Genomic DNA, 51,754 nt, shown 5'->3' with positions numbered 1-51,754 from the left:
TGTTCCCAGCGCGCTTGAACTGTCGGTTGTTCCATACTTGCCTGAACATGCCCGCAGGCTGCGCCATCGACAACCATTTATGGGTTCACGGCCTAATCAGATCAGCCGCTCGACTTCGCGCTCAATCCTGTCATTCCACGACCGATTTGATGATCTCGCAGGGCAGCAGCTGCCGCCTGTCGATGGGAATGTAAGAACTGGTGGGGGATAACGGTCAGGCCGGCCACATTCAAAGGCCCGAACTGCGCGTCTAAGACGCCCCGCGGCTTCGGCTGCGTGTGGAATTCCACGCCGCTAGGGTATCATTGAAGGTGGGAGAAATGGCAGAAATTGTCGCCATTATCAGCATCCCCATCTGCATCGCCGTTGCTTTGAACTTAGCCGTTCGAGGCGGTACCGATAGTCGCAACAAAGAGATTGCGTCGTCCGTGACGACAGGATTGCTGGAACGGCCTCTCGGCGCTCCAGGCAAGGGTTATGTCGCGATCTTTAGCCTCGTTGGCAAAAGATCTCCTCTTTGCTGTAGTATCGGATAAGCGGATGCCTCGATAAGGTGGCTGGCGACCCGTTTTAGATCGTGAAGCGCATCCAGCTGAAGCGCGCTGCTTTCCGAGCTCTCAACATTGCCGGAACGCAGGCGCTCGAAATGCATTGCTGTCGCTTCTTCTTCCATCCGGCGGAACTTCTCTTTGGCCGATGCCAAAGTGCGGGCGCCTTCGATATCGCCATTGAGGAACACAGCCGTCGAAACATGTAGAGTTTCAACCAACGCATCGATTTGAGTGACAAGCTCCGCTCTCCCATCACGGGAGAAGGATATTCCGCGTTTGTCGGCGCGGCGAACAATGCCGAGCAAGCTGCGATCGATCAGGTCCCCAGCCTGCTCGAGGTTTCTGGAGAACGCAATTATCCGCCCCGCTCTTTCGTTTGAAGGCCCATCTACTTTCCTTGGATCGATAGCCACAAGCTTGTCGTTTATCGCCCGATTGAGACTATCGAGTTGATCATCCAGACTGCGCACGTCTTCGATGAGGCGCCGATCGGGAGAGGCGAGGGCCTCGCGAAGGCCGATCAACATTTGCTCCAAAACATCGGAAAGACGGAGCGCTTCGCGCGTGGCCGCGGCAAGCATCTGACCCAGAGGGGCATCTTCCGGCACCCCGCGTAGATACAGGGGCGCTCCCGGCAGGCCGGTTTCTGTCCGAGCAGGCAGGAATTGTTCCAGCAGCCGGGCAAAGGGCGTGAGAAAGGGAAAAAGCAGGATGGCGAAGCCGATATTGAAAAGCAGATGGAAGTTGGCAACCGCCCTCGCCGGGGCCGCTTCGACCTTCTCTATGAAGGGGCCGACAAACGGATAAATGGCAAGGATAAGCAACACGCCGGCGATCCGGCTCAATAGATTGCCCAGCGAAAGGCGCCGCGCAACGGCTGACTTTACAGAACCTTCCAGGACTGGGTTGATTGCGGTGCCGACGTTCGCCCCTAACGCCAACGCAATTCCCGCAGGAACCGTCAGGACACCATTAGTCGCAAGCGACATGGCCAGCAGTACCACTGCCACGCTGGAATGGACAGCCCATGTCAGAGCGACGCCGATGAGGACGATGAATACTATGTGCGTTGACAGGCCCTGAAGGAACATCTGCGTGGCATGATTGGACGTGAGGGGTTCCAGGAGGATCAGAATCGAATGGAGGGCGAAAAGGACAAGGCCAAGACCAATGAAAACACGCCCGAAGTCCCGCACTCCTGCCCGCCCGCGCTGGAAAAGCAGATAGCCCATGAGCACGAGAATTGGTGCTGCCAACGAGATATCGAAAGACAGTAATTGGACAATCAGTGTGGTGCCGACGTTGGCCCCCAACATGACTGCCAGTCCCTGGCCGAGAGTAAGCAGTCCATCGGCGGCGAATCCCGTTGCCATCAAGCCGGTCGCCGTGCTGCTTTGAAGAAGGGCGGTTATGGCCAACCCCGCGCCAAATGCGGAAAAACGATTCTGCAGTCGGCGAGTCAAAAATGAGCGAAGTTGTGGGCCAAGTGCGCGCAGAACGCCGCTCTGTACCATGTGCACGCCCCATAGAAGGAGCGCCACGAGCCCGGCCAGATCAAGCAAGGTCAATGTGATGCTCGTTGTACGACTCCCTAAGCTTTCCATTTTCCGAATTCGGACGAGAGGCTTCGGTTCCCGCATGGACGAATGAAGCCAGGGGGAACCACGAGTGCATTCCAGGCCGCCGCTCGTCCTCGGAGAGCGACCTCGGCTCCGGGCGGCCCGACCATGCGACCAGGAACTGAACTCTACAGCAATTTTAGATTCTCTTCTTTGTTAAATTTTCGACCAAATGGCGAGCGAATGTAGCCCTGTTTAGCCATAGGTCCCAATGGGAGGAGGGCATCATCAGAAAATGATTTGCCACGATCTTGTTCGGTTCTGCAGCAGCTGCCATTTGTCAATCTCAGACCCTGATGGTTCCCGCGAACTGGGTCCCAGAGTCTCTAATCGGGCTGTCGCGCGTTGGACATTCGTTGGGTTGTCCCATTGCCGGTCCGACCGGGTTGCCATCATCGCGCTTAGCGCTCACAGCTCCCGAAGCAGTCCTGCGCCGCTATTCAGATCTATGCCGGCCAACGCCGCCGGGTGACGCACCTGATAGACTTCCCCGCGCGCCATGACCGCCCAGACGATCCGCGCCGTGTTGTTCGCAAGGGCGACCGTGACGAGACGTGTCGATTTCAGTGCCACCAGCGCGATGAGGCGAGGATCTCCCGTATCGGGTCGGGTCTTCGTGTGCCGCACCCCGGCAGTCATGCCCACCACGCCGCCGCTCGTTTTTCTAAAAGAGTGTTAGCCCCGGTAACGCCGCGAACTCGCGACCTGAGCCTAACTGGCCGGGGTCGGTCTAAGCGGACCCTCTATCTTTCAACATGCGCTATCAGCAACCGCAAGCCACCGCTTGGGTTGCTCCAAGCCGCCGGAACATCGAGATCGGCCGACGCCTCGCCAAGACTATATTTCTGACCAACGCCTTAAAAGGTTATGATAGACGCAGGTGAGTTGAAGGACGGCATCTTCATCGGCGCCGTCCATTGTGAGCTTCTGTATCGACGTATCCAGTTCGAACAACATGCGCCGCTCCGCATCGTCGCGAACCAGGCTCTGAATCCAGAAAAAAGAGGCGATCCGCTCACCTCGCGTCACCGGTTCGACCCGGTGCAGGCTGCTGGACGGATAGATTACCGCATCGCCGGCGGGCTTGGCAACGACATGTTCGCCATACGTATCGCTAATCACGAGCTGTCCCCCGTCATATTCCTCAGGATCATTGAGGAATACGGTGCAGGATATGTCCGATCGCAATTGGTCATCTCCGCCAAGGCTCATCACCGCGCCGTCGACATGAAAGCCGTATTCACCGCCGCCAGCGTAGCGGTTGAAGCGCGGAGGCAGGATTCGGCGCGGCAGGGCGGCCGCAAAGAACAGCGGGCTACGCTTCAGCGCGCGCAGCAGGGCTTCCCCCAGTTCGGCCTTGAGTGGGGAATTGTCCCGCAACTGCTCGTTGCGTTTGACCTGCGCCCCTTGCACCCCAACCGTCTCCCTCCCATCTGTCCAGTCCCCGCAACCAAGCCTGCGCCGGAATTCGGCGACTTCGTCCGGGGTCAGGATCTGGGGAATGTGCAAAAGCATCGCGATGATCCGCTAAAAAAGGATAGGACGGCAGGAGTCAAAACCCCCACCGTCCGCATCTGACCGACCTGGCTTAGAATTGGAAGTCGGCGCTGAACAGGAACGTCTGCGGGGTACCGGGGGTGTAGCGGTAACCGCTCTTGTTAATGGCCTGGACGTAGTGCTTGTCGAACAGGTTGAAGGCGTTCGCGCGCAGCTTGATGTTCTGCGTGAGCGCGTAGGACAGGATTGCGTCGACCACGGTGTAGCCGTCGGTCTTCACCGGAGTGCCGACGGCACCGTCAGTGCCGCGATGCAGCCCGCTGACGTAGCGGACACCGCCGCCTGCCTGGATCCCGAACGGGAAGCTGTAGGTGGTCCACAGCGTCGCCGCGTTCTTCGGCGTGTAAGTAATGTAGTTGGTGCCGTCTTGCGCCACGTCCGGGCCGTTGATGACCTTGGCGTCCTGATAGGTGTAGCCCGCCGAGAGCTGCCATGCAGGCGTGATATTGCCCACAGCCGAGAGTTCCACACCCTGGACCCGCTTCTTGCCGGTCTGGGTCGGGTTGCCGTTATCGTCCAGATCGTTGCTATTGATCTCGTTGCTGATCGTGGTGCGGAACACCGCAGCATTTACGGCAAGGGCACCGCCGAATGCGCCCCATTTCACACCGGCTTCGAACGTATCGGCCTTCTGCGGATCCATGTTCGGATTGGCGGCGTTGTTCAGCGCGGAGCTGAGCGTGAAGTTCGCACCCCCCGGAGGCTGCTGCGAAAGTGCGTAGTTGACATAGAGGCTGACTGCCGGGATCGGCTTGAACACCGCACCCAGCTTCCAGTTGAAGAGCGTTCCCTTGTCCTTCAGATCGGTGGTTGGGAGGATCGTACCGGTCGGCGAACTGCCGCAGGTGGCAGCGGTGCCGCAGGGCGCGTTCACGAAATAGGTGAGTTGGTAATGATCCACACGCAGGCCGCCGGTCACTAGCAGCATGTCATCGAAGAGTTTCGCCGTGTCGAATGCATAGAACGACTGGGTATTGGTCCTGCCCTTCGAATGGCCGCCCGTGGGCGAAGCGACATAAGTGCTCGGATCGTTCCAGTCGGGATCGTAGAGGCTGGCGCGCGGCAGGGTGCCGGTGCCTGCCATCGTGCGCTGGTATTGCTGTTCGCTCGTGAATTCGGCGCCGACGCTGAGGTTGTGCTCGATCGTCCCGGTCGCAAAGTCGGCGCGCAGGTTGAGCTGGTCGGTCAAGATCTTGTTGGAAATATCCTTCAGGTTCACGTTGCTGCGGGCCATCGTGTAAGTCGACAAATCATTGATGTCGGTCCACTTGATGTTTGCCGCCGTGGTCATGAACGACGTGAGCTGGTAATCCTGATCGGTCCGGCCCCACCGCGCGCTGTTGGTGAGCTTCACCGAGTCTGAAAAGTCATGCTCCAGGATGAAGGTCGCCATCTTGGCGTTCACATCGTCATGATCCTGACGAGTGCCGTAGAAGTTGCTGGAATCCACCGGATGGTCCTCAAGCTGCTCGATACCCGGTTGCGGCTCCCAGTATTTGATACCGATGGTGGGCACGAAACCGTCCGGAACGTTGTTCTGATCGACAACGAGCAGGTTGAGGTAGGCGCGGGTCGAGGTGCCAAGGCCGAAGCCGAACGACGATGCAAGGCCGAAGCGGCTGTTGTTGACATGGTCGCGGCCGGCAACGCCGCTGTCCTGCCACATCACGTTGAAGCGGACGGCAGCATTGGGAATTCCGCCGATCGGCTGGTTGAAGTCCGCCGTGCCGCGCTTCTGGCCGTCGGTACCGGCCGTAGCGATTCCGGAAACCGCAGTGTCCATATTGGCGCGCTTGGAGACCATATTGATCGAGCCGCCCGCCGAAGTGCGGCCGTTATCGGTGCCGGCTGGCCCCTTTTCGATTTCGACCTGCTCGGTGTTGAAGGTGTCGCGCGAGATCGTGCCGATATCGCGAATGCCGTCCACGAAGATGCTGCCGGAACTGTCGATGCCGCGAATATAGAGGGCATCGCCGGTTGAGGTCGAACCGTTCTCGCCCGCATAGAAGGTACCTACGCCTGGCGAATTGCGCAGGGCTTCGGTTAGCGACGTCGCGCCCTGCTGATTGAACAGTTCCTTGCTGATCACCTGGATCGTCTGCGGCGTATCCTGCAGCGGCTGCGTGAACTTGGGCGAGGAGACATGGTCGACCTTGATGCCATCGTCTATCGCGGTGTCGCTGACCGTGACGCCGCCAAGGCGCGCGGGCTTGGCATCATTCGCGGCGTCCTGTTCCTGCGCGAGCGCGGGGGAGGCGGCAAGGCCGAAGCAGCCTAAAGCGAGGTAGGCCGGCGATGCCATGGCCAACGAGTTGCGGAGCCGTGAGATTGACAATGTTTCCCCCATGTAACTGAAGAGTGATCGAATGCGATGCGCTAATGCGACTGATTCGCGTTAGCTTCAAGAGGGGGCGAAAATTTGTATGTAGGATGTTGCAGATGCATCGCAGTTGCGACGTTTTGTCGCGCATCAGGCCTTAGCCTTCAAAAAGGCGGAGCAGGGCGCCTGCGGAGCCGACATTTGTCAGCCGCAGCGGACCACATTCCGCGACAAAACGATCCGCGACAAAACGAAGAGCCTCGCCGAGTATGCCGTTCAGATCCCAAACGCGCGCCCTTTCAAGTCTTTCATTGAAGGAGCGCCAAGTGGTCCTGGCTTTACGCTCTGCGCTCGGGCGGGAGGCCAACCTGTGCGCCTTCGAACCCGGAGCGCAATTGGCATTCTCAGAAACCGTGCGCGCAACTTTTGCGCGGCTAGCCACCGAAGCGTTGGATCACGGGCTCGTGTTGTTTGGGCCCGGTTCGCCCTTTGTGATCGAGGACGAATTGGCAATCCTCAGCAGATTGGCGCAATTCCAGCGACCGGCCGTTTCGATGCGCTGGAAATGCGCAAATCCGCTGCAAGCAAGCCTGAAAGAGTGCGCATTTGTCCTTATCGCCGCTGGCTGGAGGTTGCCGGTTCGCCCTCCACTGAAGCCAGCTTATGTCATGGGTCGGGATTGCTTCAGGATAGTCTGGGAAGATCCCCGAGAGATCGGGCTGGCCCAACCGAACAATGACCCGGTAGCTAAACCGGGTTCGCAAGAACAGCCCGAAGCGGCTCCTGGAACACTTAAGGCCAGGGCTGTCGAGCTTGCGCGCGGCGACGAACCTGTCGCCGCGGCTATGTTTCGGCAGCACGGAATATCGGCTCAATTTCTTCAGCGTCTCTGCCTGGCTGGAATTCTTGAGAAGGTTGGTCGGGGGTATTATCGACGCAGGTATTAATCACTGCGATGTTCGAATAAAGCCGGGCGAGCTTCATAACGGTCTGGCGCAGCCATCCCACATATTGGCATGGCAACCGTGCCTGAGGGGATCAAATCTGCCGCGACGCGCATTTCACCAATTCACGATTCAGGATGAAAGCCATCATGATCCGTTCAATCCTCATCGGTCTTGTGGCCGGACAGCGTGGAATATCGCCGCTCGCCTCGATCGCCCTTGCAACACGCCGTGAGGTTATTCCGCCAATCCTGCCCCTGCAGGCGCTGTTAAAAAATCGCTTTGTTGCTGCAGGAACGGCAGCTTTGGCTGCTGCAGAGATGGTCGGCGACAAGATGAAATCAGCCCCGGATCGCATCGTGCCGATAGGATTAGCCGTGCGCGCGGTAACCGCTGCATATGCTGGGGCTGCTCTTGCCCCTCGTGATAGCAACAGGGCGCACGCGATCATTGCGTCGACAACTGCATTGGTCTCTTCGTACATTGGCTGGCGTCTGCGCTGCGCGGCGATGCGGCGCTATGGCCAGACGGCAACGGGATTTGTCGAAGATGCCATCGTGCTGGCCTCCGGAATTCTAGCGGCAAACCCCGATCTGGTCGTGGAACCGGCGGGCGGGGGATAAGTCACTCTGCGAATTCGCAGTCCCCGATACAATCATCGCGGACTCTAACTTAGGAGAGGACTAATGAGCGCAGAAAACGACGGGATAGAAGTTCAAAAAGAGGATGCCCGCGCCGGAACAACACCCGGAATTGTTCGGTACGTGCTGCTCATCAGCGTAATGCTGGCGGTCGCCGCACTGTCGATGGTCTGGATCGTCCGCGCTGTGCAGTCGCCCTAGAATACAGGCGGCGTCAGTGACACGTCGGTGCGAGGCTGAGCGATGAGTTGGCCGCCCGGCAAAGGATATGCCGCTCAACACCAGAACGGGTGTTCAGGCGGGAAGCCCTCGCGGCAAGTCCAGCGAATAAGCTCTATCCAGAAATCGGGGTTGCCAGCGGTTTGGAGTGCTTTTCAAGGAGCAAGTCCGATATGCCAAGGTACTCGGTCGTCGCCCTGAGCCCCGCGGAAATGACCACGATCGCCAAGGCCTCGCTTTCTCGATTACGGGCGCCACTGGTCGGGAGCGATCAGACCTGTGAAAATTGCAACCTACAACGTTAACGGCGTGAATGGGCGGCTTCCGGTGCTTCTGCGCTGGCTTGACCTCGCCGAACAGGACAACGTCTGCCTGCAGGAACTGAAGGCGCCGCAGGACAAGTTTCCCGGCGCTGCGATTGCGGCAAGGGGCTATCGGGCCATATGGCACGGGCAGAGCCGTTGGAAGGGCGTCGCTATCCTCATCAGGGTCGGTGAAATCCACGAGACCCGTCGCGGGCTTCCTGGCGACCCCAAGGATGAGCCGATATATCGAAGCCGCAATCAACGGTATGCTGATTGCCGGGCTCTACCTTCCCAATGGCAATCCGAAGCCGAGCGTCAAGTTTGAATTCAAACTTAAGTGGTTCGAGCGATTGCGCGATCATCTTGGCTACCTTGTCGCGCTCGACGCTCCCGTGATTGTCGCAGGAGACCTCAACGTCATACCAACGGATCTCGACGTGTATGCGCCCGAGCGCTGGCGCGACGACGCTCTCTTTGCGCCGGAAGTAAGAGCGGCGTACGCGGGAGTGCTCGAGCAGGGTTGGATTGACGCACTTCGCCATCTCTATCCGGATGAGACCATATTCACCTACTGGAAATACTGGCGCGGCGCCTCCGAACGCGACGCGGGACTCAGGATAGATCACGTCCTTCTCAATCCAGCAGCAGCCCGGCTTCTGATGACGGCCGAGGTCGGTCGCCGAACAGGTGGCTGGGAGAAGACCAGCGACCATGCGCCAGTCTGGATCGAACTAAGCAACGAACCCGCGCGCAAGCCTCGCCGCAAACCGTAGAAAATAAAATCCCGTCCGAACACGTTATCGGCACGTCGCTCAAGCTCCGGTTCGACGCGCTCCCGGACTGCGATCTCATCCGCCTCGCCGAACTGCAGAGTTTCGAAGACCGCGAAGAAAGGTGGCGAACATCGCCCTGCACATCGGGCGACGCCCCATACTCTGTTTCGGTGACTCCGACGGCGACCTCGCGATGATGCGTTACACCGTGGGCAGCAGTGGTCGCCAAATGTCGCTCCTGTTGCGTCACGACCGTGCGAGCGTGAGGTCGCCTATGATCGTGAGTTTCGGCTCAGGCCGCTGGTCGAGGCCTTTGAGCGAGCGAACGATTACGGTATCCGTGTAGTCAGTATTCAGCATGACTGGGATCGGGTTTTCTCTTGAAACAATTGTTGCCCGACCACCGCGGCCGGTCTCGGGATCAACCGTCCGGAGGATCTTCTTAATATCTTCTATGTGAACGAAGGGGGCTCTTCCCTGAATTTTTCAGAGCGTAGTTCGTTGCAGCAATGATCGTACTTTGGCTGCAATCCGATTGTCGCTCAGATGATAGCTCTAGTCCTGGGATTCTGACACTCGGGAAGGCGCATGTGCACAACGGCTGAAGTCTACTCGTCAATGGCGTAAAACCGGGCGCATCCTCAGTCAGCCGCTCAATCAGATTGTTTCAGTGCGCAGGCCTCCACAATCAGGCGCTTCAGTGCATGGGCAGCCTTTTCATCGGCAATGCGGGACAAGCGGTCGGCGACTTGTAAGATGTGGTCAGGATCGACCGCCCGGCTGCGGATCATCTGCGTCACAAAAGGCGCGCAGCATTCGTTCGGCGAGAGGTGCCACCGAGCGAACATATGTCTGTTGTTTTGCCGTGCAAGCCGGATATCGGCCAGAATGCGATGCAGAAATGACACACATATGACGGAACCGAGTTCGTTGCTGCAACCGCGCAGATGGTTTGAAGTTCAAGGAAGTGCGCATCGCGAATCGGTGTTTTCCTCGGAGTTTGATATGAAAAAGTATCTTCTGGCCTTCGCTCTCACCGCTGCACTGCCGAGCGCAGCGTTCGCGCAAGAGGCGCAGGAAACCGCGCCCGACGGCACTGACGCTTTTGGAATCGAGCCTTACATCGGCGTCCTTGGCGGCTATCACGAATTCTCCCGCAACAGTGAATTTGGCTCGCCTCGGGGCGGCCAAATGAACGGTGGTCTTGTTAGCGGCGTGGCCGGTGTCAACGTTCCTCTTGGCCCCGTATTCGTAGGCGTTGAAGGCAACGCGACCAAGGGCTTCGGCGACATTGACTGGGAATACGGTGTTAAGGGACGCATCGGTGGCCGGGCAGGTGAAAGCGGACTTATCTATGCTTCTGCGGGCTACCAGTGGGTCAATGGTCGACGAGCTTACGGCAACGAAAAAGATTGGATTTATGGTGTCGGTGTCGAAGTAGGTCCGAAGGATATCGGCCTCGGCGGCGTGACCGGCAACAGCGGGGTTCGCCTCCGCCTTTCGGCGGAAACGTATGACTTCGATAGTATCCGTCCGATGGCGGGTGTCATCTTCCACTTCTAATTCGAGGGTGGGACGGGGATTTTCCTCGTCACTCTGGGATGGTCAAGCCTGGCACGTCGTCGCCCCCACCGAGAGGACGCCGTGCCAGGTTTCTCTTTCCGCCCCATCTTGCACCAGTGTGGAAGATCGCACCTGAAGCGGTAACGTTTGCCCGCGCCCGCGTGATTGTGAAGGGCTCGATTATAACAGCTTGGTGCGAAGTCGCGACGTTGCTCACAGGTGGTGAAGAACAATTCGTAATGTATCTGGCCGTTCAGTGAACGAGGCAAACCGTTCCAACCGCGGCTGGGGAACACTGGTCCGGTATGGCGGAAAGCGGAATTGTATTACGGGCAGATATTGATAACGATGTAATACCAAGCTGCATGGTGCCCGACTCAAGGCCATGATTCTCAAGGCGGCGAAAATCTGAATCTATGGTGCTCTGGTTTTGGAGTAGTTGCCATGGTTCCGCGCAGCGCGTTCGACTGGTGCCAACCTTCCTCTCCCGGCGTTTCCAACTCTCGTTGAACGGCCTCGCGGACGAAATCCGTCCGGTCCTCGCCTGGCTCAAGGACAATCCGTATTCGTTCGAAGGTTCCGCCGGAAAGCAAGCTTGCATATTCCGTGCCCTCAGCGACGGTCTTCTCATGCGCAAAAAGAACATCGCATATCACTTTTGCTTCCAAGCTCCCGCGGACATCCGCAGGTAGCCCATTACAGCTTAATGCTGCGTCCTGCGGAGAAGCGACCGGTCATATCCCAGGGACTTCACTCGCCCCTCGATGTCCGAAAGCAATTCGGCGCTGGGCCGGGGGTCGCGAGTTAGCACCCAAAGGTACCGGCCGGATGGCTCTCCGACGATCGACCATTGGTAGTCATCGTCATGATCGAGCACCCAATAGTTGCCATAGAACGGTCCAAAGAATGAGACCTTCAGCTTGGCGTTCGTGGCGGCGTCGACGATCTTGGCCTTGCCAATGGATTCCTTCCACTTGCCCCTGCGCTGGCCACGGTTGACGACTCTCACCGTCCCGTCGTGTTCGAGCGAGTACTCCGCCGTAACACCGTCCATTTCCTTCTCGAACGACGCTTCGTAGCGGTACTGCTCATACCAGCGGCCCATGTATCGCTGCACATCGACCAACTTTGCAGGTTGCGGAACTGCGTGGTTTCCTACCGGACCGTGCCGGCGGATCGCGGCGCAGGCCCCGATCAAAAGCGTGGTCCCAGCCAACGCAATGGCGAGCGTTGATTTACGCATGAAGACTCCTTTGATTTATCACCTGATAAGCGACCCAGGGCGATTAGGTTTCAGCGATCGCGTTTCGCAGGCCACATCGTCACACCCTCGGCGTAGAAGGGGCGCTTCTGAACTCCGCCGGGTTCAATTGCACCATCGCCCCGCCGCTGCAAAAAAGCGCGGCGGCCGCTTGCTCGACGCCATTCAGGATGACGGCTGCACGGGGCAGCAACTGGCGCCCGCGAAAGCGATCGAAACCCGAAAGGCCGACGGAAATAAGCTGGGTTCGCGATTGCGGTCGAACCGGAGAACGCGCTGGACGCCTTGGTTTGCGACACCGTTGCGCGGGGCTCTCAGTCGGTAGGCAATGTGATGCGTTCGGTGGCTAGCCTGCCGATGCTTTGCAGGAGGCAATGACGTGAACCAGTGTCATCAACCCGGTATGCCATTTTGCGGACTGTCGGGCGACCTGTATCCCGACAGTCAGGGGCTTTCGCCACTATTGGTTACCGGTGTTCTTCGCGGCGTCCTGTGCAGCGTCTCCGGCCTTATTGGCCGCATTGCCAATACTGTTGGCTGCGTTTTCGACGGCGTTGTCCTTACGGGCTTCGCTCTTGGTCGTCTGGGTGAAGAAGTAGATGCCGGCAATCACCGCAATAAGGACAGCGATGGCAACGACCATGCCAGCGCCACCGCCGCGTCGACCTTCTACAACGGTGACCGTGTGAGTGGGAATTTCCGCCATCTTCGACTCCTCGTCTGGTTTTGCTCTCGAGGCATGAACGCCGCTGGCTGCCGACAGTTGCGCGCGCGGTGGCAGTAGCTGGAGCTGCGAGAACAACGCGGTCGGGCACGCTGTGCGGGAGGCGATGAGGTGATGCAGTTGCTTTTCGCGCCGGTGGCTAGCAACTTCGACCAAGGCAGCGCTGCGCTGTGAGCGGGCTTGCTGCGTCGATCGATGCCTACTGGCCTGTGGGGCATTCAGCGGATCTTGGGATGCTGCCTCGTCGGCAATTGGGATACCCTGCCTCTGCTGGGGCTGGCGGGGATCCCGATGTTTATGCGCACCAATGGTCTGCGACGACTTGGCACGTCTGTGGCCATAGCCCCGAAGCTCTGTTCGTGGAGGTTCGGCCTCGCGCCGGGCAGCGTGACAGCGTAGCAGTTGAGAAGACATTGGAGGCCATCTCAAACGTGCCCCGGGCGATTGTCCGCCTGGAGGCGAGGTTAGGCCCGCTGTGTACCACTCCTATGGTATGTGGGAATAAGATCCCGAAGTAAGGGCAGCAGAAACGACCCAGGGCAGAAATTCGCCAACGGAGTGGATTTGGTCTGCGCCTATCTGGCCGGCGTCAGAACGCGACGATCTTGACAATGGAGCGGGTGGCTTATCCGGGGCAAAACCAACTTCAAACCGGTTAATCACCCGCCAGCGGCGCGGCCGGATCGGTACCTTCCGTCGCGGGCGCGCCGATAATGGCTTCGGCGATCATTCGGGCAGGTTCTGGTTGCGCGATGCGCCCGACAGAGGGACGCTCGCCGCCCGGCTGCCATCCTCGCGCCACGCCTGTGTTCCGATCAGAGGCACGAATTTCACCGTGCCCAGGTTTTCTTCCGCGAAGCGGTCGGCGGCAAGACGGGTCACCTTGCAAAGCTTCTGCTGGTCAGCATCCCCGACCGGCACGACCAGAATTCCGCCGACCTTGAGCTGGTCCCTCAACGCTTCTGGTACCTCGGGACTGCCCGCCGAGACCAGGATGGCGTCAAATGGAGCGACTTCGGGCGTGCCGCGCGTCCCGTCGCCGACACGCACCTCGACATTGTCATAGCCGAGCGTTGTCAAACGCGCCGCGGCGAGCTTGGCAAGGCTCGGATGGCGCTCGATCGCGATCACATGCTCGGCTATGCAACTGATCACCGCTGCCGCATAGCCTGACCCCGCACCCACCTCGAGCACATGATCGCCCGGCTGAACCTCGGCGGCCTCAATCATGGCGGCGACAATATACGGCTGCGAGATTGTCTGACCCGCTTCTATCGGCAGCGCGGAGTCCTCGTAAGCGTACTGTTCGAATCCTTCGCGCACGAACTGTTCGCGAGGCACCGCGCGCATGGCACCCAGCACGCCGGAGCCACGGATTCCGCGGGCGGCTAGATGCGTGCCGACCATGCGATCACGCTGCGCCTTGAAGTCGGTAGACATGGTAGTAGGTCAATTGATCGTCGCCAGAGAGGTCCGGCAGTCAGCAGCGCATTCTCGGCACATCTGGCTGCAGAGCTGGCAATGTGCGTGATCGTGGCTTGCGCTTTGCGCGGCGCACAGCTCGCAGACCTGAGCACAGGCCTCAAGCAGCAGTTTTACCGCCTCGATATTTCGGCCGGTCCGCCGCACCGCGAGCCGCCCGGTGGCGGCGCAGACGTCGGCGCAGTCGAGATAGGAGCGGAGACACTGCCTCATGTCCATTGGCTCGGCAATGCAGGCAGCGGCGCAGCTGGTGCACATCTCCGCGCAAAACATTGCGCGGCGGGCGGCGGTCGCAAGCAATCCGTTGGAGTCCTCACCGACATCGGGGTGAAGCGCGATCATCTTGTGGATGGACATCAGGCTGCGCCCTTCTTCCGGCGGGTTTCCCAACCTTTTTTGGCCGCCGTCGAGCGCTTTTCGGCGCCCTGGCTGGAGCCACCCTTGCGCCCACCTTTGCGCGAACTTTCGTGGTTCTCGGCCTTGCCGCGGCCAGAGCCGGACTTTTTGCCGCCGCCCGATTCCTTGTTGACGGTCGCCCATGCCCGCCGCTCGGCCTCTTCCTTGCCGACACCGCGATCCTCATAGCCTTCCTCGATATGCTCGGCCTTGCGCTTCTGCTTGTCGGTGTAGCTCGACTTGTCGCCGCGAGGCATGATCCGTCTCCTTGCTCACCTCCCCCCGTCGCCGACTCAACGCCGCAGCAAGGAATTGGCTTCCATCGGCCTTCAATTGCGCTATCGGCGCTTGAAGAATGCGGACACCGCGCTTCGCGATCGACCTAAAACCCCAATTCCCTCGGGAAATCCGGCGGCCGCCTGACGCGGCATGGCGAATTGCCTTGGCCGTCAACCTACGCGCCGGCGAACGCCGGTATATCGACGAGCCTCATCGCCGCACAGGGCAGTCGAGCAAGCTAGCCCATCCAATCCATTTGACGAGCTTCTTTCTCGACGCCGGCCGTCGGCATCAGGAATATCAAAATGACCTCCGAATGTTTGGATTTGTGAAGCTTCTCGGGCGTTTGCGTACCAAACCTTCCCTGCAGGAACCCCGGGCCAGATAGGTTGAGCGATTGGGATTTTGCGCTTTGCGGTGATGCGGCCGGGTGAGATGCGCAGGTTGATTGATACACTACAGCAGCGCAGCGGCGGATGTCAGGATGTGCTGGGGGCGTATTCGCGGCGCTGTGGACGATGATGCCAGGAGCAGCCGCGGGTGCGCCGCGCACTGGGATTGGAGGATCAGTTCTTCCGGCGCCAGCGATATTTACAAGTGAAAGACCGCAACAAGCGGATGCACGTTCTGATGTCGGGGAACGCGATCCGGCCTCGTGCGATTCAGCCGGTATGAAAACGCGAGAGGACGCGCTGGCCAATGCCGGCGAAGCAGGAATGATCGTCGATGCGCAGGAGGCGGCGGAAAACGCGGGCCTTGTCTATGTCAGTGACGACAGTCCCGGGATCAGCCGCCAAACTTATCGCGGCAGGATTCGCTATCGCGATCCGCGCGGTAACGTCGTCAAGAACGACAAGACCCTGAAGCGCATTGCATCGCTGGCAATCCCGCCGGCCTATACCGATGTCTGGATTTGCGCGAAACCGAACGGCCATATCCAGGCGACTGGGCGCGACGCCAAGGGCCGCAAGCAGTATCGCTACCATGCCAGGTTTCGCGAGGTGCGCGACAGCACGAAGTACGAGCACATGCTCGCTTTCGCCAAAGCCCTGCCAGCCGTGCGCGAGCGGATCGACGCCGATCTTCAGAAGCGTGGCCTACCACGGGAGAAGGTTCTGGCTGCGGTCGTCCACCTGCTCGAGACCACGATGATCCGCGTCGGCAACGCGGATTATGTCAAGCAGAACAGGAGCTATGGCCTTACGACGTTGCAGGACCGCCATGTCGCGATAGAAGGATCAGAACTTCGCTTCAACTTCAAGGGCAAGAGCGGCAAGCAGTGGAAGCTGAGGCTCAGGGACCGCCGGATCGCGAAGATTGTGAAGGCCAGCCAGGATCTGCCGGGCCAGCATCTCTTCCAGTACATCGGCGAGGACGGCGAGCAATACGAAGTCACCTCGAACGATATCAACACCTATCTCAAGGAGATCTCGGGGGCGGACATCACGGCGAAGGATTTTCGTACGTGGAATGGCACGGTGCTCGCTGCGCTGGCGCTTGCCGAATACGAAAAGGTGGACAATCAAGCTGCGGCCAAGCGAAACGTACGCACTGCGATCGAAGCGGTGGCCTCTCGCCTTGGGAACACGCCGACGGTCTGCCGAAAATGCTATATTCACCCAGAAGTGTTTGACAGCTACTTGAGCGACGAACTTGTGCTTGAGGCGCGCGACGCGGTGGAAAAAGAGCTGCGGAACGAGCTGCCTCGTCTTCGCCCCGAGGAGGCGGTGGTCCTCGCTTTTCTACAACGTCGTCTGGCGGAAAAGGCGAAGATCCCCGCCCTTTGAAAAGGGGCCGGGCCGTGGAACGCGCGCCTGACTCCGCCGTTAATTGTCCGAACCCTCCATTACGGTGACGGCATGCTTAATTCGCAGAACGCATTATCCCAGTTGGCCCCATCGTCAGCTTCAGGCAAGAAATCGTTCTTGCCGAAGCCCGACAATAGCAGCTTCAACGTCGCCGTGATTGGCACTTTCGCGCCGCGTAAATGCGGCATTGCGACATTTACCGAAGATCTCAAGACGAAGGTCGAGACTTTTTGTCCCGGCACAACTTTCGACGTTTATGCGCTCGACCGCCGTGACGCGGCGCCGCTCTACGGCGATCGCGTCAACATCATCAGCGTTGACGAGGCGCAGAGCTACCGGGACGCCGCCCGGCAAATCAATCGGTCCGGGGTTGATGCTGTATGGCTTCAACACGAGTACGGCATCTTCGGCGGGGCCGATGGAGTTCTGGTGACCGAACTGGTCGACAGGATCGAGGTACCTCTCATTGTCACCTTCCACACGATACTCTCGCAGCCATCTGCTGATCAACGTGGAATCCTCGGGCATATTCTTGCGCGCACTGATCAAGCAATGGTCATGTCAGAGCATGGGCGCAGCCTTCTCATCGAGCTGTATGGCGTTTCGCCGGATCGTATCACGGTAATCCCCCACGGAGCTCCCGACCGACCGTTCGGCCGCGAGGAGGGGTTCAAATCGCGCCTCGGCGTTGCGGGTCGACCCGTGCTTATGACATTTGGTCTATTGGGTCCAGGCAAGGGCCTGGAGCATGCAATCGAAGCGTTACCGGCGATTACCGCCAACCATCCTGATGTACTCTATCGGATTGTAGGTGCCACACATCCCAATCTTGTCCGCGAGCATGGCGAGGCATACCGAAAACTCCTCGAAACGCGAGTCTTGGCACTCGGAGTCGAAGACAATGTGCAATGGGACAATCGCTTTGTCGACACTGAGGAACTGCTCGATCAGATCGAGGCTTGCGACATTTATCTCACCCCTTATCCGAACCTCGAGCAGTCGACGTCCGGCACGCTGAGCTATGCTGTAGCTCTTGGCAAGGCTGTTGTTTCCACACCGTATATCCACGCCCGCGAGCTTCTGGCAGACGGGGTTGGCAGCCTCGTGCCGCCAGGAAAACCATCGGCCATCTCGGCGGCGGTCAACGATCTTCTCGATCGCCCAGACTCTCAGGCCGACTTGAAGGAACGTGCCTATGCACGGGGCCGGTCCACCATATGGTTGCGCTTCGCGCAGGCAAGCGCAGACCTCATCGCCAAGGCGGTTGACGAACACGCTTCCGGTTTCGCTGCGCGCGGCAGCCAAACGCTTATGACAAAGGATGGGGGTAGAATGCGGTTCAATGCCTCTCCGCTGCGGCTGCCCTGTCCAGCGCATGACTGGCCCGAGACCGCAGTAATCTAAAAGGTCGGATAGAAGGGCAATAAGCGGAAGCGCATTGCATCACATAGCGTCGCAGATTCAGCACCTCGCGGGGACGATAACGCCTTCCAATGATCTGCTTGCACTGTGAATTTAGTCCGTGGCACTCGTTCGCGTCACGTCTTCGCGATCGAACCAATCATCGGTGCGGGCAAGGTGATCGAGCCCGGGCTGCCGATCCAGCGTGACGCTGCCCGGAACGCTTGGTCGGCCCATTGGGCCGAGATGATGCGGATGATCAATGAGAAGATCATCGCGTCTAGCCCGTCCAAGGCGCGCAGCAGACACCGCGATGCGTTAGGTCGAGGATGCGGTGGCCGTTATGTGCACGAGCGCGGGCGCCGAAACCCAGCTCTTCGAATTACTTGAAGGTAAGGTGAAAGAACTCGGCTGTAGTGGCTACGACCTGATCTCTTGCGCTTCGCGCCCGGCGTAGCTGCCCGATTAGGCCTTTCGCCGCAGATGCCAGCGCTGATGTCGTAGGCGAAGCGGGGCTGGAAAATCGCCTCCATCCAAATACGAATGGATGCTAACGAAGGCGAACTCATCACCGCCGAGAAAGGTTAGGACAGCAGCGGCTGCTTGGCGGCGAGATCGTTTCGAATGATCGTCGCCGCGGCGCCTGCTTCCCCATCCGTGATTCATTTGATCGAGGCGCTTGGCAACACCGCTGGCCGCATAGAGGCTCGGTAGGCTGATCCGCTGGTGGTTCTGGGCGGATTACAGATCCCAGCGCGCGATAAGGCCGTGCCGAAAGCTAGGGTTTCGCCGGGCACCGGAACCAAGATCGTCTCTCTCCTTCGATCCCGAGCGGCGCGCGTGGAGCTTCCCGCAAGACGATGACGGATTCCTTCAGCTGGACTTGTTCTTCCTTGCTAAGCGCGTGGCCGCCCTCCGGTGCAATGAGCGTCACGTCCCTAGACACCTCCCGAGGAACAACGCCTCGTTGCGGCCGCGCGCGCGAGCCGATCATGCCGATCTTCTTGTTGGTCACCTCATAGCCACCGCAAAATGGGCTAATAGCGCAAGAGCCCGCGAGCCAGCGCGGCGTCAAGGATCTCTGAGGCCGTCTTGGGCGGATTGTTCACAGCACCCGCCCCGAGGACGACATCGCGTGCATGCAGAGCCTCATCGCCGATGCGCGCGAAGAGCTCCCCGTTTCGCTCGATCTTTTCGACCAATCCGGCACGGGCAGTCGCACCGAACTGCGAGGCCTGCTCGCGCATGAGGCCAAGCAGTTCGCTGCCAGGAATGCCGCCCGGATAGCCGGCATGATTGTACGTGCGCGGGATCAAGGCGGCTCGACTCTTGCCGGCGTCGATGATCTCCACGCTTAAACGGAACCGCGGGAGATAGATCGCCGCTGTGAGGCCGGCCGGGCCCCCGCCTACGACCAGGCAATCGGAAGGGTTGCCACGTGACTCCGACATGCATCAACCTCCTGGCGGGACAAGGGTCTCGAGAAGCTCCGCTACCCGCGTCAGTCTGGCATCTTCGTCAGCCCGCTCCTTCAGCAACCAGCGTCCATCCGTCTCGGTGAGATCGGTGCCATCCGGCAGGTGCAGTTCGCCGCCGCGCGGGGTGAGAGCGATGGCTGCGGGGCCGGCGTCTACACGCTCTATTCCCGCCGCGCGGGCGAGGATGCCGATGCGCGCTGCAGCGAGCAGCCGCTCGGCAGGGGGCGGGGGCCGACCGAACCGGTCGGCAAGTTCCGCTTCGAACGCGTCGAGTTCGCCCTCGGAAATGAGGCGTGCGAGACGCACGTAGAGACCGAGCCGGATATCGGTGTCAGGTATCCATTCCGCCGGCAAGCCGCCGGCGTCTCCCAGATTGAGGTCGGGCTTCCACAAACCCGGATCCTGCCCCTGGGCTTGCCGCAGTGCAGCTTCGAACAGGTTTTGATAGAGGTCGACGCCGACGAGCTTCATGTGCCCCGCCTGGGTATCGGCGAGCGGGTCGCCGGCGCCGCGCTGGTCGAGGTCTGCCGCGCTGATCTCGAACCCCGCACCAAGCCGGTCGTAGGCGGCCAGCGTTCGCAGCCGCTTCATCGTGCGTTCGGCGATCTCGCCGCCGTCGGTCAGAAGGATGACCTGCCCCCGGCGATTGCCGCGCCCCACCCGTCCGCGCAGTTGGTGAAGCTGGGCGAGGCCGAAGCGGTCTGCGCGCCAGACGATCATGGTATTGGCGCGCGGCACGTCGAGCCCCGCTTCAATGATGTTGGTCGCCAACAGGACATCGCCTTCACCGTCGCCAAAGCGGACCATCACCTCGTCGATGGCGCCGGCCGGCATCTTGCCGTGCGCTTCGAAGAGGAGGAGGTCGGGCACGATGCGGGCCAAGCGCGCGGCGAGGGGCCCGAGGTCCTCAACCCGGGGCACGACAACGAAGCTTTGTCCGCCCCGCGAGCGTTCGCGCAGCAGCGCCGTTCGAATCATGGCATCATCGGGCGTGGCAAGGATTGTGCGGATCGGCTGACGCCGCGCCGGCGGAGTGGCGATGATCGAAATCTGCTGTAGACCGATCATCGCGCGGTGGAGCGTGCGCGGTATCGGTGTCGCGCTCATGGCCAGGAGGTGCACTTCCACGCGTCTCCGCAACTTGGCCTTATCGGCCGCGCCAAAGCGCTGTTCCTCGTCGATGATGACGAGTCCGAGCCGCGCATAGCTGACGTCCTTCGCCATGACCGCAGCCGTGCCGACGACGATTCCAATAGACCCATCGGCGAGGCCCGCTTTGGCTGCTTTCTTCTCCGCCGCGCTGGACAGCCGCGACAGACCGGCAACTTTCACACCCGTGCCTTCGAAGCGGCGCTCGAATGTCTGCAGGTGCTGGCGTACAAGTACGGTTGTCGGCGCTGCCACAATGACCTGGTAGCCCGCGAGGGCGGCGAGTGCCGCAGCGCGCAGTGCGACCTCGGTCTTGCCATAGCCGACATCGCCGATGACGAGGCGGTCCATTGGCCGGCCCGAAGCAAGATCGTCGCGCGCGGCCTGGATTGCCCGTGCCTGATCCGCAGTCTCGTTGAATGGAAAGGTCGCGACGAATTGTTCGTAGCTGGCGGAGTCGGGTTCGATCACCGGTGCTTCGAACTGGCGCCGCTTCTCTGCGAGGAGCAGCAGTTCGCGAGCGCTTTCGGCCACGGCTTCGTCGATCGACCCGCGCCGCTTTTCCCAAGTCGAGCCGTCGAGTTTGTCGAGCTTCACAGCATCTCCGTCGCCGCCGTAGCGCCATAGCCGGCCGGCCTCATGCACCGGTACCAAACGGCGGTGGCCCCCGGCATATTCGAGAACGATGAGATCGACCCCGGCGTCACCGGGCGCATGTTCCAAGCCGACCACCCGGCCGACTCCATGATCCTCATGGACCACCAGATCACCCGAGCGGATGTCGCCGCTTGCAAGCTGCAATCCAGCCTGCGTCTGCTCAACATTGTCCAACAGGGCACGGCTGCCGAGAAGATCGGCCGCGGCGATCATCAAAACGTCGTTCGAGTCAGCGCCGCGGTCGATCGGCGCGACAAGCGTTGCGACGCCCCCTGCGGGAAGTCCCGCCACATCTTCAATGTGTTCGAGCGTTTCCACCTCGATCTTGAAGATCTTTGCAAACTTGGGTCTCAGGAAACGAATATCACGTTCGCTGCCGACTAGCAGCATCCGCTGTCCGGCGGCGAGCAACGGCGATGCGAAACGCCGCAACGCGGCGAGGGGGGATTTCTGCTCGGCAAAGCGTGGGATTGGCGAAACTCTCCTCGCCGGTTCCCCCTGCACCCAGGCGGCAAGCTCGTTAGTCCAAAGATCCTCGGAAACGGCGTCGATCGCCCCGCCGCCCCCGCTGGCCGCTTGCCCGGCGAGCCGGATGAAGCGCTGCCGGCGCTTGTCCGCCTTGGGCGACAAATAAACATGACCTGGCACCAAGTGGGCGAGGATCGAGACCTTCGCCTTCGAGACAGGTTCGGCGGCCCGGCCGATTTCCAGGTAGTCGCATGGCTCTTCGCTTAGCTGCGTTGCGGGGTCGTAGCGGCGGATCCCGGCGACCCGCCCTTCCGCGACATCGATCCGCGCGGGAAGGCCAGCGTCGGCAGGGAAGATGTCGATAACATCGCCGCGCACCGCGACTTCGCCGGGCTCGTCCACCCGGTCGTCGCTGAAATATCCGAGCCCCTCCATTTGGGCAGCGAAGCCCCCGATGTGGATCGGGTCACCGGTCCGCAGGCTCGGCGGGGCCGCGTCGAATGCGGAGGGCTCCTCATAAAGCCTGGCCGCTGCTTCGCCGCTCATAATCGCTGCGAGGCGCGGCCGCTCGTCGTCAAGGGCAAGCCTGCGCAGATCGCGCAGGGCCGCGACCCGCCGACCGATATTTGCAGGGGAAGCAGGCGCGCGGTCGCCGGGCAGAGTGTCACTCGATGGAACGAAGACGACGCGGGCGTTGGGAACCAATGCTGCTAGAGCGGCAGCCACCATCTCGGCCTCGTGGTCGTCGTCTGCCAGGTAAAGGAGATCACCGGCACGCAGGCCTTCGGCAAGCGTCAGGGCGGTCTCCCCCAAACCGCGAGAAGCGGTCATCGATCAGGACTCCAAGCCATCTCAGGCCGGGCGGCGGCCCAGTCTCCATCGGCAAGCGGCGGCAAGCTTTCGAACCAGGCGCGGAGGCGACGTAACTTCACCCGATCGCAGGCGAAGTCGAACTGTGCCCGACCGACCGCGCGCAATTCTTCGCCGATGCCGCCGACACCGCTTGAGTCGGCCACGACGTAGCTTACTTTGCCCCTCTTGCATGAGACGAGCACATCACCCGCATTCCCGAGCTTCTTGCCGTTGGCCGCCGCGACCGGCACGGCGGCGATACCCGTAGTGGTGAAAAGGGTCGGGTAAGCAGAGCGGCGGCTGGCCTCGGCGGCCAACTTACCGCCATCTTCATAGGTACCCTGCTTGCCCAGCCAGCGCCACACGGCGATCAGATTGACGAAGGTCAGGAGACCATTGGTGGCGAGGAGATTGGTCTGCCCGGACGACAGCCCCACCACCGACCCGGCGATCGAGGCGATCGCGAAGACGACGAGGTCCCAGCCCGAGATCCGAACGCCGAGATTGGCTCCGGTCATCATGGCGGCGATCATGGTGGCAGCAGGCGCGATCCAACCGGCGATGTCTTCCATGCAGGCAACTCCTTAGTTGGGCTGAGAATCGAGGAACGCGAAGCGCTGCTCTTGGTGCCGAACTACGATGGATTTCGGTCGTGCGGCTGGGCCTTCTCCGCGTCCCGATCGGTATGCTGATCCGTGCTGCGTTGCCGCACGGCGTGCGTCGGGAAGTCCGCCGCGGAGCACTATCGAGGCCGAGGAAAGATGTAGGTGACGAAAGGCGGGCGAGGGGCAGGGATCAATCGAGTTTCCAGGGGAGGGACCTGACCGCGACATCGTTTGGAACCTCACGCGCAACCCCGCCTTGCAAAAGCGCTTGAGCCGCCTTCCCGGCAAAGCCGCCAGGCCTTCCGGCCCGAGGCTTATGACAGGTATTCCAGGAGTTTCGGTGAGAGGAAAGCGGCCGAAGTCAGCGACGCCGGGCGTGAACTGTCCCGCGACCGCGTATGCCCTCATTGTCTGCTATAATGTGTCTCCTAGATGGCTTAGAACGCGATTTTGGACGCGCGGTCTTCAAGCGCGATGTCCTTGCGCACCTCCCAAAATATCCAGGATGTCCGCTGCACGCTCTTCATCCCATCGTGAGCGCATGTCTCGGCCCCGCGGCTTGGGGGCAAAGTCCCTGTTTCGAACCGTTGCGCCCGCCAGCGGATGGCTGTTGACGGCGCGGCGCCAAACCGGTCTGCGGCAGCGCGACAAATTAGTCCGCCATCTTCCGCCGGCCAGAACCGAGAGCGCAAATCCATCGAACGAGCCATCCCTGCCGTCTTTCTTCACCAGAACGGATGCTGCATCAGGAATTCGGGCCAATGGGAATCACCCATCGATTCAAAACGTCTGAAATCCGCTCTAATTTTCAGAGGAAGAGTGCTTCGTCCTTGCTGGGTCAGCGGCCGACGCGATTATGGCGAGAATGCCGACTTTGGTATATGGGTGATGCGGCATGCGAGATCTGCTTCTCCAGAGGCGACGATGTAGTGGTCTCCGGCGTCTACAATCCCCGTGGTGAAAACGACGTCTCGCAAATACATCTGATGTTCGATCGGTATGGTGAGGTCTGGGTTCGGCTCCAGTAGCGGTTTGTGGCACGAACGAACGACAGTACTGGGATCGTCACTTGCCAGTATTGACCAATAGGTCCGATAAATTCCAACCAGTTCCTTTGGTTCGACACCATGCCAAAGAGATAACCATCCACCATCCTCTATGCCTTTTGTCAGGAGAGGAGGACTTCCCCCACCCATTCGGGCGGTGGCCAGGGTCGCGGCATGCGGCCGAATTCCCGGCTTCGAGAATGGCTTCCAAAATCGTCCGTCCGGCGAATGCGCGAGATTTATTGACGGGCCGGCGCGCCATTCACTACCGGGAGGGTATGCAAAGTAAGCATCCCCAAGGGGCCGGGTCTGTGCCCAGTACTGATTGTTGATCAGGCCTTCGAACAACAGCATGTCTTTGTTTTGATGGTCCAGGAGGATGTCGGTGAATGTCCAATCCATCCCATTGCTCGAGGTGTACAGCGTTGTGCACTGGCGCTCGGGGCCGATCGAGCAGGTCGTCATGAGCCATTGACCTTCCACGAAGCTGATCCGCGGATCCTCGACGCCGTAGCACTGCAAGCCGTTGATTGGCGCAATCGCCCTATCGTAGTGGAACGCGACAGGGGTCATCCCGTCCGGGGTCAGCTCGACCGGCAGTAGCCATGAAAGCGAAGTCAGGACCATGATATTCCAGCCGCCACCACGAAGGCGCACTGTGCGAGGATCCGACGTGTCGACCAGCTCCAACGGCCAAGCGTCGGTGACAAAACGGCCATCGCCCTCGGCTTCCCAGCGAATGTTGTGCAGATGGCCATCAGCTATTGGATCCCGTAGCGCCTCAGCTACGCGCACCATCAGCAGTAAATTGCCATTGGGCAATCTGGTCAGCCCCGGATTGAAAGCACCCAGCACAAACGTTTCCGCATCGATGTGGTTTGCGAGCGGTGAACGAGCCAGATCAATGTCGTCTGGGAGAACCACCAGGGCGTCGACGTCATATTTCATTGTTTGTTACTCCGGCAACTCGGCCATGGCAGATTTGTGGGCGCCACGGGCGGGATAGATCGCCGGGTATCCGGTGCTCGCCAATCGACCATTCGATCGATGTCACTTGGCCAATTAGACACGGGGCGTCCGTCATGCATTCGCATCCCTCCGCTATGCCCTGGCCGCCGGAAATTTTTCGTTGGCGGGAATGGGCAAGTATTCGAACGACCCGGCCGACTGGGGCAGCGCGAGCATCTGACGGCCCAAGTCCAGTTGCGGCCGCGAAGTCACTCCCCGATAACGGCGAGCATCAACTGGAGATCCGCGGGTAGTCAGTAGCTCCCCGGAGGATCACTGGCAGGAAAACTTCCGTCGATCTGTTCGTCTAAGGAATCCCAATCGTCATTGCGGATGCCTGATTGCTCTTCCGGGCCCGCATTACGAACTACGCCCGACGAGCCCACGGGGCCGCGGTCATCGTCATCCAATCCGTGCGATCCTGCGAACTTCGAGTAGATGAAGTAGCCAAGTCCCGCGAGGACACCCAATCGTAGCAGTGCACGCATTGCTTTTCTCCATGTTGGCAGCCGTTACCGTCGGCTTGAAATTAAATTGTCCCATCTCTGTAAGATCATGGAATGTCAGGACGCCAACTCTTGTCCTGACAGAGGAGACATCACCGGTCACTTCGGTCATCCCGAATCGATTTCGAAAAATTACAGACGCGGTAGAGGTAGGGTGCCAACGGTAGAACGCTCGTGGTTGCGTTCAGACCCGCTCGCCGCAAAGTATTACCTTGTGTCAGCAAGGTTGTCCCAACCGGGGCAGTCGCATGCGTTTTTTGAAGCAGTATGCGCTCTTCGACTGACCTTGATGGCGTCGGACCGCGAAGCGGCGCCGCGTGCCATGCCGAGATAATGCGGTGGTACCCGATTTGGCTCCTGACTTGAGACAAAATCGACTTGATCTGAGATAAGCAAGTCTTCGGGCAGGAGCTGAAATCGGAGAGATGGACCGTCACTTCCATCGCCAAGAACGCGCCAACGGATAAGGCGCGTCACACGACCCATTTTTGGAAGGTGCTTTAAAAAGCAAACTGGAGACGGAAGGGGCCGTCAGGCCGTGGCCGATGGCAGCACGTTAGTTTTCTGGCAAGAATGGATGTTTCGCTATCAGGCAGCCACCTCGCATGTGCTTCAAAGCTCCAACTCGGTGAACTGGGATGTTGTCAACGCGTGCCCGCGCCAAAGCATCGGAGCTATCTTGCAGATCACAGTGGAGCAGGAAGACATACCCGACGATGCATTGGTGGCAGGGGAACTTTGTTACACCGCAGACCTTCTCTCAAAAAGGAGAATGCATATGGTAGGTCAAACATCCATCGGGCCAGCTCCATCCTCCGGCGATGGCGCGAATAACGACTCTAAAAACCGGGAAATCGCAGAAGGCGTGGACGCGCAGAAGACGAGTGAACTCGAAGCCCGTGGACTAAAGGGCGGTCAAACCGAGGCAACTTCCAGCAACGACCCCGCGGTGCAGGAACAGGCCGAAAAGCAGAGTGATCGTGAAGCTTCTTCATCGCAGGAAGGGCGCGATTCTCAGCGCAAAGATCCGAACGAGCGCAGCGACATGATTTCTGAGCGCCGCCATCCAGGTATGCACGGCGGCGGCGGTGACGTCGGTCGAAAGCCTGGATAACGGGTTAAATCCGGTAGATTGTTCTCGGCAGGAAGCCGAGCGGGGCAGCTGCCTTTCTGCTGAGATGGCCCTTGCGGGACCCTTTACCACCCCTATTCAGGTCTTTGCTCGCCCATGCGTGGGGCATTAATGGGACGCGCGCTGGAGAGGGACCTCGACCAGGACCTCTGGCATCGGGGGAAGAGGCCGCGCGTGAAGCGTCAATCGTTCCGCGTCGAATGGGGAAGAGCTAGCGGGCACCGCTTCCAGTGACTGTGCCCGGAAACACCTCGAGTGAGAACGGGAGCAATTTGAAAAATCGAAGCTGGCTCGGGCTGGAGATTTTGGCTTAAGAAATCGAAGTCCCGATTCTTCAGCATGGTGCTTATTCTTAGCGAAGGCCGCGCGCCGGCGCTCCGCCGGTCGCCTCGGTATTTTGGCCCGGATTAAGTGGTTCATCTTCCTTGTCGGAATGACGCTAGCCTTCCTTGGCGCGGGCGGGTCGGTCTGGGGAAGCGCCCGTGCGCGGCGTTGCCGCCAAGGTCCGAAAAATCGACATGACTTATGTGAGGAATACGGAACCCCCGGCCCGGTTGGCGAATTGTGTCGCAGAACCCGAGATCCGACCGAGGGGATACATGGCATCTGCGAAAGTCGTTCCGTCGCCCAGTGAAGTTCTGTCCATCGTGCTGGCCGGCGGCAAAGGAAGCCGTCTTCACGATCTGACAAACGAGGAGGCGAAACCCGCCATTCCGATCGGCCCGGATTTCCGGCTCATCGATTTCACTCTGGCAAACGTGGTCAATTCGGGTTTGCGCAAGGCAATGGTGCTGACGCAGCATGCGCCTGCGACACTGCACGACCATCTCGAGCAGGCTTGGCATTCCGACCGTTCGCCTTGCGTATTCAAGGTGCTTGACGGTGCCGACCACGGGCCCTTCGCCGGCACCGGCCACGCCGTCGCCAGCGTGGTGGAAGCGATCGATAGCGAAGCACCTGATCACGTCGTCGTGCTGGCGGGAGACCACCTTTATCAGATGGACTATCGTCCGCTGATCGCGCGTCACCGCGATCGGGCGGCCTCGGTCACGGTAGGCGTCGTTCATGTACCGGTCGCACAGGCCAGTGAATTCGGTATTCTGGCCGCCGATGCAACCGGCCGGATCACAGCTTTCATCGAAAAGCCGCGCATCGCGCCCCCGGCGCAGGACCGGCCCGGCCATGCGCTGGCCTCCATGGGCATCTACGTCTTCGACTGGAAGGCGCTGCGCACGCTGCTGGTGGAAATGGCGAAAACCATTGCCGACCTCGATTTCGGAAAGCACATCGTTCCCCGGCTGGTCAAGGCGGGCGAAGCTTACGCCTACGCCCTGCCGGGACGCGCGGGCGCAGAGCCACTGTGGCAGGACCTGGGTACGCTTGACGCGTATCATGCGGTGCAGATGCAGATTGCCGCCGGCTCGCTCGCATTCGACCCCGAATGGCCCGCGCCGGTTTCAAGGGGCGGCCGCAACGACGCTTCGGCCGCCGTGGGGACAGGGACGTTGCTGCGCAATGTGGTGGTCCTGCCGGGCGCGCGCATCGGGCAATGGGTGACGATATCCGACGCGATCGTCACAGCCGATGCGATCGTGCCCGACGGCTTCGATCTCGACGCCTCGCTGGCGCAATACGCGGGGTGGTGCACCGCCTCGTCCGGCGGCATTCGGCTGGTTTCGGCGCGCGCGCTGGCTCATCTTGCCGTGTTGCAACGCCGGAGCGCGCCGGTGCGGGAGCTGCCGCCCACCCGGACCGCCCTGCAAGCGCCGGCCCCTCAAAACTCCCCAGTCCCGGCGATCTGAGGCGATGGATTACGCCTTTGCAAAGCCGGAGAGGCAATATCACGAACTGGGCACGGAATTCACAGGCGACGGTACGCACTTTGCGATCTTTTCCGAGAATGCCGAAGCCCTGGAGCTCTGCCTTTTTTCGCAGGACGGGCAAGAGGAACTGGCCCGGCTCGAAATGCCGAGCCGAGAAGGCTCGATCTTTTCCGGATACGTTCCGGGCGTCACTCCCGGCCAGCTCTATGGCTACCGCGCGCACGGCCCTTACGATCCGGCGCGCGGTCACCGGTTCAATGCCAACAAGCTGCTGCTGGACCCTTACGCGCGCGAGATCGCCGGGACACTGCGGTGGGACGATGCGCTTTGGGGCTACGACCTTTCGACTGGGGACGATCTGACGTTCGACACCCGCGATTCCGCGCCATTCATGGTCAAGGGCGTCGTCCAGGATCCCGCTTTCGATTGGGAGGGCGACAATTCGATCCGCCGCCCCTGGGGCGAGACGCTGATCTACGAAGCCCACGTCCGCGGGCTGACGATGCTGCACCCCGGCGTTCCGGAAGAGCTGCGCGGGACATACGCGGGAATGGTCAGCGATCCGATCCTCGAACACTTGCAGAAGCTGGGCGTTTCGGCCGTGGAACTACTGCCATGCCAATTCTTCCTCGACGACCGCATGCTGCTGGACAAGGGCCTGTCGAACTATTGGGGCTATCAGACGCTGGGCTACTTCGCGCCGGAACCGCGCTATCTCGGGCCGGGACGGGAAGGGGCGAAGGGCTCGGGAGCGATCCGCCAGTTCAAGGACATGGTGAAGCGCTTTCACCAGGCCGGCATCGAAGTGATCATGGACGTTGTCTACAACCATACCGCAGAAGGATCGGAACGCGGGCCCACGCTCAGCTTCCGGGGGTTGGACAATGCCAGCTACTACGCCCTCTCTCCCGAAAATCCCCGCTTCAGCTTCGACCAGACGGGGACCGGAAATACGCTCAGCGTTGCCCATCCGATGGTCATCCGCATGGTGCTCGATTCCCTGCGCTATTGGGTGCAGGCCATGCACGTGGACGGCTTCCGCTTCGACCTTGCCTCCACGCTGGGGCGCGAGGCCATGGGTTTCGACCGTGAGGGCGGCTTCTTCGATGCCATCCGGCAGGATCCGATCCTTTCGGGCATCAAGCTGATCGCAGAACCGTGGGACGTGGGCAGCGGAGGCTATCAGGTGGGCGGCTTTCCCTACCCCTTCCGCGAGTGGAATGACAAGTTCCGCGACACCGCGCGCGGATTCTGGCGGGGCGACCAGGAGCTGGTGGGCGACCTTGCCAATCATCTGGTGGGATCGCCTGAACAGTTCAACCATTCGGACCGGGGCGCAACGTCATCGGTCAATTTCCTGGCCGCGCATGACGGTTTCACACTGCTCGACACCGTTTCCTACAACGATCGCCATAACGAGGCGAACGGGGAAGGCGGAGCGGACGGCCACGACAACAACCTTTCCCACGACATGGGCGCGGAAGGCCGCACCGATGATGCGGACATCAACGGCGCGCGCGCCGCACGCCGCCGCGCCATGCTGGCGACTCTGCTGCTCAGCCAGGGCGTGCCGATGATCTTGGCTGGAGACGAGTTCGGCAACAGCCAGAACGGCAACAACAACGTCTATTGCCAGGACAATGAGACTGCCTGGGTGGACTGGGCCGGCAAGGACGAGGCGCTGCTCGAATTCTGTACGCGCATGGTCGCGTTCCGGCGCGATCACCCGGTGCTTTCGCAGGACAATTTTCTCAACGGAACGCCGGCGGAGGAGCGCCGGGTTGAGATCGCCTGGCATCAGCCCGACGGGCGCGAGATGGATGCCGAACTTTGGGGGCAGGCGCAACTGCGCGTGCTCGGGCTGTTCCTGACGTATTCCGCCCAGGAGGCCTTCGCCGAAGGTGAGCGACCGTTGTTCATCGTGTTCAATGCCGGGGACGAGGTCACGTTCACGCTGCCCTCCCACAATGGCATCCAGAAATGGCATCGCGCGGTCGACACTTCGCGCCCTGAAGCTTTCGGCATCGAGCCGGTCGAGGACGGCACCGCGATCGTGGCGGCTGCAAGCGTCAGCGTCTTCGCGCCGGAGTGATGCCGATGCCGGTCGCGACTTCGTCCCGCATCTCGAAGTCCTGGGGCGCCACATTGCTGGACGACGGATATTGGCGCTTCCGGCTCTGGGCGCCCGACGCAATCCAGGTTGCGGTCGAACTGCCGACCGGACGCACCGATCTGAACCGGCAGGAACAGGGCTGGTGGAGCTTGGCAACGAGGGCCAAGGCGGGTGATAGCTATCGTTTCCTCGTTGATGGCGCTGCCTACCCCGATCCAGCAGCCCGGGCCCAGCAGGGCGACGTTCACGGCCCCTCGGTTCTCGTCGATCCCGATGGTTTCGCATGGCGGAACGCCTGGGCGGGCCTGCCGTGGAACGAGGCGGTAGTCTATGAACTGCACCTCGGCACATTCAGCGCGGAAGGGACTTTCACCGCCGCAGAAGCGGCACTTCCACGTCTTCGCGAGTTGGGCGTCACGCTGGTGGAAGTGATGCCGGTCGCCCAGTTCGACGGCCGGCATGGATGGGGATACGACGGAGTGCTGCCCTATGCGCCGCACAACGCCTATGGCTCGCCCGACGACTTTCGCCGGTTCGTAGACACCGCGCAGAGTCTGGGAATCGGTATCCTGCTTGATGTGGTCCACAATCACCTTGGCCCTTCCGGCAACTATCTGGCGGCATGGTGCCCGTCGTTCTTTCATCCTGACCGCAGCTCGCCATGGGGGCAGGGCATCGCTTACGAAACACCGGCCGTGCGCGATTTCTTCATCGAGAATGCGCTCAGCTGGTTGGCAGAATATCGGCTCGACGGGCTGCGGCTAGATGCGGTGCACGCTATAGAGGACCGGTCGGCGGTTCATTTCCTCGATGAACTCGGCCAGCGCGTCCGCGCCGTTGACTGGGGCCGCCAGATCCACCTCGTAACCGAGGACGAGCGCAACCTGACGGGCTATTTCGGCAAAGGCGGTCCATTCGACGCCACCTGGAACGACGACTGGCACCATGCCGTGCATTGCTTGCTGACGGGTGAGGACGAGGGCTATTACGCCCCGTTCTCGATTGATCCGCTGGCCGATATCGAGATCGCCCTGCGCGACGGCTACGTCGAGCAGGGGCAGGCGCGCGCGGCCGCGCAAACATTGCGCGGAGAACCTTCCTCAGGTCTGCCGCGCACCGCTTTCTTGAATTTCCTTGGCAATCATGACCAGGCAGGCAATCGGGCGCAGGGCGAACGTTTGCACCAGCTCGTTACCGATCGTATGGCTCTTGAAGTGGTGACGGCGCTGACGCTGCTGTCGCCCTATGTGCCGATGATATTCATGGGCGACGAATTCCTGACCGACGCGCCGTTCCTGTTCTTCGCCGATTTTACGGGCGATCTTGCCGAAGCGGTGCGCAAGGGCCGCGCCGAGGAGTTCGCCCAGTTCCCGGCATTCGGCGGCCGGGTGCCCGATCCCATCGCGGCCGGGACGTTCGCCGCCTGCAAGATCGGCAGTGCCGAGCGCGAGGATCAACGGCGGCACGAACAATTCGTAAGGCACTTGCTGGCCTTGCGGAAAGCCCATCTCGTCCCCCTGCTTGAGATCACGACGCATCCCGAGGTCCGCGTCCGGCGCGATGGTCCGCTGGTCGAGGTATCGTGGGGTTTCGGGATCGCCCGCCTTTCTCTGCGCGCATTTCTGTCATCGCAGACGCCGGGCACCGCACGGTTTCGGCCGCATGACGATCCGATCCTGGCTGTCACCAGTCCGGACAGTCCTTTCGCCTTTTCTGCCGCCATCGAACGGGACTGACCCATGACCGCCCCCATGCGCGACCTTGTCGCCACTTATCGCCTCCAATTGCGCGGCGGCGTAGGGCTCGCCGAAGCGCGCGGCCTGCTTCCCTGGCTGGTCGAACTGGGTGTGAGCCACCTCTACCTCTCGCCGCTGTTCCGGGCGGGGGAGGCATCGACGCATGGTTACGACGTGATCGATCCGAACGAAGTCGATCCGGCGGTCGGCGGCGAGGCGGCTTTCGTGGCGCTGGCCGATGCCGCGCGGGAGGCGGGGATCGGAATCGTGCTGGACATCGTCCCGAACCACATGGCTTTTACGCCGGACAATCCCTTTATCGCCGACATCATGCGGCGTGGCCGGGATAGCAGGTTCGCGAAAGTCTTCGATCTGGATTGGGATCGGGGGCCTCTCCACTTCCCCTTCATCGACGGCAGCCTTGAAGACACGCTTGCGAAAGGTGCGGTAGCGCTCTCGGCATTGGGCGATGCACTTTGCATCCAGGGCGTGTGCTATCCGCTACGCCCCACGCCGCTTGCGCGCGATCTTGCCGGGCGAAAGCCCGATTATCCCTCATTATCCGCGCTAATGGAGCAGCAGTTCTGGTCGGTGGGGGACTGGCGCACGACGGCTGGCGCGATCATCCATCGCCGGTTCTTCAACATCTCCGGTCTCGTCGGCGTGCGCCAGGAAGATCCGGAGGTCTTCGCGCTGACCCACCGTTGGATCGTCGAGCAGTCGCGCACGGGGCGCATCCAGGGCCTGAGAATCGATCATATCGATGGGCTCGCTCGTCCGGCGTGCTATCTCCATCGCTTGCGCGAGGCGGTGGGCGACATGCCAATCTGGATAGAGAAGATAGTCAAGGACGGCGAAACCATTCCGGCTGGATGGCCCATCGAGGGGATGAGCGGATATGAGTTTCTGGCCCCGATCACCCGTCTGCTGACCGATCCCGGCGGCCTGGACGCGCTCCGCACGGCATCCATGGGCGCGGTTCCTGCCGACACTGGCGCGGAGGTTCGCCGCGTCCGGCGTGAATTGCTCGCAACTTCGCTCAATCCCGAACTTCGGCGCGTCCGTATGGCCGCCCTCGAGGCGCTGGGATGCGGTAGCGGGGCGGAAGCCGCCGTTTCGCGCGCTTTGACCGAACTCGCCGTGCATTGGCCAGTCTATCGCTCCTACACTGCAGATGGCTACTTGCCGAATGCGGAGATGGAAACGCTACGCTCGGTCGATGCCAAGGCGGGCTGGCTGCTCGACCTGCTCCACGCCGCCGCCGACGAGCCGGCCGCAGCCAGCTTCGCGGCGCGCTTTGAACAATTGACCGGGGCGCTGACGGCAAAATCGGAAGAGGATACGGTGTTCTTCCGCGCCGTATCCTACCTGCCGTTCTGCGAGGTCGGCATCGGGCCGGAATGCGGTGCGATCGATGCCGTTCGGTTCGCGCGAACGATGCAGGAACGTGCGAAAACAAGTCCGTTGGCGCTCAGCACTTTGTCGACACATGATACCAAGCGCTCCGCCGATGCGCGCGCGGCCATCGCGGCGCTCAGCCATGTTCCCGAAATTATCGGCCCCTTCACGCATCGCGCGACGCGGCGCGCGCAGGAACTGGACCTTCCCGAGCGCTGGGGCATCTACGCGGTGCAATGCGCACTGGCCCTGCTCGGAGAGCCGGAAGCCGAAGCACGACTTTGCGCGCACATGGCCAAGGCCATGCGCGAGGCCAAAGATATCTCCTCGCACGAGGCGCCGGACGAGCAGGCGGAACGGCGCGGCGGCGAACTGGCGGGCGAGATGCTGCGGATCGTCGAAGGGACCGAGGTCTGGCCAGGCGACACACGGGCGCGCTACGAACGCATGTTTGAACAGATCGTGCTTGGGCAAGTCATCCTGCAGATGACCGCGCCGGGCGTTCCAGACATCTATCAGGGCACCGAGAGACTGGCCCTGAGCCTGACTGATCCGGACAATCGCCGCCTGGTCGACTTCGGTACAAGAGGGGCGGGGGCGGGATCGCTCTCCACTCGAAAGCTGGAGCTTACTCGTGACTTGCTGGCGTTGCGGGCCAGGCACGAGGTACTGTTCACGCACGGCGGTTATGCGATCCGACAAGGTGAAGGCACCTGGACCATCGTGCGGGACTGGCAGGGAGGGGCGGTGGAGTTAGACCTCAGAAGCCCTGATTCCGCCGTCGACGGGCCGATCCTTCGCGAGATCCGGGAAATCGCGCGTCAGACCCGATGACGGGCAGCCCAGGTTTCGGGTTTCAGGCACGATGGCCCCCGCGCAGGTCAGGAAAGGAGCTAGCGCGCTCCGGGCCCGGGAAAGGATCAACGAGCGCGAAGAAGCGTCGTCTGCAAAATTGCGCAGTCTGGGAGGAGGTGGTCCGACCGGGCCGCGCCGCCTCTGAGGGGGGAGCCTCTAAGCGAGGCGATCGGCCCCACGGGCGAGGACAGCGACAGGTCCGAGTGAGCTTCGGAAGGCGCGATGCCCTCCCGGCAATATCTACGAGGTCAGGACAGTCGCTGATTGCAAACGCGCGCGGCGAAGCCGGAGCGGCATTTCGACGACCTCTACGATAGCGTGCACTTTTGCCTACGTCGATCGAGCTCCCCGATCTTGGCTTGGAACCGAAACGCTGCTCCGTCCTTTGCCTGCCTGCCGGCTTTCAAAAAGCCGCCGCCCCTTCAACTGACAGGAGGTTTTATGGCTGATCGCCTCGCACTTCAGGATCCCCGCGCGCAGTATCCGAAGCCCCCGTTTCCCGAGCAACCGCAGCCGGTACCTGGCATTGCTGCAGAGATGGATCCTAAGCCTGATCACGGGGAAGAGAGCTATGGCGGCGCAGGCAAACTCAAGGGTCGCAAGGCTCTCGTGACCGGCGGCGATTCTGGAATCGGACGCGCTGCTGCAATTGCCTATGCGCGCGAGGGCGCCGATGTCGCGATTTCATATCTGCCCAGCGAGGAAAAGGACGCCCAGGAGGTCATTGCCCTTATCGAAGCGGAAGGCCGCACAGCCGTAGCTCTCCCCTGCGACATCACTGACGAAGCCTGGAGCAGGCAGCTGGTCCAAAACGCGGTCGAGGGTCTTGGCGGTCTCGACATTCTTGTCATCAATGCGGGACGGCAGCAGTACCGCGAGGACATAGGCGCAGTCAGCTCCGAAGACTTCGACAAAACACTGAAGACCAACCTCTATGCACTCCACTGGATTGCGCAGGCCGCCGTGCCGCATCTGCCCGCAGGAGCGTCCGTCATCACCACTGCCTCCGTGCAGGCATACGAGCCTTCGGATATCCTGCTGGACTACGCCACGACCAAGGCCGGCATCGTTGCCTACACCAAGGCATTGGCCAAGCAGCTGATCGAGAAGGGCATCCGTGCCAACGTGGTGGCACCGGGACCGTTTTGGACCGTGCTTCAGGCGAGCGGTGGCCAGCCTCAGGAAAAGGTCGCGAAGTTCGGGGAGCAAAGTCAGTTCGGCCGACCTGGGCAGCCCGTCGAAATTGCACCGGTCTATGTGCTACTCGCCTCGCAGGAGGGCAGTTACATCACCGGAGAAGTTTACGGGGTGACCGGCGGCGCTGGCATTGCCTGAGGGCTGAAGGTAACGGCCCGGCAAGTTGACGGGCTGCTACGTCGGTCCGCCCCGTTTGGCCGAGAGCTCTTTCGCGGAGAGTGAAATCGTCCTCATATCGCGGCTCACGCTGCGCGACGACAATGCGGCATCGCCAGTAGCCGAAGCGCGGGGACCGCAGCAGGACCCTGCCGTCCGGCATGCTGATCGCAAGAGCAGCTGCTCCCGTCGGCAAGTGATGGCCTGAACATTACAGGCAAGAAACATTTTCCCGCGCGCCGCATTTCGCAATGCAGCGGTCCTTTTGGCGGGCGGCGCTGGCTGTGGCCGGGCCCTGCGGCTGCATTGGGAGACTTGATCGTGCTGGATGCGCCGCGTGCTCCGGGAGTGAGACATCGGGTAACGTTGGGAAAACTGCGCGATCTCGTACGCGAATGGGATAGACACAACGACGACGAGGCCTTTCCGGCCGCGCGGATGAAATCGCTGCACGAGGCGGGCTATCTCTCGGCCTTCGCCGACCTTCGCGATGCGGCGCAAGTGGATGACCTGTTTCAGGTCCTTCGCCTGATTGGGGGCGCGGATCTCAGTCTCGGGCGGGTGTTCGAGGGCCACGTCAACGCGATCCAGCTGATCCACGCCTACGGATCGCGGCAGCAGAAAGTCGCGCTTGCCGCCGAACTTTTTCAAGGCTGCCGGTTCGGCGTCTGGAACACGGATCTTGCCGGGGGTACATGGCTGGAGCCGATCGATCGAGGCTGGATCCTGCGGGGGTCGAAGCGCTTCGCTACCGGCGCCGGTCATATCGAGCGGGTGCTGATCAGTGCCGCCTTGGCCGACGGGGCGAAGCAACTGGTGCTGGTCGATGTCGCGGGGCAGCCGGAACGCGCCGACAATCGTGGGTGGCGCGTGCGCGGCATGCGCGGATCGCAAAGCGGGTTGTTTGATTTTGACGGCATGGAAATTGCCGTCGGCGCGTTGCTGGGCGCGCCGGGCGACTACGAGCGGGAACCGCGTTTTTCGGCCGGAGCCTGGCGCTTTGCGGCTGTGCAGCTGGGTGCCGTGGAATCTCTGCTACGCCACTGGCGCGTGCATCTGCTCGCGTCGGGCAAGGCGCAAGATCCGGTCCAGCGGGCTCGCTTCGGCCAGTCGGTGGCGGCGACGCGGTCCGCCGCATCGTGGGTTTCCCGCGCGGCGCGGGCGGCGGAAGCGACCGAGCCGGAAGCGGTCCCTCTCGTCCTCATGACCCGGGGCGTAGTGGAAGATGCGGCATTCGGCGTCATGGAAGGAGCCGCGCGCGCGGTCGGCACGGCTGCGTTCTTCGAGGGCAGCCGCATCGACAGGATCACGCGCGACCTTAGCCTCTATCTGCGGCAACCGGTTCCGGACCAGGCGCGCGACCGGGCGGCCGCAGCGTGGCTGGAAGCCGATTGTTGGGGGGAGGACGCCTGGTGGTAATGCCCGGCAGGCGCAGCTGGTCACGCCTGCATCGGCGCGCGCAGCCCCTTTCGCCAAACGAGGCGGCGCAGCGCGGCGGGTGGCTGGTGCTCGCTCCCCATCCCGACGATGAGACGCTGGGCGCGGGCGGGCTGATCGCATCACTGGCCGCGTCCGGAGGTGCGGTCACGACCGTGTTCCTCACCGACGGAGCGGGCAGCCATATCGGCGCCTCGGGGTGGACAGCGAAGCGAGTGGCGGGGCTGCGTGCGCGCGAACTGGGCGCCGCGATGCGGTACCTGGGCCTGCGCGACCCGGCGATTTCGCTCGGCTGGAGCGACGGTTCCCCTCATGCAGAGGGCACGCCGCAGTTCGAGCTTGCGGTTCGACGCCTTGTTGCGCTGTGCCGCGCGAGGGGCATCCGTCAGCTCGTGACGACCTGGGAGCGCGAGCCGCATTGCGATCATACGGCGGCGGCCCGGCTGCTGCGCGCGGCGGCAAGGCGCTGGCGGGTCGCGCCGAAATTCTATCTTGTCTGGGGGTGGACCCTGCCGGATGTTGACTCCTTGCTGCGCCCGATGCGCGTCACGGCCATTCCGGTGAGCCGCCATCGCGGGCGCCAGCGCCGCGCGCTTGCATGCCATCGCAGCCAGCTGGGCGGACGGATCGCCGGGGCGGCGGAGCGCTTTGTGCTGGCGCGGCCCATGCGCCGCCTCACCGAGCTGACGCACTGCCTGCTGGTGGAGAACCGGAATGCGACGTGAACGCTCGATAGACCCGTCGTGGTTCGAGGACCTTTTCCGGGAAGACGCCGACCCCTGGAACTTCGAAAGTAGCCCTTACGAACGGGCGAAGTATCGCCACACGCTGGACGCGCTGCCCTGCGTGCGGTTTTCTGCGGCGCTTGAGGTGGGATGCGCCAATGGCATCCTGACGCAGCAGCTTGCAGCGCGCTGTGATCGCCTGCTCGCGGTGGACGTCTCCGGCACGGCGCTCGCGGCCGCGCGGCGGCGCTGCGCGGACTTGCCGAACGTGACGTTCGAAGAGCGCAAGATGCCTGCCGAGGCGCCCGAAGGCCCGTTCGACTTCGTCCTACTGTCGGAAGTGGTCTATTACTGGGACGATGCCGATCTCACGCGTCTGGCTCAATTCCTCGCGTTCTCGGTCCGCGCCGGGGGACACGTGCTGCTGGTCCATTGGACCGGCGAGACCGACTATCCCAAGTCGGGCGACGATGCGGTGCGCGACTTAGGCCGGCTCCTTGGAGGCCGCATCGCGGTATGCATCGAGGAACGGCGGAATCGCTATCGGCTCGACCTGTGGCGCAGGGTGTGATCGGCGCGTGCGGATGCTCGTCTGCACCCGTGCCAGTTCGGCTGGAAGCGTCAGGAAGGAAAGCTGGTCATGCACGCAGGCCGTCTCGGGCGCCAGGGCGATCGGCATTCCGTAGATCTCATGCAGGGGATCGCTTTCCGGCTGGCTGATCCAGCGGGCGAGGGCATCGGCCATGCCGCCCCGGGCCCGACCCTGTGTGCGGTTGGACGTGAATACACGCACGTCGACAGGATGCCGTACGCGCCCGCCTACGCGGCGGACGGCATCGAACAGCGCGCGGTCCTCCGCCACTGGTGGAGTAGGGGCACCGCCGATGGCACGATAGGTGTTTAGCGTGAGGGCGATGCTGGCGCCGCCTTCGTAGAAATGCCTCGGCCAGGGATCGACGGGGTCGGCCAGTGTGTCTGCCCGAAGCCAATCCACCGCGATCTGATAGCGGCGCAGCATGTCGAGGCGCCGGGTGGCAGCGGTACCAAGCTGGCGGCGTTCGCGCCCCCGCGTCAAGGCGCGTCCCGCAATCGCGTCGGCACCCTGGTCGATATGGGCGAGAGTGCGCGTGAACCAGTCCGGCGCAACCGTGCTGTCGGCATCGGTGGACATGAGCACATCGCAAGACGCCCCCAGCAGCGTGGCCGCTTCGTCCAGCGCCTGCCTTCGCGCCCATCCCGCATGGCGGGCGTGCTCCAGCAGCGAAACTTCGGCCCAGTGAAGGTCGGCATGGACGAGATTGGAGCGGCGAAGCACCTCGCCCGTCGCATCCGCGCAATTGTTGGCAAGCACGAAAATGCTGACTCGTGCGGCGTGTAAGCGCGCCGCGTGATCCAGAGCGGCCAGGCATTGCGCCAGATGCGCTTCCTCGTCCTTCGCCGGAATGGCGACCGCGATCTGACGTGCCGGGGACGATGATTGGAGCATTACCGATTTTAAGTCACGCAGGCAGCCATTTGTTCCGTCGGGCGCAAACCGGGTGACTGGGAGATACTGGTGAGACTCGCGGATCCCCCGCCGAAGCAGGGGTATCGGTGGGTCAGCGGCCGGTGCCGGGGGGCTTACGTTCGACCCTCGGCTGTTGGACAGTCGCTCTGACGGTTGGGCGATCCCTCGCCGGGAGCCTGGCGGGGTGCCGCCGAGATTACGCCTCTCCGGACCAGATACACTGCGAACCCGTTCAATGACGATAATTGCACCATTTTGGATAGGGGTGGGATGGACGCCGTTTTAAGCGCGAGGCGAGCATCGGCATTATTGCATGAAGTGCCTCAGCGTCTCCGGGATCCGGGTGACGGAGACAGAGCCGAGTAATTAATAGTTCCGAACTTCGTCATACATGTCGGCAAGGTATCAATGAAATTGTGGCCCTGGCAAAGGGCGGCAGTTGTTGGTTTTGCCCAGGCCCACCGTCAGCTTTCAGTACCACCAGGGTGGAAACTTTGTGTCTGAATTGGGTGCAGTGCCGCCGGACCGTTCGCGTGGAGTGGCCAGTTGCGGAATTGCGGTTCACCGGCTCAGATCGGCAGATAGCTGCCCGCCCCCTTCGGTGTGAAGCATCGCCGACAAGGGAATTTCCGACAGGTCGGCTCAGGGCGGTGAGCGGTCTGGCAGGTTCCGGGAGGACCGGCGGGCGATAGCCAACAGTGCGTGGCGCTGCCGCTTTCCGAAAAGAATCGTGCCTGGGATTTGCTAGATTCGGTCACGCATAGGGTTCACGGGCGACAGACGCGCTCGGCTATTCTACTCCATCGGCATGAATGCCACCGTCTTCTGCATCGTGCTGTTCGCTGCGGCTCTTCACGCCAGTTGGAACGCGATCGTGAAACGAGGCGGTGATACGCTTCTCACGACCATACTCGTCACGGGGTCAGCGGCCCTGATCGCTGCCGTGGGGCTGCCGTTCCTTCCGCCCCCATCGGTCGAAAGCTGGCCGTTCATAGCCGCTTCATCGCTCTTCCAAATTGCATACTTTGTGCTGGTGGCGCGCACCTACCGCATCGCTGACATGAGCCTCACCTACCCGATGATGCGCGGCACGGCACCGCTTTTGGTGGCCCTTGCCAGCCTCGTTCTCATCGGTGAGCCATTGTCGCAATCCGCGTGGCTCGGGGTCGGAATCATATGCGCCGGTATCCTCAGCATGGCTGGGGCTGCGCGCAGCGGTAACAGAGCCGGGGTGGCGCTGGCGCTCGGCAACGCGGTCGTGATCGCCGGGTACACGCTTATCGACGGCATCGGAGTGCGACGCTCAGGAGCGGCGGCGGCCTACACGCTATGGATTTTCCTGCTTACCGGCGTCGTGCTGGTCGGTTGGGCACTCTTCAGGCGGCGTGCAGGCATTTTGTCGTACGCCGGTCGGAACTGGGCATTTGGGTTGCTGGGCGGAACTGGCACGATCGGCTCCTACGGTCTTGCGCTCTGGGCGATGACTGTCGCGCCTGTTGCCGTGGTGGCCGCCCTGCGAGAAACATCCATCTTGTTTGGTGTCGCCATCGCCGCGCTGATCCTTCGCGAAAAGGTTGGCTTGGCCAAGATAATAGGTGTCTGCGTCATAGCGGTGGGAGCAGGAGCGCTGCGGCTTTCTTGAAACGTTCCCGCAAACTAACCTGTAGTAGGAGGCGCGCAACCGGTCGCCCTTAACCAGCGGCCGCTTCCGATAACCCCAAATTCCGACCCGAGCGTCTAAACGGGGGCGTGTCTGCAGACCGACTGGTTTTCTCTTAAAAACTGAGGTGTCCCAGCCCCGGCCAACGACCGCTGCTGATTAGCAGAACTGATCCTCTCAACGAGTGTCTCGCTTGATAGAATTCAGACGCTACGATTCGACATTTTGACATCTTCCACGAGCGAATAGCCTGCGCTGCGTCCACCGGCGGAATCCTTCTCCAGAATGCCTCTACGAACCAGATCATTGATGTCGCGAAGAGCCGTGTCGGAGGATGTCTTGGTCATCGCTGCCCACTTGGCATTGGTCAGCTTGCCCTCGAACCCGTTCAGGAGACGATTGAGAACCTTTTGCTGCCGGTCATTGAGCGACTGGCCCACCATTGAATCCCAAAACCTAGCCTTGCGCATGACGTTGGCCAAAATCAACTCAGCCCTATCGAAGGCACGATCGAGGCAGTCAATGAACCAAAGCAGCCATCCTGTGATGTCCAGTCCGCTCCTCTGCGTCGTCTCTAGCATGTCATAATACGTCTTGCGCTCAGCACGGATCTGAGCCGACATGCTATAGAAACGTTGCGCCGTTCCTTCCGCACGCGCTAGCGCAAGATCGGCAATCGCGCGCGCGATGCGCCCGTTCCCATCATCGAAGGGGTGGATCGTTACGAACCACAAGTGCGCAACGCCGGCCTTCAAAACGGGGTCGAGCTTGGCTGTCTCGAACCACGCAAGGAAACGGGACATCTCCTGATCCATCAAATTCGATGATGGAGCCTGGTAGTGGATGCGCTCACGGCCAATCGGCCCGGAGACGACCTGCATCGGTCCACCCTCATTGCCTCGCCAGGCACCTACCGTAATTCGGCTCATCCCGCTTCGTCCCGTGGGGAATAGGGCGGCATGCCAGCCGAAAAGACGCTCGGCGGTCAGAGGTTGAGCATAATTCTGGGTCGCATCCAGCATCATTTCCACGACGCCTTCGACATCACGATCCGCTTCGACCAGTCCGCCGATCTCCATCCCGAGCCGGCGGGCGATAGACGAGCGCACTTGCTCCCTATCAAGAACCTCCCCTTCAATCTCGCTGGATTTCAGAACGTCCTCGGTAAGCGCATAAAGCACAGCTTCTTCACGCAGAGGAAAGCCCAATGCCTCCATATGCCCTATCAATCGTCCTTGCCGGTGACGCACGGCAGCAAGTGGTTGAAAGAGCTGCCGCTCGTTCCAGATCAGGTTCGGCCAATCTGTTAGTTCATGGATATAGGGCACATTCACCGCTCCTTATGCGGTGAATATATTCATCATTCACCGCATGGCGCAACAACATTCACCGCGAAATATGCGGTGAATGTCGCGATCAATTACCGCATCATAGAGCGCAGATTGAAGGGTTGCACATCGCCTACGCGCAGTAGGCTCCCGATCCTTCCTAGTCGCTCAGGATCCGATTTTTCGTTCCCAGTTGCGCCCTGTCCGCTTTCCCAATCTGGATGCCCACGACTGGCCGGTAACCGAACGTCCGCTTACCGAATAGGCTTGTAGCAAAGCCGACGTTTCGCGCCTCTTATGGGGCTCCGTCCCTGCAGCCCTAGGGGTTTGTCCTTATGGATGGCCGCAGCCACTCTTCGTAGGCTTGAACTCTGTGACAAGTCGGAAAAGGAATGGCCAATGCCACGGTCTTTCAACGGCAAGATCGAACTCGACATCCGCGAATCTCAGTCGGATTGGGATGCTTTTCTTGCGACCCCGGCGCCCAAGGGCGCGCCGAATGTCCTTGTCATCCTTTATGACGATACGGGCCAAGCGGCTTGGTCTCCCTATGGCGGCGGTATAGAAATGCCAACGCTCGACAAGCTGGCGAAGAACGGGTTGACCTTCACGCAATGGCACACGACGTCGGTCTGCTCACCGACTCGGTCATGTTTCCTGACCGGACGCAACCACCACCAAAATGGTTTTGGCACCATCGCGGAATCAGCGGTGGGCTTCCCAGGCTATAACGGCCACATCCCGCGCTCCAATGCGACGATGGCGTCGATCCTTCGGGATGCAGGTTGGAGTACGTTCTGGGTGGGCAAGAATCATAATGTCCCCGTCGATGCCTTCGACATGGGATCGTCCAAAAAGGCCTGGCCGCTGGGTCTTGGCTATGATCGCTTTTACGGTTTTCTCGGCGGTGAGACCAACCAGTGGTATCCAGAATTGATCGAGGACAATCACTTCGTCGAGCAGCCATATGGCCCCGAAGAAGGCTATCATTTCTCGAAAGATATCGCCGATAAGGCAATCAGCTTCATTCGCGACAGCAAACAGTCGCAGCCGGAGAAGCCTTGGTACATGTGGTACTGCCCAGGCGCCAACCACGCACCTCACCATGCGCCTCAGGATTACATCGACAAGTATAAAGGCAAGTTTGACGCTGGCTACGAGGCCTACCGTGAATGGGTGCTCACCCGCATGAAGGAACGCGGCATCCTGCCCGTGGATACGCAGCTTACGCCCATCAATCCCATGGCTGAGGAGGCGTCTTCCCCAGGGGATTTCGTGCGCCCCTGGGACACGCTAAATGACGACGAAAAGAAGCTCTTCGCCCGCATGGCAGAGGTCTATGCCGCCCTCTCCGAATACACCGACGTACAGGTGGGCCGGGTCATCGACTATCTGGAAGAGTCCGGTCAGCTCGACAACACGCTAATCCTATACTGCGCGGATAACGGGGCCTCAGGGGAGGGTTCGCCCAACGGCTCGGTGAACGAGATCAAATTTTTCAACGGCTATCCCGACGAGATTTCGGAAAATCTTGCGATGATCGACAAGCTCGGCTCGCCTGCCACCTATAACCATTATCCCACTGGCTGGGCCGTAGCCTTTTCGACACCCTATCGGATGTTCAAGCGCTATGCCTCCTACAGCGGCGGCACCTGCGATCCGCTGGTCATTCATTGGCCGGCGGGCATCAAGGCGAAGGGCGAGCTCCGGCACCAATATCACCACTGTACCGATATTGTGCCGACGATTCTCGAATGCTGCGGTGTTGCGATGCCGGACGAGGTCGATGGCGTAAAGCAGACGCCGCTGCCCGGCGTCTCCATGAAGTACAGCTTTGACCAAGCGGACGCTCCAACTACCAAGGAGATCCAATATTATGAGATGCTGGGGACGCGCGGCATTTGGAAGGGCGGCTGGAAGGCTGCCACCGAACATGCCCCGCTTCCCTCCAATCAAGGCCATTTCGACAAGGACCGCTGGCAGCTCTTCCATACCGATGAGGACCGGGCTGAGGCCGTCGACTTGGCTGAACGATATCCCGAGAAAGTCGAGGAGCTGAAAACCCTGTGGATGGAGGAAGCGCGGAAATACGACGTGCTTCCGCTCGCCGATCTCGGAGTGTTTGAGTTCATAAAGCTGGAATTTCACAACAAGGTGCCGCCGTCAGGCCGCTACACCTATTATCCCGACACGACCGAGGTGCCTGAGGCGTCCTCGGCAAGCACGCACGGCCGCTCGTTCAAAATACTGGCGGAGGTCGAGTTCACGGGGGACAGCCAAGGCGTGATCGTGGCCCAAGGATCGCGCTTCGGCGGATATTCGCTGTTCGTGAAGGGTGGTAAGCTCACCTTCGTCTATAATTTCCTCGGCATTCCGCCCGAGCAGCGACTGTCAGCGGTAGCCCCCTCCGCCGGCCAGCACATCGTGGGTGTAGAATTCGCCAAGGACAAGATCGGCGAGAATGGCGAAGCGGTCGGCACCATGTCTCTTTTCATCGACGATCAGTCGGTGGCGAGCAGCGAGTTCCGTACGATGACCGGACGCTATTCCCTCTGCGGCGAGGGGCTTTGCGTTGGCCGTGACAGCGGCGACGCGGTGAGCAGCGAATATGGCAGCGGCTTTGACTTCGCTGGAGGGCGTGTCGTCAAGGTCGTCTATGACCTCGCGGATGATCAGTATCGCGATATCGAGCGCGAAATGGCCATGGCATTGGCTGTGGAGTGAATGTCCGGCATAATCAGGAGAGTTCACATGGTCGATGACAGCGCTTCCGCTCAAGCCGCCCTCGCTATCGGCGAAGACTATTCGATAGAGGGTGGCTTTCCCACTGAAGAAGCTATTCAAAAGGCCTATGACGATGCCGATCTGATCCGCGCGATCGAAGCATACAAGTTCTTCTTTCCAACAGTTTCGTTCGCAGGCACTTTCAGCGGCAACGCGCAAGCTGGCCTCAAGCCAAACCATGGCTATCTGCTCTTGAATGGCAGTCCGTCACAAACGGTGCTCACGCCGAATTCAGATACCCCCTATACCGGCGCTGTGATCGATCTAAGCGGAGGGCCGATGGTGTTCGAGTTCCCTCCTGGGGCCCTGATGTCCGTAGTGAACGACGCCAACCAGCGCTATGTAATGGACATGGGCGTACCCGGTCCTGACGGCGGCAAGGGTGGCAAACACATCATCCTGCCACCTGGATATGAAGGGGCGCTCCCAGCGGACTATTTTGCAGGGGAATCTTCTACGAACCGCGTCTTGGTGATGGTACGGGCCATTCCCCAGGGCGGCGATGTCGATGCAGCCATAGCGTTGCTGAAAACGGTCAAGTTCTATCGGCTGGGTTCGAGCGAAAATCTTGCCGCGCTTGACTGGATCGACATCGGTCAGACCTATATCCAGTTCACTGCCTTCGATTGGGAAAATCGCCTCGAATATTGGCGAGTGCTCCACGATGTCGTGGACCGCGAACCATCCTATGAACCGTACCGCATGGAATACGGTCGGCTAGCCTCTCTCGGCATCGAAAAAGGTAAGCCTTTCGAGCCTGACGCGCGAATGACCGAAATACTCTCAAAAGCGGCGCGGCTGGCCAATGCCCAGATGCGTGTGCAGTCCTTTGCAGATCGCCGCGCCGATCGCCAAGCCTGGCATGATCGCCACTGGGAATGGGCGGGCAAGCGGCCAGAGCAGAGCATTTGGGATCTGCCTGCCAGGCGCGACCTTGAGGCACGGGAGAAATGGTTTTTCCAGGCCCAAGTCGAGTCCCCCGCAATGTTCCGCCGCGACGAGCACGCGGGTTCGCTCTATTGGCTTGGCCTGCGCGATACGGATGGAAACTATGTCGACGGCGGCAAGACCTATCGGCTGCGCGTGCCTCTGCCCGTGCCCGCACGTCTGTTCTGGTCGGTGACCCTCTACGATCCAGAAACGCGAAGTGAGATCGTAACCGCGCAAGGCAAGGCAGCGTTGCGCTCCCTCTTCGAATTGCGTGGGTTGGAGGGCGACAGCGTCGACCTTTACTTCGCGCCGGTTGCACCTGCAGGCCAGGAAGATTACTGGCTCCAAACGCTGCCGGGCAAGGGCTGGTTTGTTTATTTCCGTATCTATGGTCCCGAAAGACCGGCGTTCGACGGAAGTTGGAGGCCAGGTGACTTCGAGTCAGTGGACTAAGGTCCGCTTTCGGGATTGTTGCAAGGCCTCAGGAAGGTCCACAATCGGGCGCTTGCCGACGATAAACTCGAGTTGCGACGATCCATAAACTTATGACGCTAAGAGGATCGACAGCTTTTGGTTCCGAAATAGAAATTTGCGATCGATCCGTCTCGTGCGCAAACCATCATCTCAACGGCGAAGAATTTGCATGACGTTATTTCTAAAGATTGTCGCGATAACGTTGATGTTGCTCTGATTACGTGAATTTCGTCCGGCGACGTCGGCTGTGACTTCAGTTGAGTGTCAAAATACCGCCTTTGATGATTTGCAAACGATAGGAAGGTGTGCGAATTTAGAGGAAGGTGTGCGAATTTAAAGGAAGGTGGGCGAATTTAAGGGTTTCCTTCTGATGAATTGGTTCAGAGGTCCATCCCAACTCTTACTGGGGCGTTCGAATGACCGCTTCGATCGCTCGTCTTACTTGGCGTCTCCTCAACGCTGGATCATTGATCTCAGGAAAGGCTTCTTGCCGGATGCGTCGGACAAGAGTGCGAAGTGCCGATCGCCCAGGTCTGTGGCATTCTCCCACTTCGCTAAGCAGGGCAGGATAGTTCCAGCAACGCCCCTCCATTACTTGTTATCCTGGTTGAGGTGGTTGGATGAGCCTTTATTCATGCGGCTAGCGAGGATGAGCGCCAGCGCGCCGAACACGCCGTAGGTAAGTCCCAGCTTGATAAAGTCGCTGTGCGCGAGACCCGCGAGCAATGTTGCTGCCAGAATTGCCAGTACGAAAAAACCCGCCCAATTATGATGATGCAATCGGTCTGCAACACTTGTTGCAATCCCGCACACCAGTCCGGCAGCGAGCAGGCTTCCTAAAACGAGGCCGATCGCCCCGAGCATTTCGCCTACGAGAAACATTGCACGCTCCTCTCCAGCCAAAGCCGCTGTGGCGGCCTCCTTCCTTTCGACATTTATATCGCAGAGCGATATAAATGTCGAAAGCGCGAGACGTATATCGAGTTCCCGAAATCCCTTTTTCACCCGGTTTTGCCAGCCGAACCGGCTGACGCGACTTTACTTACTGTCCCCCCGCTTGCACCGCTTCCACAATCGATCTTCTGTCCGACGTGAACAGATTCGTGGAACTACCCTCGATGTCCTGCTCATCCTCTCAGATTGCAGGTGTTGGCTCCGCCCGTTGAACCCACCGGCGAAAGCAGTCATTCATCCGGACGCGAGGAAGGCATTCTTGACACATGCCGCATTTCTGACAGGTGCCGGATGCGCTGACGAAATGCCTGTTTAAGCGCAAGGGCGGCGGGCGATTGGGAGCGGCGGCCTAACGCATACATCACAGCCGGTTAGTTTGGCGGCTTCCGGGCCGTGTTTCACGCCCTACCGCCCAACCGCCATCGATGGTTATGTCGATTACGCCGCAGCCTCTTGCGAGTGCACCGACGCTGCCTCGCAGGTTGACCGCGGGCGTGATCGTCGGCTCGCGTAGGTCGTGATGCTGGCCGACCCAGCGTCAGCAAGCCCGGACACCTGATCGCCCGAGGCCTGACTAGGCTCGGAGCTGGGAACCCGATTGGCGTTTCGCTGTTCGGCTAGTGGAATGCAGGAGGGAACGATGGCGAAATTCATGTTCGAAACGCCGGATGGCGATGAAGTAATGGTCAATTCGATGCAGGTCGTCGCTCTTGTCGAAGGACGCGACGATCAGGTGACCATCATCGAACTCGAAGATGGTGAAGAAGTATCCGTTCTGGCAACGCGACAGGAGGTCGTGGCCCATCTCGACCTCGATCCTCTCGAATTCCTGAGCGGCGAATATGCCGGCGACGATCTGCCCGAGGATGCCGACGAAGGCGAATACGACGACGAGTGATCGGTCCGATCGCCGTTAGCCGCTCCGATAGCGGGACGGACCGACGCGGGATCCTCAACCAAAGCGGTCCCGCTTCGTTTTCTCAGGGAAGGAGCCGATCATGACCGAGACTGCATCGATGATCCATGAAGATGCCCTGCCGGGGCACGAAAGCAAGCTGGAGCCGCAACCCGAATGGCAACCGCGCTATCCGGGGGCCTCCCGCCTTGCCGGCAAAGTGGCAATCGTGACCGGCGCGGACAGCGGCATCGGGCGCGCGGTCGCGGCTCTTTTCGCGCGCGAAGGGGCGGATGTCGCAATCGTCTACTTGCTGGAGGACGACGATGCTGACGAAACCCGGCGCATCGTGGAAAGCGAAGGTCGCCGTGCCATCACCATCCGGGCGGACGTGGGCTCTACCGAAATGTGCGATCATGTTGCCGGGGAGACGATGAAGGCGTTCGGCCGGATCGATGTGCTCGTCAATAATGCCGGCGAACAGCACCCCGACAAGGACATTGCAGACATTTCCGAAGAACAGCTTCGCCGCACATTCCAGACCAACATCTTTGGCATGTTCTTCATGGTGCAGGCGGTTCGGCCGCACCTCAAGGCAGGCGCTGCCATTGTCAATTGCACCAGCGTCACGATGTACAAGGGAAGCAAGGAATTGCTCGACTACAGCGCGACCAAGGGAGCGATCACGGCTTTTACGCGTTCGCTTTCGGAAAATCTGGTAGGCGAGGGCATCCGCGTGAATGCCGTTGCGCCTGGTCCGATCTGGACACCACTCAATCCTTGCGGCGGAGCCAGCAAGGAAAAGCTGGAGCATTTTGGCGAAAGCACACCGATGGGACGGCCTGGACAACCGAACGAAGTGGCGCCTTCGTTCCTGTTCCTGGCTTGCGAGGATGCCAGTTACATGAGCGGGCAGGTGCTCCATCCCAATGGCGGGACTGTGGTCAACGGCTGATTTGCCTGGCCGACCTGCCTGCGATTACCCAGAATTGGGATGAACAGATGCGTGCATTTCCTTGCCCGAATTGCCACCGACTGCTCCATTTCGAGGCGCGGCTCTGTCCTGGGTGCTCCGTCACGCTGGGGTATGATCCCGCCGCGGACACGTTCCGGTTTCTTGCAGACAATGCGACCCAGTGGCGTGATGACGGCGGCGCCTCGGCCGAGGTTGTCGTTTGCGCCAACAACGACGATTTTCAGATCTGCAACTGGCTTGTCGAGAAGGACGAACCGACCGCCCTATGCCGTGCGTGCCGCCATAACCGCACAATTCCCGATCTCGCCGAACCCTCCGTACCCGCGCGATGGGCAAGGATAGAGCAAGCGAAGCGCAGGTTATTCCATACGCTTCTGAAATTGCACCTGCCGCTGGAGACCAAAGTAGCCGGGCAGGCCGGCGGGCGGGGACTGGCCTTCGATTTTCTTTACGATCGCGCAGCCGAAGCTGCGGGAACGCCGCAAATCCTTACAGGCCACGATGGCGGCGTTATCACGCTCAATCTCGTCGAGGCTGACGATGCCGAGCGCGAGCGCATCCGGCACGCGGTGGGCGAACCCTATCGCACGCTTCTGGGCCATTTCCGGCACGAGGTGGGGCATCATTTCTGGTCGCGCTTGATCGGCAATGATCCGGACGAGCTGCAGGCATTCAGGCAGGTATTCGGCGACGAGACAGCCGACTACCAGGCAAGCCTCCAGGCGCACTATGGCAACGCTAACGGCAAAGTGTGGACCGACGATTTCGTCAGCTATTATGCTACTTCGCACCCTTGGGAGGACTTCGCCGAAACGTTTGCCCATTATCTGCATATCGTCGATGTGCTGGCCACTGCGGGCGGTTTTGGCCTTTGCCTGTCCTCGATCGAGGAATGGGCCGGATCTTCTCCCTCGTCCGCTGCGCTCGATCCTTACACGGCCGAGGCGGCGAAGCTCGCCGAAATGATGGCGCCGCTGTCGTTCAGCATGAATGCCATGAACCGAGCGATGGGACAGCCGGACCTTTATCCGTTCCATCTCTCACCTGCAATTGTGTGCAAGCTGGATTACATTGCCCGGTTAGTTTCGAAAGCGGCCGTGCCGGGGGGGTGACACTGCTTCGGCGCAATGCCTACGAAGCAATATTGCAATCCGGCGCAGAGCCTACCCGACAAGTTGGTTGTTTTCAAGGATGAGACGATCTGTTCAATCAAACACGAAGCATATGAGTAGGCTTCATGCGATGGCATCCATGTCCAGCTATCAAGGCGGGTACAGGGCCTTCGAGGATGATATAACCCAATTCTCGGTCGGCAAGTTCGCACGATGTTGGAGGGAAAATAACCCTCCTCGCTTCATTGAACACGTCCAATTGAACGTCGCGAGGTCCGGTTTGGCGAATGGCTCTGCCCGGCGTGTTCAATCGTCCTTTCGTGTCGGCGTCTAGAGCACCTTGCGACGCGAGAAAACGACGCAATCCTATTGTTGGCGAGGACAGTGGACGAATGCTTGAGGGAGTTTGCGCGGGCGAAATTGTGGCAACCATGAGGCGTGCAACCACGTTAGAGCACCAGAGAGGAGAAGATCTCATGAAAACTGCTCTTATCACGGCTTCTGCCGCTATTATCGTTGCTTCTGGCGCGACCGCACAATCGCACAATCCCGCGGTTAAGGACCCCACGGTGGAAACGGCAACACACGCGGCGAAGGGACACAATTCCTTCACAGAGGATCAGGCGCGGGGACGCATCGAAAAAGCCGGCTACACGAACGTTGGCAAGCTCGTGCAGAACGAGAACGGCCTCTGGCAAGGCATGGCGGAAAAGGATGGGAAACCGGTGAGGGTGGCTCTTGATTACAAGGGAAACGTCACTGTCCACTGAACTAAAACGCGGAGAAAGATAATGTCGAAGACAATCACTCGACTTTTTGACAATTACGCGGATGCGGCAGCAGCGGTACGTGCGCTCGAAGACATCGGCATTCCCCGCCATGATATCAGTGTTATCGCCAACAACACTCATGGTGAGCACACCGGAATTCACAAAGGCGTGAATGAGGAT

42 protein-coding genes and 2 pseudogenes (1 of these 44 running past the window's edge) are annotated in these 51,754 nt (G+C 60.7%); 24 read left to right on the top strand and 20 right to left on the bottom strand.

Going from position 1 to position 51,754, the window contains the following annotated elements; translation table 11 throughout:
• Positions 1-475 precede the first annotated feature (475 nt).
• The 4 genes from EDF56_RS23965 to EDF56_RS23950 all read right to left on the bottom strand — a co-directional run bounded on the left by EDF56_RS23965 (position 476) and on the right by EDF56_RS23950 (position 6,029).
• A complete protein-coding gene (locus tag EDF56_RS23965; RefSeq protein ID WP_207905015.1) occupies positions 476-2,119 on the bottom strand; it encodes a Na/Pi cotransporter family protein in 1,644 nt (547 codons plus the stop codon).
• A 459-nt stretch (positions 2,120-2,578) separates the two neighbouring features.
• Complete coding sequence (locus EDF56_RS23960; RefSeq protein ID WP_132392351.1) at positions 2,579-2,818, bottom strand: hypothetical protein; 240 nt, start codon at positions 2,816-2,818, stop codon at positions 2,579-2,581.
• A 189-nt stretch (positions 2,819-3,007) separates the two neighbouring features.
• On the bottom strand, positions 3,008-3,685 hold the full coding sequence (locus EDF56_RS23955) for a Fe2+-dependent dioxygenase (RefSeq protein ID WP_132392349.1): 678 nt from the start codon (positions 3,683-3,685) through the stop codon (positions 3,008-3,010).
• 73 nt (positions 3,686-3,758) lie between these two features.
• Entirely contained in the window at positions 3,759-6,029 is a 2,271-nt protein-coding gene (locus tag EDF56_RS23950; protein WP_207905011.1) for a catecholate siderophore receptor Fiu, read from the bottom strand.
• Between the two features lie 344 nt (positions 6,030-6,373).
• Between EDF56_RS23950 and EDF56_RS23945 the strand changes: the two genes are divergently transcribed.
• From EDF56_RS23945 to xth, 4 genes and pseudogenes are all read left to right on the top strand, one after another.
• Positions 6,374-6,994 (top strand): type IV toxin-antitoxin system AbiEi family antitoxin domain-containing protein, encoded by a 621-nt coding sequence (locus EDF56_RS23945; RefSeq protein WP_165912362.1) that lies wholly within the window; start codon positions 6,374-6,376, stop codon positions 6,992-6,994.
• 146 nt (positions 6,995-7,140) lie between these two features.
• Positions 7,141-7,614 carry a DUF4126 domain-containing protein gene (locus EDF56_RS23940; protein ID WP_243652826.1) on the top strand — a complete coding sequence of 158 codons (474 nt, stop codon included), beginning with the start codon at positions 7,141-7,143 and terminating at the stop codon, positions 7,612-7,614.
• Positions 7,615-7,677: 63 nt separating this feature from the next.
• A complete protein-coding gene (locus tag EDF56_RS26125; protein ID WP_165912361.1) occupies positions 7,678-7,833 on the top strand; it encodes a hypothetical protein in 156 nt (51 codons plus the stop codon).
• A gap of 297 nt (positions 7,834-8,130) precedes the next feature.
• Positions 8,131-8,929 (top strand): annotated as a pseudogene (xth, locus tag EDF56_RS23935) (exodeoxyribonuclease III).
• A 653-nt stretch (positions 8,930-9,582) separates the two neighbouring features.
• Here the strand turns inward: xth and EDF56_RS26120 are convergent.
• Positions 9,583-9,729 (bottom strand): hypothetical protein, encoded by a 147-nt coding sequence (locus EDF56_RS26120; protein ID WP_165912360.1) that lies wholly within the window; start codon positions 9,727-9,729, stop codon positions 9,583-9,585.
• A 205-nt stretch (positions 9,730-9,934) separates the two neighbouring features.
• Here EDF56_RS26120 and EDF56_RS23930 point away from each other — a divergent pair, with 205 nt between their 5' ends.
• Positions 9,935-10,492 (top strand): opacity protein, encoded by a 558-nt coding sequence (locus EDF56_RS23930; RefSeq protein ID WP_132392377.1) that lies wholly within the window; start codon positions 9,935-9,937, stop codon positions 10,490-10,492.
• 703 nt (positions 10,493-11,195) lie between these two features.
• On the opposite strand, the gene EDF56_RS23925 is transcribed toward EDF56_RS23930, so the two are convergent.
• The 5 genes from EDF56_RS23925 to EDF56_RS23905 all read right to left on the bottom strand — a co-directional run bounded on the left by EDF56_RS23925 (position 11,196) and on the right by EDF56_RS23905 (position 14,612).
• A complete protein-coding gene (locus tag EDF56_RS23925; protein WP_132392341.1) occupies positions 11,196-11,735 on the bottom strand; it encodes a lipocalin family protein in 540 nt (179 codons plus the stop codon).
• 478 nt (positions 11,736-12,213) lie between these two features.
• Positions 12,214-12,633 (bottom strand): hypothetical protein, encoded by a 420-nt coding sequence (locus tag EDF56_RS26695; RefSeq protein WP_347813003.1) that lies wholly within the window; start codon positions 12,631-12,633, stop codon positions 12,214-12,216.
• Positions 12,634-13,203: 570 nt separating this feature from the next.
• A complete protein-coding gene (locus EDF56_RS23915) occupies positions 13,204-13,917 on the bottom strand; it encodes a protein-L-isoaspartate(D-aspartate) O-methyltransferase (protein ID WP_132392339.1) in 714 nt (237 codons plus the stop codon).
• Positions 13,918-13,926: 9 nt separating this feature from the next.
• Positions 13,927-14,301, bottom strand: coding sequence for a four-helix bundle copper-binding protein (locus EDF56_RS23910; protein WP_243652825.1), 375 nt, complete (start codon positions 14,299-14,301; stop codon positions 13,927-13,929).
• Between the two features lie 14 nt (positions 14,302-14,315).
• Entirely contained in the window at positions 14,316-14,612 is a 297-nt protein-coding gene (locus tag EDF56_RS23905) for a plasmid stabilization protein (RefSeq protein ID WP_132392335.1), read from the bottom strand.
• A gap of 693 nt (positions 14,613-15,305) precedes the next feature.
• On the opposite strand from EDF56_RS23905, the gene EDF56_RS23900 reads away from it, so the two are divergent.
• Both EDF56_RS23900 and EDF56_RS23895 read left to right on the top strand, forming a co-directional pair.
• Positions 15,306-16,421: a DNA topoisomerase IB gene (locus EDF56_RS23900; RefSeq protein WP_132392333.1), complete on the top strand. Its 1,116-nt coding sequence runs from the start codon at positions 15,306-15,308 to the stop codon at positions 16,419-16,421.
• Positions 16,422-16,559: 138 nt separating this feature from the next.
• The gene (locus EDF56_RS23895) at positions 16,560-17,846 is read left to right on the top strand and encodes a glycosyltransferase family 4 protein (protein ID WP_243652824.1); all 1,287 of its coding nucleotides are present in this window, start codon (positions 16,560-16,562) and stop codon (positions 17,844-17,846) included.
• Between the two features lie 134 nt (positions 17,847-17,980).
• Here the strand turns inward: EDF56_RS23895 and EDF56_RS26665 are convergent, their stop codons facing one another.
• The 7 genes and pseudogenes from EDF56_RS26665 to EDF56_RS23865 all read right to left on the bottom strand — a co-directional run bounded on the left by EDF56_RS26665 (position 17,981) and on the right by EDF56_RS23865 (position 25,594).
• Positions 17,981-18,106: a hypothetical protein gene (locus EDF56_RS26665; protein ID WP_279389736.1), complete on the bottom strand. Its 126-nt coding sequence runs from the start codon at positions 18,104-18,106 to the stop codon at positions 17,981-17,983.
• 774 nt (positions 18,107-18,880) lie between these two features.
• Positions 18,881-19,294 (bottom strand): NAD(P)/FAD-dependent oxidoreductase, encoded by a 414-nt coding sequence (locus tag EDF56_RS26520; protein ID WP_347813002.1) that lies wholly within the window; start codon positions 19,292-19,294, stop codon positions 18,881-18,883.
• A gap of 3 nt (positions 19,295-19,297) precedes the next feature.
• Positions 19,298-22,426: a DEAD/DEAH box helicase gene (locus EDF56_RS23885; protein ID WP_132392329.1), complete on the bottom strand. Its 3,129-nt coding sequence runs from the start codon at positions 22,424-22,426 to the stop codon at positions 19,298-19,300.
• Complete coding sequence (locus tag EDF56_RS23880) at positions 22,423-23,019, bottom strand: PRC-barrel domain-containing protein (RefSeq protein WP_243652822.1); 597 nt, start codon at positions 23,017-23,019, stop codon at positions 22,423-22,425. The genes EDF56_RS23885 and EDF56_RS23880 overlap by 4 nt, the downstream gene beginning before the upstream one ends.
• 629 nt (positions 23,020-23,648) lie before the next feature.
• Positions 23,649-23,762 (bottom strand): annotated as a pseudogene (locus EDF56_RS26515) (IS630 family transposase); the annotation flags it as partial.
• A 144-nt stretch (positions 23,763-23,906) separates the two neighbouring features.
• Positions 23,907-25,046 carry a glycosidase gene (locus tag EDF56_RS23870; protein WP_132392327.1) on the bottom strand — a complete coding sequence of 380 codons (1,140 nt, stop codon included), beginning with the start codon at positions 25,044-25,046 and terminating at the stop codon, positions 23,907-23,909.
• 314 nt (positions 25,047-25,360) lie between these two features.
• Entirely contained in the window at positions 25,361-25,594 is a 234-nt protein-coding gene (locus EDF56_RS23865; RefSeq protein WP_132392325.1) for a hypothetical protein, read from the bottom strand.
• Positions 25,595-26,150: 556 nt separating this feature from the next.
• Between EDF56_RS23865 and EDF56_RS23860 the strand changes: the two genes are divergently transcribed.
• The 9 genes from EDF56_RS23860 to EDF56_RS23820 all read left to right on the top strand — a co-directional run bounded on the left by EDF56_RS23860 (position 26,151) and on the right by EDF56_RS23820 (position 38,755).
• Positions 26,151-26,726, top strand: a complete 576-nt coding sequence (locus EDF56_RS23860) for a hypothetical protein (protein ID WP_132392323.1) — start codon at positions 26,151-26,153, stop codon at positions 26,724-26,726.
• 500 nt (positions 26,727-27,226) lie between these two features.
• On the top strand, positions 27,227-28,546 hold the full coding sequence (locus EDF56_RS23855) for a sugar phosphate nucleotidyltransferase (protein WP_132392321.1): 1,320 nt from the start codon (positions 27,227-27,229) through the stop codon (positions 28,544-28,546).
• A 4-nt stretch (positions 28,547-28,550) separates the two neighbouring features.
• On the top strand, positions 28,551-30,659 hold the full coding sequence (glgX, locus tag EDF56_RS23850; protein ID WP_132392319.1) for a glycogen debranching protein GlgX: 2,109 nt from the start codon (positions 28,551-28,553) through the stop codon (positions 30,657-30,659).
• Positions 30,660-30,664: 5 nt separating this feature from the next.
• Complete coding sequence (gene treZ, locus EDF56_RS23845) at positions 30,665-32,416, top strand: malto-oligosyltrehalose trehalohydrolase (RefSeq protein WP_132392317.1); 1,752 nt, start codon at positions 30,665-30,667, stop codon at positions 32,414-32,416.
• A gap of 3 nt (positions 32,417-32,419) precedes the next feature.
• The gene (treY, locus tag EDF56_RS23840) at positions 32,420-34,648 is read left to right on the top strand and encodes a malto-oligosyltrehalose synthase (protein ID WP_132392315.1); all 2,229 of its coding nucleotides are present in this window, start codon (positions 32,420-32,422) and stop codon (positions 34,646-34,648) included.
• A gap of 462 nt (positions 34,649-35,110) precedes the next feature.
• Positions 35,111-36,004, top strand: a complete 894-nt coding sequence (locus EDF56_RS23835; RefSeq protein WP_132392371.1) for an SDR family oxidoreductase — start codon at positions 35,111-35,113, stop codon at positions 36,002-36,004.
• Positions 36,005-36,460: 456 nt separating this feature from the next.
• Positions 36,461-37,441: an acyl-CoA dehydrogenase family protein gene (locus tag EDF56_RS23830; protein ID WP_165912359.1), complete on the top strand. Its 981-nt coding sequence runs from the start codon at positions 36,461-36,463 to the stop codon at positions 37,439-37,441.
• On the top strand, positions 37,441-38,184 hold the full coding sequence (locus EDF56_RS23825) for a PIG-L family deacetylase (protein ID WP_132392311.1): 744 nt from the start codon (positions 37,441-37,443) through the stop codon (positions 38,182-38,184). Before EDF56_RS23830 ends, EDF56_RS23825 begins: the two co-directional genes overlap by 1 nt.
• On the top strand, positions 38,174-38,755 hold the full coding sequence (locus tag EDF56_RS23820) for an SAM-dependent methyltransferase (protein WP_132392309.1): 582 nt from the start codon (positions 38,174-38,176) through the stop codon (positions 38,753-38,755). Before EDF56_RS23825 ends, EDF56_RS23820 begins: the two co-directional genes overlap by 11 nt.
• On the opposite strand, the gene EDF56_RS23815 is transcribed toward EDF56_RS23820, so the two are convergent.
• Positions 38,669-39,670: a glycosyltransferase gene (locus EDF56_RS23815; RefSeq protein ID WP_132392307.1), complete on the bottom strand. Its 1,002-nt coding sequence runs from the start codon at positions 39,668-39,670 to the stop codon at positions 38,669-38,671. The two genes, EDF56_RS23820 and EDF56_RS23815, sit on opposite strands and share 87 nt — an antisense overlap.
• Before the next feature lie 829 nt (positions 39,671-40,499).
• Here EDF56_RS23815 and EDF56_RS23810 point away from each other — a divergent pair.
• On the top strand, positions 40,500-41,333 hold the full coding sequence (locus tag EDF56_RS23810; RefSeq protein ID WP_132392305.1) for an EamA family transporter: 834 nt from the start codon (positions 40,500-40,502) through the stop codon (positions 41,331-41,333).
• A 221-nt stretch (positions 41,334-41,554) separates the two neighbouring features.
• Here EDF56_RS23810 and EDF56_RS23805 read toward each other — a convergent pair whose 3' ends face one another.
• Entirely contained in the window at positions 41,555-42,679 is a 1,125-nt protein-coding gene (locus EDF56_RS23805; RefSeq protein ID WP_132392303.1) for a Fic family protein, read from the bottom strand.
• A 399-nt stretch (positions 42,680-43,078) separates the two neighbouring features.
• Between EDF56_RS23805 and EDF56_RS23800 the strand changes: the two genes are divergently transcribed.
• Entirely contained in the window at positions 43,079-45,403 is a 2,325-nt protein-coding gene (locus EDF56_RS23800; protein WP_132392301.1) for an arylsulfatase, read from the top strand.
• Positions 45,404-45,430: 27 nt separating this feature from the next.
• Entirely contained in the window at positions 45,431-46,846 is a 1,416-nt protein-coding gene (locus EDF56_RS23795; RefSeq protein ID WP_132392299.1) for a DUF1254 domain-containing protein, read from the top strand.
• Positions 46,847-47,458: 612 nt separating this feature from the next.
• On the opposite strand, the gene EDF56_RS23790 is transcribed toward EDF56_RS23795, so the two are convergent.
• Positions 47,459-47,749, bottom strand: coding sequence for a hypothetical protein (locus EDF56_RS23790; RefSeq protein WP_132392297.1), 291 nt, complete (start codon positions 47,747-47,749; stop codon positions 47,459-47,461).
• Between the two features lie 712 nt (positions 47,750-48,461).
• On the opposite strand from EDF56_RS23790, the gene EDF56_RS23785 reads away from it, so the two are divergent.
• The 5 genes from EDF56_RS23785 to EDF56_RS23765 form a co-directional block, all read left to right on the top strand.
• The gene (locus EDF56_RS23785; protein ID WP_132392295.1) at positions 48,462-48,719 is read left to right on the top strand and encodes a hypothetical protein; all 258 of its coding nucleotides are present in this window, start codon (positions 48,462-48,464) and stop codon (positions 48,717-48,719) included.
• 100 nt (positions 48,720-48,819) lie between these two features.
• The gene (locus EDF56_RS23780) at positions 48,820-49,671 is read left to right on the top strand and encodes an SDR family oxidoreductase (protein ID WP_132392293.1); all 852 of its coding nucleotides are present in this window, start codon (positions 48,820-48,822) and stop codon (positions 49,669-49,671) included.
• Between the two features lie 47 nt (positions 49,672-49,718).
• Complete coding sequence (locus EDF56_RS23775) at positions 49,719-50,804, top strand: putative zinc-binding metallopeptidase (RefSeq protein ID WP_132392291.1); 1,086 nt, start codon at positions 49,719-49,721, stop codon at positions 50,802-50,804.
• 476 nt (positions 50,805-51,280) lie between these two features.
• Complete coding sequence (locus EDF56_RS23770; protein ID WP_132392289.1) at positions 51,281-51,574, top strand: hypothetical protein; 294 nt, start codon at positions 51,281-51,283, stop codon at positions 51,572-51,574.
• Positions 51,575-51,595: 21 nt separating this feature from the next.
• Positions 51,596-51,754: the 5' portion of a hypothetical protein gene (locus EDF56_RS23765; protein ID WP_132392287.1), read on the top strand. Its footprint extends 459 nt past the window's final position; 159 of the gene's 618 nt are visible here — the first part of the coding sequence; it begins with the start codon at positions 51,596-51,598; its stop codon lies off the right edge, out of view.

This window comes from Novosphingobium sp. PhB165, assembly GCF_004341845.1.
Taxonomy (GTDB): domain Bacteria; phylum Pseudomonadota; class Alphaproteobacteria; order Sphingomonadales; family Sphingomonadaceae; genus Novosphingobium.
The sequence above is the reverse complement of the archived record's forward strand: the minus strand, read 5'-3'. Positions and strand labels throughout refer to the sequence as shown.

Coding starts and splice junctions, on each gene's coding strand:
- EDF56_RS23770 (WP_132392289.1), top strand. CDS start 51,281: ATGAAAACTGCTCTTATCACGGCTTCTGCCGCTATTATCGTTGCTTCT.
- EDF56_RS23825 (WP_132392311.1), top strand. CDS start 37,441: ATGCCCGGCAGGCGCAGCTGGTCACGCCTGCATCGGCGCGCGCAGCCC.
- EDF56_RS23925 (WP_132392341.1), bottom strand. CDS start 11,735: ATGCGTAAATCAACGCTCGCCATTGCGTTGGCTGGGACCACGCTTTTG.
- EDF56_RS23910 (WP_243652825.1), bottom strand. CDS start 14,301: ATGATCGCGCTTCACCCCGATGTCGGTGAGGACTCCAACGGATTGCTT.
- EDF56_RS23835 (WP_132392371.1), top strand. CDS start 35,111: ATGGCTGATCGCCTCGCACTTCAGGATCCCCGCGCGCAGTATCCGAAG.
- EDF56_RS23795 (WP_132392299.1), top strand. CDS start 45,431: ATGGTCGATGACAGCGCTTCCGCTCAAGCCGCCCTCGCTATCGGCGAA.
- EDF56_RS23780 (WP_132392293.1), top strand. CDS start 48,820: ATGACCGAGACTGCATCGATGATCCATGAAGATGCCCTGCCGGGGCAC.
- EDF56_RS23940 (WP_243652826.1), top strand. CDS start 7,141: ATGATCCGTTCAATCCTCATCGGTCTTGTGGCCGGACAGCGTGGAATA.
- EDF56_RS23775 (WP_132392291.1), top strand. CDS start 49,719: ATGCGTGCATTTCCTTGCCCGAATTGCCACCGACTGCTCCATTTCGAG.
- glgX (WP_132392319.1), top strand. CDS start 28,551: ATGGATTACGCCTTTGCAAAGCCGGAGAGGCAATATCACGAACTGGGC.
- EDF56_RS23930 (WP_132392377.1), top strand. CDS start 9,935: ATGAAAAAGTATCTTCTGGCCTTCGCTCTCACCGCTGCACTGCCGAGC.
- EDF56_RS26125 (WP_165912361.1), top strand. CDS start 7,678: ATGAGCGCAGAAAACGACGGGATAGAAGTTCAAAAAGAGGATGCCCGC.
- EDF56_RS23915 (WP_132392339.1), bottom strand. CDS start 13,917: ATGTCTACCGACTTCAAGGCGCAGCGTGATCGCATGGTCGGCACGCAT.
- EDF56_RS23815 (WP_132392307.1), bottom strand. CDS start 39,670: ATGCTCCAATCATCGTCCCCGGCACGTCAGATCGCGGTCGCCATTCCG.
- EDF56_RS23885 (WP_132392329.1), bottom strand. CDS start 22,426: ATGACCGCTTCTCGCGGTTTGGGGGAGACCGCCCTGACGCTTGCCGAA.
- EDF56_RS23830 (WP_165912359.1), top strand. CDS start 36,461: ATGAAATCGCTGCACGAGGCGGGCTATCTCTCGGCCTTCGCCGACCTT.
- EDF56_RS23800 (WP_132392301.1), top strand. CDS start 43,079: ATGCCACGGTCTTTCAACGGCAAGATCGAACTCGACATCCGCGAATCT.
- EDF56_RS23820 (WP_132392309.1), top strand. CDS start 38,174: ATGCGACGTGAACGCTCGATAGACCCGTCGTGGTTCGAGGACCTTTTC.
- EDF56_RS23880 (WP_243652822.1), bottom strand. CDS start 23,019: ATGGAAGACATCGCCGGTTGGATCGCGCCTGCTGCCACCATGATCGCC.
- EDF56_RS23900 (WP_132392333.1), top strand. CDS start 15,306: ATGAAAACGCGAGAGGACGCGCTGGCCAATGCCGGCGAAGCAGGAATG.
- EDF56_RS23810 (WP_132392305.1), top strand. CDS start 40,500: ATGAATGCCACCGTCTTCTGCATCGTGCTGTTCGCTGCGGCTCTTCAC.
- EDF56_RS23905 (WP_132392335.1), bottom strand. CDS start 14,612: ATGCCTCGCGGCGACAAGTCGAGCTACACCGACAAGCAGAAGCGCAAG.
- treZ (WP_132392317.1), top strand. CDS start 30,665: ATGCCGGTCGCGACTTCGTCCCGCATCTCGAAGTCCTGGGGCGCCACA.
- EDF56_RS23790 (WP_132392297.1), bottom strand. CDS start 47,749: ATGTTTCTCGTAGGCGAAATGCTCGGGGCGATCGGCCTCGTTTTAGGA.
- EDF56_RS23865 (WP_132392325.1), bottom strand. CDS start 25,594: ATGCGTGCACTGCTACGATTGGGTGTCCTCGCGGGACTTGGCTACTTC.
- EDF56_RS23950 (WP_207905011.1), bottom strand. CDS start 6,029: ATGGCATCGCCGGCCTACCTCGCTTTAGGCTGCTTCGGCCTTGCCGCC.
- treY (WP_132392315.1), top strand. CDS start 32,420: ATGACCGCCCCCATGCGCGACCTTGTCGCCACTTATCGCCTCCAATTG.
- EDF56_RS26520 (WP_347813002.1), bottom strand. CDS start 19,294: ATGTCGGAGTCACGTGGCAACCCTTCCGATTGCCTGGTCGTAGGCGGG.
- EDF56_RS23955 (WP_132392349.1), bottom strand. CDS start 3,685: ATGCTTTTGCACATTCCCCAGATCCTGACCCCGGACGAAGTCGCCGAA.
- EDF56_RS23785 (WP_132392295.1), top strand. CDS start 48,462: ATGGCGAAATTCATGTTCGAAACGCCGGATGGCGATGAAGTAATGGTC.
- EDF56_RS23870 (WP_132392327.1), bottom strand. CDS start 25,046: ATGAAATATGACGTCGACGCCCTGGTGGTTCTCCCAGACGACATTGAT.